The sequence below is a fragment of the Pseudomonas sp. LARHCG127 genome (assembly GCF_052871455.1).
In genome coordinates this window covers 297,414-348,149 of the sequence record NZ_JBIXJT010000007.1, presented here as the reverse complement: position 1 = coordinate 348,149, position 50,736 = coordinate 297,414, and the positions used below count along the sequence as shown (strand labels likewise).

43 protein-coding genes, 1 pseudogene and 1 riboswitch (1 of these 45 cut by a window edge) are annotated in these 50,736 nt (G+C 61.8%); of the genes and pseudogenes, 16 read left to right on the top strand and 28 right to left on the bottom strand.

What is annotated here, in order from left to right; translation table 11 throughout:
- Window positions 1-7: 7 nt before the first annotated feature.
- Window positions 8-4,024: an RHS repeat-associated core domain-containing protein gene (locus tag ACIPQ1_RS14955; RefSeq protein WP_446534367.1), complete on the top strand. Its 4,017-nt coding sequence runs from the start codon at window positions 8-10 to the stop codon at window positions 4,022-4,024.
- 123 nt (window positions 4,025-4,147) lie between these two features.
- On the opposite strand, the gene ACIPQ1_RS14950 is transcribed toward ACIPQ1_RS14955, so the two are convergent.
- From ACIPQ1_RS14950 to cobO, 13 genes and pseudogenes are all read right to left on the bottom strand, one after another.
- Window positions 4,148-5,629 (bottom strand): hypothetical protein, encoded by a 1,482-nt coding sequence (locus ACIPQ1_RS14950; RefSeq protein WP_446534366.1) that lies wholly within the window; start codon window positions 5,627-5,629, stop codon window positions 4,148-4,150.
- A 139-nt stretch (window positions 5,630-5,768) separates the two neighbouring features.
- Entirely contained in the window at window positions 5,769-7,958 is a 2,190-nt protein-coding gene (locus tag ACIPQ1_RS14945; RefSeq protein ID WP_446534365.1) for an autotransporter outer membrane beta-barrel domain-containing protein, read from the bottom strand.
- 269 nt (window positions 7,959-8,227) lie between these two features.
- The gene (locus ACIPQ1_RS14940; protein ID WP_446534364.1) at window positions 8,228-10,192 is read right to left on the bottom strand and encodes a hypothetical protein; all 1,965 of its coding nucleotides are present in this window, start codon (window positions 10,190-10,192) and stop codon (window positions 8,228-8,230) included.
- Window positions 10,193-10,394: 202 nt separating this feature from the next.
- The gene (locus tag ACIPQ1_RS14935) at window positions 10,395-11,126 is read right to left on the bottom strand and encodes an adenosylcobinamide-GDP ribazoletransferase (protein ID WP_446534363.1); all 732 of its coding nucleotides are present in this window, start codon (window positions 11,124-11,126) and stop codon (window positions 10,395-10,397) included.
- Window positions 11,127-11,128: 2 nt separating this feature from the next.
- Window positions 11,129-11,704: an alpha-ribazole phosphatase family protein gene (cobC, locus tag ACIPQ1_RS14930; protein ID WP_446534362.1), complete on the bottom strand. Its 576-nt coding sequence runs from the start codon at window positions 11,702-11,704 to the stop codon at window positions 11,129-11,131.
- Window positions 11,701-12,756, bottom strand: a complete 1,056-nt coding sequence (cobT, locus tag ACIPQ1_RS14925) for a nicotinate-nucleotide--dimethylbenzimidazole phosphoribosyltransferase (RefSeq protein ID WP_446534361.1) — start codon at window positions 12,754-12,756, stop codon at window positions 11,701-11,703. The genes cobC and cobT overlap by 4 nt, the downstream gene beginning before the upstream one ends.
- On the bottom strand, window positions 12,753-13,274 hold the full coding sequence (gene cobU, locus ACIPQ1_RS14920; protein ID WP_446534360.1) for a bifunctional adenosylcobinamide kinase/adenosylcobinamide-phosphate guanylyltransferase: 522 nt from the start codon (window positions 13,272-13,274) through the stop codon (window positions 12,753-12,755). Before cobU ends, cobT begins: the two co-directional genes overlap by 4 nt.
- A gap of 340 nt (window positions 13,275-13,614) precedes the next feature.
- A complete protein-coding gene (locus ACIPQ1_RS14915; protein WP_446534359.1) occupies window positions 13,615-15,066 on the bottom strand; it encodes a cobyric acid synthase in 1,452 nt (483 codons plus the stop codon).
- Entirely contained in the window at window positions 15,063-16,055 is a 993-nt protein-coding gene (cobD, locus tag ACIPQ1_RS14910) for a threonine-phosphate decarboxylase CobD (protein WP_250964179.1), read from the bottom strand. Before cobD ends, ACIPQ1_RS14915 begins: the two co-directional genes overlap by 4 nt.
- On the bottom strand, window positions 16,048-16,956 hold the full coding sequence (gene cbiB, locus ACIPQ1_RS14905) for an adenosylcobinamide-phosphate synthase CbiB (RefSeq protein WP_446534358.1): 909 nt from the start codon (window positions 16,954-16,956) through the stop codon (window positions 16,048-16,050). The genes cobD and cbiB overlap by 8 nt, the downstream gene beginning before the upstream one ends.
- A complete protein-coding gene (bluB, locus tag ACIPQ1_RS14900; protein WP_446534357.1) occupies window positions 16,953-17,603 on the bottom strand; it encodes a 5,6-dimethylbenzimidazole synthase in 651 nt (216 codons plus the stop codon). Before bluB ends, cbiB begins: the two co-directional genes overlap by 4 nt.
- 260 nt (window positions 17,604-17,863) lie before the next feature.
- Window positions 17,864-19,225, bottom strand: a pseudogene (locus tag ACIPQ1_RS14895) (cobyrinate a,c-diamide synthase); the annotation flags it as partial.
- Window positions 19,222-19,848: a cob(I)yrinic acid a,c-diamide adenosyltransferase gene (gene cobO / locus ACIPQ1_RS14890; RefSeq protein ID WP_189656241.1), complete on the bottom strand. Its 627-nt coding sequence runs from the start codon at window positions 19,846-19,848 to the stop codon at window positions 19,222-19,224. The gene cobO and the pseudogene ACIPQ1_RS14895, both read right to left, overlap by 4 nt.
- Before the next feature lie 81 nt (window positions 19,849-19,929).
- A riboswitch (cobalamin riboswitch) is annotated at window positions 19,930-20,139 on the bottom strand.
- A 159-nt stretch (window positions 20,140-20,298) separates the two neighbouring features.
- Here cobO and ACIPQ1_RS14885 point away from each other — a divergent pair.
- Both ACIPQ1_RS14885 and ACIPQ1_RS14880 read left to right on the top strand, forming a co-directional pair.
- Window positions 20,299-20,883 (top strand): hypothetical protein, encoded by a 585-nt coding sequence (locus tag ACIPQ1_RS14885; RefSeq protein WP_186707009.1) that lies wholly within the window; start codon window positions 20,299-20,301, stop codon window positions 20,881-20,883.
- Between the two features lie 244 nt (window positions 20,884-21,127).
- Window positions 21,128-22,444: a PQQ-dependent sugar dehydrogenase gene (locus ACIPQ1_RS14880; protein ID WP_411385388.1), complete on the top strand. Its 1,317-nt coding sequence runs from the start codon at window positions 21,128-21,130 to the stop codon at window positions 22,442-22,444.
- A 136-nt stretch (window positions 22,445-22,580) separates the two neighbouring features.
- Here ACIPQ1_RS14880 and ACIPQ1_RS14875 read toward each other — a convergent pair whose 3' ends face one another.
- The 5 genes from ACIPQ1_RS14875 to ACIPQ1_RS14855 form a co-directional block, all read right to left on the bottom strand.
- Window positions 22,581-23,114 carry a C40 family peptidase gene (locus ACIPQ1_RS14875; RefSeq protein WP_250964185.1) on the bottom strand — a complete coding sequence of 178 codons (534 nt, stop codon included), beginning with the start codon at window positions 23,112-23,114 and terminating at the stop codon, window positions 22,581-22,583.
- Between the two features lie 165 nt (window positions 23,115-23,279).
- Window positions 23,280-23,906, bottom strand: coding sequence for a C40 family peptidase (locus ACIPQ1_RS14870; RefSeq protein WP_411385389.1), 627 nt, complete (start codon window positions 23,904-23,906; stop codon window positions 23,280-23,282).
- A 212-nt stretch (window positions 23,907-24,118) separates the two neighbouring features.
- Window positions 24,119-24,823, bottom strand: coding sequence for a DnaA regulatory inactivator Hda (gene hda, locus ACIPQ1_RS14865; protein WP_003178999.1), 705 nt, complete (start codon window positions 24,821-24,823; stop codon window positions 24,119-24,121).
- Window positions 24,824-24,993: 170 nt separating this feature from the next.
- Window positions 24,994-26,067 (bottom strand): AI-2E family transporter, encoded by a 1,074-nt coding sequence (locus ACIPQ1_RS14860; RefSeq protein WP_186707013.1) that lies wholly within the window; start codon window positions 26,065-26,067, stop codon window positions 24,994-24,996.
- Window positions 26,068-26,099: 32 nt separating this feature from the next.
- Entirely contained in the window at window positions 26,100-27,158 is a 1,059-nt protein-coding gene (locus ACIPQ1_RS14855; protein ID WP_446534356.1) for a DUF2066 domain-containing protein, read from the bottom strand.
- Window positions 27,159-27,523: 365 nt separating this feature from the next.
- Between ACIPQ1_RS14855 and purM the strand changes: the two genes are divergently transcribed.
- From purM to ACIPQ1_RS14835, 4 genes are all read left to right on the top strand, one after another.
- The gene (gene purM / locus ACIPQ1_RS14850; RefSeq protein WP_186728786.1) at window positions 27,524-28,582 is read left to right on the top strand and encodes a phosphoribosylformylglycinamidine cyclo-ligase; all 1,059 of its coding nucleotides are present in this window, start codon (window positions 27,524-27,526) and stop codon (window positions 28,580-28,582) included.
- Window positions 28,582-29,232, top strand: coding sequence for a phosphoribosylglycinamide formyltransferase (gene purN, locus ACIPQ1_RS14845; protein ID WP_446534355.1), 651 nt, complete (start codon window positions 28,582-28,584; stop codon window positions 29,230-29,232). The genes purM and purN overlap by 1 nt, the downstream gene beginning before the upstream one ends.
- A gap of 8 nt (window positions 29,233-29,240) precedes the next feature.
- On the top strand, window positions 29,241-29,954 hold the full coding sequence (locus tag ACIPQ1_RS14840; protein ID WP_186707016.1) for a DUF3108 domain-containing protein: 714 nt from the start codon (window positions 29,241-29,243) through the stop codon (window positions 29,952-29,954).
- 376 nt (window positions 29,955-30,330) lie between these two features.
- Window positions 30,331-30,525, top strand: coding sequence for a hypothetical protein (locus ACIPQ1_RS14835; protein ID WP_186707017.1), 195 nt, complete (start codon window positions 30,331-30,333; stop codon window positions 30,523-30,525).
- A 138-nt stretch (window positions 30,526-30,663) separates the two neighbouring features.
- Here ACIPQ1_RS14835 and ACIPQ1_RS14830 read toward each other — a convergent pair whose 3' ends face one another.
- The 5 genes from ACIPQ1_RS14830 to cysM all read right to left on the bottom strand — a co-directional run bounded on the left by ACIPQ1_RS14830 (window position 30,664) and on the right by cysM (window position 36,819).
- On the bottom strand, window positions 30,664-31,203 hold the full coding sequence (locus tag ACIPQ1_RS14830) for a DUF2058 domain-containing protein (RefSeq protein ID WP_053124301.1): 540 nt from the start codon (window positions 31,201-31,203) through the stop codon (window positions 30,664-30,666).
- Between the two features lie 26 nt (window positions 31,204-31,229).
- On the bottom strand, window positions 31,230-32,063 hold the full coding sequence (gene mazG, locus ACIPQ1_RS14825; protein WP_411385392.1) for a nucleoside triphosphate pyrophosphohydrolase: 834 nt from the start codon (window positions 32,061-32,063) through the stop codon (window positions 31,230-31,232).
- A gap of 135 nt (window positions 32,064-32,198) precedes the next feature.
- Window positions 32,199-34,445, bottom strand: a complete 2,247-nt coding sequence (relA, locus tag ACIPQ1_RS14820; protein ID WP_014339754.1) for a GTP diphosphokinase — start codon at window positions 34,443-34,445, stop codon at window positions 32,199-32,201.
- Between the two features lie 101 nt (window positions 34,446-34,546).
- Window positions 34,547-35,917, bottom strand: a complete 1,371-nt coding sequence (gene rlmD / locus ACIPQ1_RS14815; RefSeq protein ID WP_446534354.1) for a 23S rRNA (uracil(1939)-C(5))-methyltransferase RlmD — start codon at window positions 35,915-35,917, stop codon at window positions 34,547-34,549.
- Window positions 35,917-36,819 carry a cysteine synthase CysM gene (cysM, locus tag ACIPQ1_RS14810; RefSeq protein ID WP_250964192.1) on the bottom strand — a complete coding sequence of 301 codons (903 nt, stop codon included), beginning with the start codon at window positions 36,817-36,819 and terminating at the stop codon, window positions 35,917-35,919. Before cysM ends, rlmD begins: the two co-directional genes overlap by 1 nt.
- Before the next feature lie 814 nt (window positions 36,820-37,633).
- On the opposite strand from cysM, the gene ACIPQ1_RS14805 reads away from it, so the two are divergent.
- The 4 genes from ACIPQ1_RS14805 (at window position 37,634) to ACIPQ1_RS14790 (ending at window position 42,610) form a co-directional block, all read left to right on the top strand.
- On the top strand, window positions 37,634-40,384 hold the full coding sequence (locus ACIPQ1_RS14805) for a response regulator (protein WP_446534353.1): 2,751 nt from the start codon (window positions 37,634-37,636) through the stop codon (window positions 40,382-40,384).
- Window positions 40,385-40,575: 191 nt separating this feature from the next.
- Entirely contained in the window at window positions 40,576-41,565 is a 990-nt protein-coding gene (locus ACIPQ1_RS14800; protein ID WP_411385394.1) for a 2-hydroxyacid dehydrogenase, read from the top strand.
- A 206-nt stretch (window positions 41,566-41,771) separates the two neighbouring features.
- The gene (locus ACIPQ1_RS14795; RefSeq protein ID WP_003204688.1) at window positions 41,772-42,206 is read left to right on the top strand and encodes a hypothetical protein; all 435 of its coding nucleotides are present in this window, start codon (window positions 41,772-41,774) and stop codon (window positions 42,204-42,206) included.
- Window positions 42,206-42,610, top strand: coding sequence for an META domain-containing protein (locus ACIPQ1_RS14790; RefSeq protein ID WP_186707027.1), 405 nt, complete (start codon window positions 42,206-42,208; stop codon window positions 42,608-42,610). Before ACIPQ1_RS14795 ends, ACIPQ1_RS14790 begins: the two co-directional genes overlap by 1 nt.
- 212 nt (window positions 42,611-42,822) lie before the next feature.
- Here ACIPQ1_RS14790 and ACIPQ1_RS14785 read toward each other — a convergent pair whose 3' ends face one another.
- The gene (locus ACIPQ1_RS14785) at window positions 42,823-43,290 is read right to left on the bottom strand and encodes a TlpA family protein disulfide reductase (RefSeq protein ID WP_250964195.1); all 468 of its coding nucleotides are present in this window, start codon (window positions 43,288-43,290) and stop codon (window positions 42,823-42,825) included.
- A gap of 114 nt (window positions 43,291-43,404) precedes the next feature.
- Between ACIPQ1_RS14785 and arsC the strand changes: the two genes are divergently transcribed.
- Genes arsC through ACIPQ1_RS14770 form a run of 3 tightly spaced genes read left to right on the top strand, consistent with a single transcriptional unit; the run spans window position 43,405 to window position 44,778 of the window.
- On the top strand, window positions 43,405-43,758 hold the full coding sequence (gene arsC, locus ACIPQ1_RS14780) for an arsenate reductase (glutaredoxin) (RefSeq protein WP_411385395.1): 354 nt from the start codon (window positions 43,405-43,407) through the stop codon (window positions 43,756-43,758).
- Complete coding sequence (gene wrbA, locus ACIPQ1_RS14775; RefSeq protein ID WP_207965678.1) at window positions 43,755-44,360, top strand: NAD(P)H:quinone oxidoreductase; 606 nt, start codon at window positions 43,755-43,757, stop codon at window positions 44,358-44,360. Before arsC ends, wrbA begins: the two co-directional genes overlap by 4 nt.
- Window positions 44,353-44,778 carry a DUF2069 domain-containing protein gene (locus tag ACIPQ1_RS14770; RefSeq protein WP_250964197.1) on the top strand — a complete coding sequence of 142 codons (426 nt, stop codon included), beginning with the start codon at window positions 44,353-44,355 and terminating at the stop codon, window positions 44,776-44,778. The genes wrbA and ACIPQ1_RS14770 overlap by 8 nt, the downstream gene beginning before the upstream one ends.
- A 99-nt stretch (window positions 44,779-44,877) precedes the next feature.
- On the opposite strand, the gene ACIPQ1_RS14765 is transcribed toward ACIPQ1_RS14770, so the two are convergent.
- Together ACIPQ1_RS14765 and ttcA are read right to left on the bottom strand one after the other, a co-directional pair.
- Window positions 44,878-45,552, bottom strand: a complete 675-nt coding sequence (locus ACIPQ1_RS14765) for a DNA-3-methyladenine glycosylase I (RefSeq protein WP_411385396.1) — start codon at window positions 45,550-45,552, stop codon at window positions 44,878-44,880.
- A gap of 67 nt (window positions 45,553-45,619) precedes the next feature.
- The gene (ttcA, locus tag ACIPQ1_RS14760) at window positions 45,620-46,444 is read right to left on the bottom strand and encodes a tRNA 2-thiocytidine(32) synthetase TtcA (RefSeq protein WP_003178962.1); all 825 of its coding nucleotides are present in this window, start codon (window positions 46,442-46,444) and stop codon (window positions 45,620-45,622) included.
- Between the two features lie 395 nt (window positions 46,445-46,839).
- Between ttcA and ACIPQ1_RS14755 the strand changes: the two genes are divergently transcribed.
- Together ACIPQ1_RS14755 and ACIPQ1_RS14750 are read left to right on the top strand one after the other, a co-directional pair.
- Window positions 46,840-47,442, top strand: coding sequence for a Yip1 family protein (locus ACIPQ1_RS14755; protein WP_039591896.1), 603 nt, complete (start codon window positions 46,840-46,842; stop codon window positions 47,440-47,442).
- A 148-nt stretch (window positions 47,443-47,590) separates the two neighbouring features.
- Window positions 47,591-48,085 (top strand): SprT family zinc-dependent metalloprotease, encoded by a 495-nt coding sequence (locus ACIPQ1_RS14750; RefSeq protein WP_250964199.1) that lies wholly within the window; start codon window positions 47,591-47,593, stop codon window positions 48,083-48,085.
- 120 nt (window positions 48,086-48,205) lie between these two features.
- Here the strand turns inward: ACIPQ1_RS14750 and ACIPQ1_RS14745 are convergent, their stop codons facing one another.
- Both ACIPQ1_RS14745 and ACIPQ1_RS14740 read right to left on the bottom strand, forming a co-directional pair.
- Window positions 48,206-49,387, bottom strand: coding sequence for a CaiB/BaiF CoA transferase family protein (locus ACIPQ1_RS14745; RefSeq protein WP_411385397.1), 1,182 nt, complete (start codon window positions 49,385-49,387; stop codon window positions 48,206-48,208).
- 303 nt (window positions 49,388-49,690) lie between these two features.
- Window positions 49,691-50,736, bottom strand: partial view of a dicarboxylate/amino acid:cation symporter gene (locus tag ACIPQ1_RS14740; protein WP_186728810.1) — the 3' portion only. The gene runs 307 nt beyond the window's last position; only the last 1,046 of its 1,353 coding nucleotides appear in the window; the start codon falls outside the window, past its right edge; it ends in the stop codon at window positions 49,691-49,693.

Sequence of the window (50,736 nt, the reverse complement as noted above, 5' to 3'; positions counted from 1 at the left end):
ATACACCTTGGAAAATTTCATCGGTAACGGCGCGAACATCCAGTGGGAAAGCAACGGCCTGGATCAACTGTACAAGGCCTCGCGCACCTACTCCTACGGTTCCACCGCCAAGCATAAAATGGCCGGCATGGTGGCGCGCACGGTGCAGCGCACCTTCAACAGTTTTCACCTGCTCACCGAGGAAAGTACGACCCAGGGCGATTGCGTCCAGCGGGTGCGCACCAGCTACCACACCGTCGACGGCACCTTCGAGCAGCAGCCGGCCTATTTCCAGCTGCCTAAAACCGTGGAAAAGCGCTGGGAACTCATCAGCGATGTCACCCAGGTCCGCAGCGAAACATTGGCCACCACCTACGACAATTTCGGCAACCTGCTGCAAGAGCGCCAGCCCAACGGTATAACCACGGACTACGAATACTACCCGGTCGACGGCTACGTCGATGACGACGGAGACGTGCATTGCCCCGCCGACCCGCACGGTTTCGTGCGCAATCTGCGTTGCCAAACGGTGCACCCGGCCGAAGGGCACGAGGGTCAGGCGCCGGTCTTGCGCACCCGGTATCGCTATATGGAACTGTCGCCGCTGGACAATAGCCTGGCGGAAGACTTCCTGGTGGTAAGCCACGAAGCGCTAAGCCAAGTCGAGGCCACTGCTGAAACAACGCTGCAAAGTACCCGTCGCTTCTATCTCGATATGACCGACAAGCCTTTGCTGCACGGCCGCCCGGATCGCCAGGAAGAAACGCTCTACGACAATGAAGGCAAGGGCAAAACCGCCACCGTCAGTTGGCGATACAGCCAGGCCGACGGAGAACTTGGCGCCAGGACTCTGCACCAAACGATAGAAACCCTGACCGGATACAATGGCAGCCACCAGGTCACCACCACACGGGCCTCCCGATTCAATGGCGAAATCGTCTGGAGAGAGGATTTCGATGGCGTCAAGTCGTCCTATCGGTACGACGTCCTTGGCCGGTTATTGGAAGAACGCGTGGCATTGGATACTCCCGTCGAGGCTGGCCGACAATTCAGCTACAGCTTGGCGTCAACGGACGGCCAGCAAGCCGAACAGGTGCTCACCAACGTCAAGGGCGTCAAGACTCGGACATTGTTCGATGGCGGCAACCGGGTGGTCGAAGAACAACGTCAACGGCAAGGCCCCAGCGGCAGCCTGGTCTGGCGCCAAACCTATACCGCCGTGCACGACGCTCTCGGACGCCAGATCAGCGAAACAGTCTACGACTGGCTCGACGACACGCCCCTGCCCTTGACCAGCCAACTGGCCTATGACGATTGGGGCGAAGTCTGCAGAACCACCGGCCCCGACGGCGTCGCCCAGGTCAGCGAGCGCCGATTCGACAACAACCGGCTGGTCATTTGCACGTGGCAGGAACATGCCGAACGACCCGACGTGCACGTACAAAGAAGCGAGACCCACTACAACCTGTTCGACAGCCCCGACAAGGTCCGGCGCCTGGACGCCCAAGACAACACGGCGGGCAGCCGCGACTACGTCTACGACGGCTATGGACAGTGCATTCGCGAGATCGAAACGCTGAGAAATCCGCAGCGCGAAGCATTGGAGTCTCTACAACGGACCACCGAATACGTATACGACGCCTGGGGCCGCGTACTGCGCACCGTGCTACCGAACGGCGACAGTGTCGAACGTACCTTCGCCGAGCACAGCATCAGTGAGTTGCCCACGCGCCTGCAGGTCACACCCGCCAATAGCGCGCACCCTTCTCTGGTTGCCGGCACACAACAATTTGACGATCTTGAACGCCTGACCGAGCGCACGGTGGGTCCGCGCACTGAACGCTACCGCTACGAAGGCGGGCACGTACAGATTCATCAACGGATCACGCCCGGCAACCAGACGCTGACCTACGGCTACAATCTGGCCCTGAGCCAACAGCCGTCGGTTATCAGACTGGCCGAGGGCCCCGAGTCCACCTATGAATATGACCCGTTGAGCGCCGCCATCACCCAGGCGATCAACGACCAGGGTCAACGTGACTATGAGTACACGCTCGAAGGCGCCCTGGCCTCGGAGCGCTGGCGCAGCAACGGCGTGGATCAGAAAACCTTTCACGCCACCTCGTTGCAGGGTAGGCAACTGCGTCGTGAAGATGACGGCGCCGCCCCCACCCAGTACCAATACGACACAGCAGGCAGACTGCGGCATGTCAGCCAGGGTGGAGCCGACGGCCTCGAAGCCGAATTCACTTACAATTTCGACGGCCTGCTCGAACGCAGCACCACGATCAACCGGGCCAGCGACCAGCGCCTGGTCACCGAGCTGGCGTACGATGAACACGGCCGCGAAATCCAGCGCACCCTGAAAGTGGACGGCGAGGCAGACCGGGTTTTGTCCCTGGTTTGGCAGGACGATGATCAATTACGCAGCCGTCGCCTGGAAAAAGCCGGCCTGGTGCTGCTGGAAGAAGCGTTTGAATACGACACACGTAACCGCCTGACTCGACACCGCTGCGTCGGCGAAGCGCTGCCGACCGATCAGTACGGCAATGCCATGACCGAGCAGGTGTTTCGCTTTGACGCCCTGGACAACATCGAACGTCGAACCACCTATTTTGCCGACGGTAGCACCGACAGCGCGCGCTTCACCTATGACGAAGATGACAAATGCCAGCTCAGGGAGGTCAGCCACAGCCACCCCGCTTATCCACCGTCACAAGCCTTTGATTATGATGCCGACGGCCACCAACTCAATGATGGCCAAGGTCGGCGGCTGCGCTATGACCCCTTGGGTCGCCTGCTGGAAGTGCGCAGCGCCGACGACGCAGCCTCGTTGATCAATTACCGCTATGACGCCCATGACCAACTGGTTGGGGTACGCCATGACGGCGAACCGGAGACCTTGCGTTTCTACGAGGGGTTTCAACTCAGCTACACCTTGCAAAACGATGTGCTGACCCAGTTTTTATATGAGGGTGATCGCCCCTTGGCTCAGCAAACAGCCCATAGCACCGATCAAACCCTACTGCTGCTGACCGACACCGCCCACAACGTCTTGGGTGAAAATCGTGTTGACGGGTTGCATGAAACCGCTTACAGCGCTTACGGCGAGCGCCGTGAAGATAACGGCCTGAAGGGGTTGCTGGCCTTTGCCGGGGAAGTGCGCGAAGCCTTGATCGGTTGGTATTTGCTAGGCCGCGGCTACCGCGCCTACGATCCAGGGCTGATGCGGTTCCACAGCCCCGATTCATTCAGCCCATTCGGGGCCGGGGGCTTGAACCCTTACGGCTATTGCCTGGGTAACCCGATTGCCTGGCGAGACCCCAGCGGCCATCGCTCCCAGGGTATTACGCCCTATCGAGATCCTTATCCTGGGTATCAAGATCCGATCCCACAACCGAAAAAGCCTGGTACTGGTATCGCTCAATGGATCGGCGTAGGCCTGGCGGCATTGTTCCTGGTTGTCTCTGTCGTGGCGATGCCCTGGAGCGCACCGGCTACCATCGGTGTAACAGCATTCGTAGCCGGATGGGCCGGGATAGGTCTTCAGGCGGCGGGCTTGGGACTGCAGGTTTATGGCACAGTCACGGAAAACGAAACCTTATCTGCTGTTGGCACCGCCGTGGGCACAGTTGGCGGATTGCTGGCAGGGGTTGGGATTGCTATGGCGAGGGCGGCTGTGGCTGCTAAGGCTGCGGCTGAGGCGAGTGCAGGTTTTGAGCCTGTTTTAATAAGCGTGACCAAAAGAGGCAGTACGGCTGGGCTAAATAAAAATAGTATCAGTGCTGCGACTGGCATAACTGGGCGAGGTAGCACCAGTGCCAGTGGTGCGACTGGCACAGCTAGACTAAGTAGGACCAGTACTAGTACCAGTACCAGTACCAGTGGTGCGGCTGGGTCGAGAGGGAACAATATCCGTAGTAATAGTGCTGACGGTAGAAAATCTCTCCCCGAACTGATTAGTTTATGGAACATCCCGCGTATTGATCCCAAAACCCCCACAGGCTCTATAACTCCCCCTCGTTCTCCTACGTTTCCCCAGTGACAATTGAGAGATTCGCATAGCATGACGAGAACAATCAGATAACAATTTCAAATAACCCTAAAACTCCCGCAGCTCACCCTGCGGGAGTTTTTCATTTATAGCCCAGCCCTCGAACCCCGACGCTCAGTCAACCAGTGTCAAATTCAACGGCGGAAAATTGGGAAAGATCGGCTTTTCCCCGCCATCGAAACTGACGTAGACCTTTCCCGTTAACGGCCTATTGCGTGTCAGCCTCTCCAGAAAAGTTTTCGGTACGATCACGCTCCGCACCCCATGGTCGACTTGCGCCTGAGTCACCTTGCTCCCGTTGATCGCAAAATGCTCAATCGGCCCCGACGAGATATTCCCCGCCATGCTGATCCAGATTCTCTGGTCCGTCGTCGCCAATTTCCATGGATCCAGCCTCAATTGCGCTCCATTGGACGGAACATCTCTAAAGCTCAATTGCCCACCGAAAGCCTCTTGGCATTGGACGGTTGGAAAGTGGGTACTGTCTACGTCCAGTACATTCAGCGTCCGCGTTTGAGAGGGTAATACCTCGTCCTCGCTGACAGTGACGCTATAAGACAACGGCAAGCGCTTACCGATATACGCGGCAATCGAGCGCATGGGGACTGCATAACGACGCGAACCTGCCGATATTTCCTGATCTGTCCGACAGGCCCCCACGGAGCCAGGCTCCCCCCACTGTACCCAGACCTTCTCCCCAGGATAAATGACCGCATCAGCGGGTATGACCACCACCGCTCCGGACTCAAATAGCACAGGATCCAAGGTTTGCTGCTCCCCGGTTCCCGTGGCCCTCTCAACGGAAGGCCAAGGCAAAACACGGGAGATCGGCGTGGCGGCAACATCCAGCTCAACCGACGCCGAAGTCCGGCTCGGATTACCCGCCCGATCCTCTACCTGATACCACACATACCGTAAGCCATCACCCCGGTCCTGTATCAAATCAGCCGAGATCGTAACGACGATGGGATTGGCATAGTTCTGGTCATCCAGCTCGATGACACCACCCTGATCCTGATTGCCCGGCGAACGTCCCCAGTACCAGGTGATCCGATCCCAGGGTCGGGGGTCGGTGTATCCCGGGAGATTTGCCTTTAATTCATCATTGTTTTGCTCAAGGTAGTGAGCAGTGAGTTTGTTAGGGGGGAGGACTTCGCGTGGGAATTCCAGTTCGCTGGTGGTGGCCAGTACGGGAGGGGCTTTATCGACAGTGACAGTAAATGGATGTGATCGCGCCGGCGTACCCAGAAAGTTGGTCATGATGAAACTGAGCGCATGCGTCCCGGAAGGCAGCCGCTCGGCACTGATCGGTACGTAGTAATCATCCGGATCCATGGGCAGGCTCCATTCTTGGAACCCAATGATATTGCTCTCGTTGTCACCCAGGAAAACATCGACCCGCTCGGTGTAGGGACCGCCCGGCGGATCCTCATCGTACCAGGGCTCAAGCATGACCTTCAGCGGGTTGGCCGGATCGCTCCAGGCCGAACGGTGCAGTAGATTCGGCTCGCCGCCAGGAACATCCGCCAACGGTTCGGGCTCGGTCCAGGGCGCAGTCATAGTGGGCGGGAGCTTGGTGGACTTGGTCGATGACATTGTTCATGTTCTCCGTCGCTGAACATTAACCCCCCAGCAAGGCTGGGGGGCGGAACGCTAATGAACACGCAAATGCCGCCAGTGGCGTAGCACCCGGCGATCCAATCCCGGCATGCCTGCCCGTCTCAGTCACCACTACCTACCAGAGATAGCGCACGCCCACATTGGCACCCCACGGTTGTTCGATCTTATTACCATTGCTGTAATCGAAATCGGCATGAATCGAGACCTTGTCGGTCAGGGTCATCGCGACACCGGTACCCAACTCACCCCGGGAACCCGAAAGGTCGTTGTTGAATCGATTGTTGTTGACCTGCACGTCATTGTTGTTGGCAAATTCGTGCACGAAAGCAGCACGAATGTAGGGCTGCACAACTTTGTCACCCCAGGTGAAATCGCGTCCTACGGTCGCACCGGCCTTGGCCAACAGAGAGTGGGACTGACTGCCTTCGGCAGAGAGACCATTGTCCAGCTTGTAGTCTTTGCCCTCGATGACCACACCCGACAACTGAGTGAACGGCTCAACGAAATAGTCGTCCGCCAACTTGATGTGCCGGCCGAATTCCAGGGAGCCACCGACGCCATGACTGTCGTAATCCCCCTTGGTTTTCTTGCCATCGCTCAACTGCACATCGGACTCATTCTGGAAGCGGTTGAACTTGAGCACGCCGTCGAAGTAATAGCCGCTCTGCTCATCCAACCATGTGGTATAGGCACCCAAATAGTAACTGTTGATCGTTGCGCTGGTGCCACGGCTCAGGTCAAGGTCCGACTTGCTGAAGCCACCCAACACACCGACCAACCATTGGCCGTCGCCCACTGGCAACGGCGCATCCGCACCAAACGACAAACCTTGCTGCACTTGCTGGTAAGCGACACCGGAATTTGCGCTGACATTGAACTTGTTGCCGTAGGCGCGAATCCAGCCACCGCTCTGGCCAGGGTTCATGCGCACTTCACCCATGCGGCTGCGCAAGGTGCTGAGTTCGCCATACCAGACGGTTGGGGCAGCGTTGAACAGCGCGATTACCGAACGGGTGCCCGGGCTGATCGTGCGCGTGAGGGTATTGAGGTACCAGGCGTCATTGCCTTGTTTGATCAAATCGTATGAATAAGCCCCCAGGTCGACTTCCCCACCGGCCAAAGCAAACGTCGCATCGCCGCCGCCAATCTTCACCACCGCGATGGAGCCGGCACCTACGGGTTCTGAACCACTGGCGTCAATGGCTATGGTGTGGTTGCCGGTGGCCGTGCCGGTTACCGTCAGGGTATCGACCTGTCCGGTCTTGAAATCGGTGTGCATGTAGAACGTACCGCCATCGCCCGACAACGTGCCTACGTTCAATTTGAAAAACTCGCCCGGGTTACCAAACTGGACAGAGCCGCCATTCATGACCAGGTTCTCGACCTCGCCGTCACCGACCATCACCCAACGAGCGTTACTGCTGATACCCAGGTCCCACACATTTCGCAGATTCCCGGTCAGGGTCGCGGCGTTTTCGAGCAACACATTGGCGGTGCTGCTGCCGTCCGCGACGATATCGCCAACCAGTGCGCTGCCGCTGACATTCAAATTGCCCTCGGCACCATTGCGCACGTCCATCAGGATGCCATTGCTGGCCGACAACGTGGAGCCGTTGGCCACGGAGATACTGGCGATGCTTGCTCCCCCGACGACGATTGCCGAGCCGTCGAGGCCTTCGACATGAGTGCCGTCCAGGTTCAGAGTCGAGGGAGTAACCATGCCTGGATCAACACCGATTTCGATCCCATCCTTGGTACCGATAATCGTACTGTCGATGGCGGTGGCGGCACCGCCAAACAAGCGCAGGCCTTTAGCATTGGCGCCGGTGCCCATGACGGTGGTTCGCAGCAACGTCACGTCACTTAAAGCCGTGACCGAAACGCCAGTGGTTGCCCCGATAATGGTGCTGTCGCTCACTGTCGCGGTAGAACCTTGGTTACCCGCAGCGTCACGACTGACTACCAGCCCTATCCGGTCACTCGTAACGTGACTGTTGCCAATGTTCGCCCGACCGGCGTTCAACAGAACGCCATGGTTGCCCGTTGCCTGGACATTGGTACCCGTGAGATTCAAGGTTGAACGGTTGACGGTGATATCCCGGGTCTGGGCACCATCGGCATTTAATGTCGATTCGCCGTTCAACACATACTCATCGGGTGCGGTGGCACCGTCGATGTTTACTACCTCCCCAGGGTTGAGAACCCTTGCGTACGCCACCTCAGCGACTAGCAACAAAGATGGTATGGACAGCAGCGTCAACGCTCGGAACAACGGGTGCAACGAAAAGGATGTAGGCAAGGACATACAGCCACCTGTGATCGGATGTAGAAAGGCGCGCAGACTACAGAACGCCGACACCGGGATATGTAGGATTATTCCGAAACCCACCGACACAAACGATGAACAAGCCATAGGGTACGCTCGCTGGCCTGTCTCACGCCGATCCGTCAAGCAGTTGCAAATGGCAAGGGAGCGTGCTCCCTCACCACAGTTTCTCTATGCATTGCAGCCCACGTGACCCGCATTTGTTGGGCACTTCCATGTCCCGTCTGGCATCCCTGAGTGCCCCCCGCTCAAGAATTCTTAGGCGGCGGCACGTTGCAGCTGGTCTCGCCCTGGGATAGTCCCACCCGGTTATCGCTGGGTGTAGGCCGATAACCTTTTCCGATTATCCTGTAGCTCACTTCGCCTTTGCCTAACGGGAAAGATCTCGACCAGGTGGGCAGGATATGATCCGCGTAGGGTTCGATGAGCCACGTAATTCCGTTGGTGACTTGCTCTTGCGTGACATTCTGGAACGTCACAGTTTTGCCGGCGCTGGGTACCTCCACCGGGTTGCTGTAGTTCGTATAGGCCTTCCACACCACCTCGACATCGTCGCCTACCTGCAAAAAACGGCTCGGCGGGACCCTGTACTGGAAGCCATATTTGTCCCCCTCATAACGCAATGACAGACAGGTCAGGTTGTTGTTGACGGTGTGTAGCGGTTCGGCTGGGGGCAAGGCTTGCACCAGGAAATCGATCTTGACCGCGGTGCGTTCTTTAGGCTCTTGCGGGTTTTCATGGGCCACGTTGGTCAACACGTACCAGACCGGCATGGCATCGCTAGGGCCTTCGTAACGGATGGTGTCCCAATCGAGGTCAATCTCGATGATATCCCCCGCCGTGTCATCAGCGACGTCAATCACATAGGGATCGCCAATGGGGTTGCCATTCCACATGACTTGATACGTGTCGCCATCGGTCAGGGGCGCGACCAGTTCGATCTTGGCTTTGACAGGCTCGTTTTCGTCGCCGGCCTCCAGTTCATTGTCGACACCCGACTTGCCCACAACCGTGACCGCTTCCAGCAGGTCGTTGCCGGGATCCGGGTCTGGGTTGATTGGCCCGGTGCCGGAAAAGTTGCATCGAACGGTGACTTCATTTGAGCCAAAAGGTTCTGCACCCCGCAGCACCGTGTAGGAAACTGGCGTATCCTTCCCGCCCGTCGTGGTGCTGCCATATTCGGTCCAGAGAATCGCCCAAGGCACGGGGATGTTGATCCCGCCCGTTGGGTTGCCGCCTAGAGGCGTTCCCGGCGTGACGTCCTTGGTGCCCCATTTAACGACAACTCTATCGGTTGACTTGCCATTGGGGACACGGGGGACATTAACGAGCACCTGCCCGCCGATAACATCCGAACGCAACAGCTCCCCACCCGTCGCATCCGCCACCGTGGGTGCGTTCAAGGGTTTAGGAGGCAAGGGACCGAGCGCAACCGACATAAGCTCATATTCAGACAGGTAGCTGATATTGCCGGCCTTGTCGAGCAAGACGTAACCGCCGCAGCATAGGCCATCTCCAGCGTTCACGAACTTTTCCTTGGGAATGCGCACGACTCTGTTGCCAGTCAGATCGATGGGCACCGGACCGATCAGATCAATATCCGCTGGATCCTCAGGCAGCACACCCTTTATCCAGCCGTACGCGACTCGCACATCGGTTCTGTCGCCCGTCCACGGCGGAATTGTCGCTTCCAGATAATCATCCGTACCAAACGTTGCATCGGTGATCGGCGGTTCGACATCGAATATCATTTTCCCCGGAATGGAGCCAGAATTGGGCGGAGTCTTGTCGATGTGGATGAGCGTTCGCGGCGATTCGTCTGGGGTACCAACGAAGTTCATATGCAGGTATCGGAGGTCGATAGGTCCTTCATGCTCCGGATCCAACAAGAAATCGGGGGGAATGTTAAAAACCAACGGCGTCCAGGGATCGACACTTGTAAAAGTATGTTCTTGCAACGTCGTCCATTCATCACTCTGCGCCCGGGTCCACTGCAGTCGAATTTGCTCCTCCTCACCTTTCGGATCAGCACCGTCCCAGGTGGTGATTGTGGTGGTCAGACCCGTATCAAGGTTTGGCCTGCTAATAAGCCCCACCGGCAACCCTGGTAGCGGAGGCGGCTGCACAACCGGCGCCTGGACGTCGCGCGGACCCGCTCCGCCGGATCCGCTTGCATTCGAGGTAGACTGCTCTTTGTTATATGAACCTGCCATGTTGTCGCTCTCCGTCTTCTAACGTGAAGCCATGGACGCCCATGATGCTTCAGCTTGAGAAAGCAGACCGATTATTAGCGGGCACTACCCAGACGCTTCCCGTCGTTCTGCACTGGCGAGAAGTAAGCGCTTTTTTTGGATAGGGCGAAACTGTCAGAGTTGACAGGTGGTTATCTGCACAGGGGCGCCCGGTTTTTGTTCCTCACCAGCACCCCACCCCCACCAACACCACCACCTCAAGCACCTCCACCAACGCCCCAGCCGTATCCCCGGTGCAGCCCCCGAGCCTGCGCAGCATCATCCGTCGCAGGCCGACGAATACCGCGAAGGCAACCGCCAATGCACTAGCGGCCGCCCATCCCGTTGCCAGCACGCAGCCCAACGCACACGTCAACAACACCCACCAACCCACGCGCCGAGGTAAATGATCGGCCAGCGCCTGACCCAGGCCGCCAGCCCGCACGTAAGGCGTGGTCAGGAACAGACCCAGCAACGCCGCACGTCCCAGCACCGGCACAATGATCAAGGCCAACGTTTGCCCCTGCTCGATCAACGCCACCAGCGCGGTGAACTTGAGCAACAGCACCAACACCAGGGTGACTACCGCGATGGGCCCGCTGCGCGGATCTTTCATGATCAGCAGCGTGCGCTCGCGATCACCGAAACCGCCGAGCCAGGCGTCGGCGCTATCGGCCAGGCCATCGAGGTGCAGGCCGCCGCTGAGCAGCACCCACGCTGTCAGTAACAGTGCGGCATGGAGCAGCGACGGTGTACCCAGCAGCAGTGCATCGAGTAGCCACAGCAGGACACCAAACAACAGCCCCACCACGGGATAGCACAGCAGCGAACGGCCCAGTTGTTCGGGCTCGGGCATGCCCGGCAGGCGCACCGGCAGGCTGCTGAGAAATTGCAGGGCGATCCAGAACGGCAACATGTTCAAAGCACCTCTTCGAGCACTGAACCGGCCGACACCGTCAGGGAAAACAGCGCGCCATGGGCCACTTCGACGTTGAGCAACTGCTCCCGAGGCAGGCCTCGGGCCTGGGCCAGCAGCAGGCGCATCACGCCGCCGTGGCTGACCAGCAAGACCCGTTGGCCGGCGTAGGTCGCGTGCAGGCGTTCGATCGCCGCCAGGACACGACTGGAAAACGCCAGCACCGGCTCGCCTTCAGGCGGCGTGAAGGCATAAGGGTCGGCCCAAAACCGGCCCAGCGCCTCGGCATCGGTGTCCATCAACGCCGCCGCGCTACGCCCTTCCCAGGCGCCGAAATGCAGCTCTTGCAGGTCTTTGTCCACGTGCACCGGCACGTTGAGCCGGGCGCCGAGTTGTTCGGCGAAACGGGCGCAGCGCTGCAAGGGCGAACTCACCAGGCGATCCCAGGGCCCGCCTAGCTCGACCGCCGCGTGCATCTGTTCCCAGCCCCTGGCCGTCAAGGCGTCGTCGAGGCTGCCACGCAAGCCGCCGCCCAATTCGGTTTCGCCGTGACGCAGCAGGTCCAGGCGCAAGGTCATGCCGGGCGATCCGCCACGGCCGCTTCGGCAAACGTCGCCATCTGCCCGTGGAGGTCACAGGCCAGGCGCAACAGCGGTACCGCCAACGCCGCGCCACTGCCCTCGCCCAGGCGCAAGCCCAAGTCGAGCAGCGGTTCGGCGCCGAGGGTTTCCAGCACGTGGCGATGGCCCGGTTCGGCGCCGCGATGGCCGAACAGCAACCATGGCCGGCACGCCGGATTGAGGCGCACCGCCACCAAGGCCGCGACACTGCAGATGAAGCCGTCCACCAGCACGGCCACCCCTTGCTGGGCGCAGGCCAGGTACGCACCAACCAACGCGGCGATTTCAAAGCCGCCGAGGTTGAACAGGGTCTGCAACGGGTCGTTGCCTTGGGCAGCGTGCAACGCCAGGGCCCGTTCGATCACCTGGGCCTTGCGGCTGACACCCGCCGCGTCCAAGCCCGTGCCTGGCCCCACCAAGTGCGCCACCGGGCAGTCGAGCAACGCGCAGGCCAGGGCGCTGGCGGCGGTGGTGTTGCCGATGCCCATTTCGCCGCCGATGAACAATTGCGCCCCGGCCGCGACGGCACGCAGCACACTGTCGCGGCCGGCGTGCAAGGCTTGCTCGCCCTGGCTCACCGTCATGGCCGGGCCCTGGGCGAAATTCGCCGTGCCCGGCCCGAGGTTCAGGTGCCGCACACCGGGCAGGTCCAGCGCAGGCGTGACGGTGCCCAGGTCGACCACTTCCAGGGACGCGCCCAGTTGCCGCGCCAGGACGCTGATGGCCGCGCCGCCACTGACGAAGTTGAGCAGCATCTGCCCGGTGACTTCCTGGGGATAGGCCGATACGCCCTCGGTTACCACGCCGTGGTCGCCGGCGAAAATCGCGATCCACAGATGATCGAGGCTCGGCTTGACCTGCCTTTGCAGGCCCGCCAGTTGCACCGCCACCGATTCCAGCCGCCCCAGGGATCCGGACGGTTTGGTCAACTGTTGCTGACGGGCCGTGGCCAGTTCCAGCGCTTGGGTATCGACGGGCTTGCACGGGTCCAGCCACCAGCGATGATTCATAACGCAGTACCTTTGAGAGTCAGGGGCAGGCCGGCGACGGTCAGCACGACGCGCTGACAACGTTCGGCCAAGGCTTGATGCAGCCAACCGGCTTCATCGACGTAACGGCGCGTCAGCTCGCCCAGCGGCACGACACCCAGGCCGGTTTCGTTGCTGACAAAAATGATCTCCCCGGGCAACGCGGGCAGGCTGTCCAGCAGCGATTCACGCTCGGCGACCAGCCGGTCGGGATCGTTGAGCATCAGCAGGTTGGTCAGCCACAAGGTCAGGCAATCCACCAGCAAACATCGATCGCTGGTGGCGTTTTCCTGCAGTACCCGCGCCAGCGCCAACGGTTCCTCCACCAGCGCCCATTCGACCGGCCGCCGGGTGCGGTGTTGGGCGATACGCTCGTTCATCTCGCCGTCCAGGGGTTGGCTGGTGGCGATGTAGGTCACGGGCAATTGGGAGTCTGTGGCGAGTTTTTCAGCCAGGCGACTCTTGCCGGAGCGGGCGCCGCCGAGAATCAGTTGCAGCATGGGTTGTTACCTTTTATTTGGCGGTGTGGCGACTGGCGCCATCGCGAGCAAGCTCGCTCCCACAGGGGACTTATGTATACCCGCAGATCCGATGCTGGAACATTGGGTATCTTTTATTGGCGGTGTTGCGGCCGGCCTCTTCGCGAGCAGGCTCGCTCCCACAGTTGATCCAGGGTGTACATGAATGCCGTGGTCATCAGAGATCCAATGTGGGAGCGAGCTTGCTCGCGAAGGGGCCAGTACAGCCACCCTAGGTTCCACAGAGCCCACACGAAATCTGCTGAGTACACAACGCCCCTGTGGGAGCGAGCCTGCTCGCGAAGGGGCCAGCCCAGCCACCCTAGATCCCACAGAGTTCACGCAACATCCCGGTATCCAGATGCCGCTCCACCAGATCCGCCAGCCGCTCGATGTCTCGCTCGCGCAGCCCGTGATAATCCACCGCCTGCACATCCTGCAACCCCGCCCAACGCAACAACGCGCAACTGGCCGCCGGCGACTCGAACACCCCATGCAGGTAGGTGCCGAACACCTGTCCGTCGAGGCTCTGGGCACCGTCACAACGGCCGTCCTCCAGATGCACCGCCGGATTTTCCAAGGCCGGGCCGCTGGTCACGCCCGCGTGGATTTCGTAGCCGCTGACCTCAGCCGCTTCCAACGCCAGCCGCCCGCGCACATTGCGCAACTGCTTCTCGTGTTCCAGGGTCGTTTCAAAATCCAACAGGCCCAACCCGGCACTGGACCCGGCCGCGCCTTCCAGCCCCAGCGGGTCGTGGACCTGCTGGCCGAGCATCTGCAAACCGCCGCAGATGCCCAGCAGCTTGCCGCCGTAGCGCAGGTGACGATGGATCGCCGTCGCCCAACCGTTGGTACGCAGGTAGGCCAGGTCGCTGCGCACGCTTTTCGAACCAGGCAGGATGATCAGGTCAGCCGGCGGGATCGGCTGGCCGGGGCCGATGAATTGCAAGTCAACCTGCGGGTGCAGGCGCAGCGGATCGAAATCGGTGTGGTTACTGATGCGCGGCAAGACCGGCACCACCACTTTCAGCACCTGCTCGGCCTTGTCGATCTGGCGCCGGTCGAGGCCGTCCTCGGCTTCCAGGTGCAGATCCATCACGTAGGGCAACACGCCGATCACCGGCTTGCCAGTGCGCGCTTCCAACCAGTCCAGGCCCGGTTGCAGCAAGGCGATGTCGCCGCGAAAACGGTTGATGATGAAACCCTTGACCCGTGCCTGCTCGCTGGGGGAAAGCAGCTCCAGCGTGCCCACCAGATGAGCGAACACCCCGCCACGATTGATATCGGCGATCAGCAGCACCGGGCAATCCACCGCCTCGGCAAAGCCCATGTTGGCAATGTCACCAGCGCGCAGGTTGATCTCCGCCGGCGAGCCGGCGCCTTCCACCATCACCACCGGATAGGCCGTGCTCAAGCGCGCATGAGAGGCCAGCACCGCTTGCATTGCGATGGCTTTGTAGTCGTGATAAGCCACGGCGTTCATGGTCGTGACGGCGCGGCCATGAATGATGACCTGGGCGCCAGTATCGCTGTTGGGCTTGAGCAGCACCGGGTTCATGTCGGTGTGCGGTTCGAGACCGGCAGCTTGGGCCTGCACCGCCTGGGCCCGGCCGATTTCGCCGCCGTCGGCGGTCACGGCACTGTTGAGGGCCATGTTCTGTGGCTTGAACGGCACCACACCGACACCCTGGCGCCTGACCCAGCGGCACAAAGCCGTGACCAAGGTACTTTTGCCGGCATCGGACGTGGTGCCCTGCACCATCACTGTGGTCATCGGTTGTCCTTGGCGTAGGCCTCGAAAGCCTGTTCGAGGCGCAGGAATTCGCTGTCATCGGCCGGCAGCCCAAAGCGCAGGCTACTGGTATTCACAAACAGACGCAGGAGAATGCCGCGCTGGGCCATGAAATCGTGGAGCCCTTGGGCCTGTTCGATGACCAGCCATTGGAACAATCCGCAACCGCCCTGAGGCTTGAAGCCGTGACGTTCGAGCAACAGCGCCAGGCGTTGGCTGGTGGCTTCGCAGCGTTGGCGCTGGCGCGCATGGGCGTCGGTGTCCAGCAAGCACGCCTGGCCCAGCACCCGGGTCGGCCCGCTGACGACCCACGGCCCGACTTGTTCGGCGAGCAACTTGAGCAAGCGCCGCTCAGCCAAGACAAACCCCAGGCGCACCCCGGCCAGGCCAAAGAACTTGCCGAACGAACGCAGCACGATCAACCCGACCAACTGGGTATGCGCCGCCAGGCTCAGCGCCGGGGTGACGTCCATGAACGCTTCATCTACTACCAGCCAGCCACCGCGCTGGGCCAGGCGGGCATGCCAGTCCAGCAAGCGCTCCGGGGCCAGGCTCAGGCCCGTGGGGTTGTTCGGATTGACCACCACCAGCACGTCGAGGCTGTCGAGGAAGAAATCCACTTCCGCCTCCAGCACCTCGCGCACGATATAGCCGCTACGGCGCCAGGCTTCGGCGTGCTCGGCGTAACAGGGCGACAGGACGCCGACCTTGCCGCTGCGGCGCAGGCGCGGCAACAGCTGGATGGCCATCTGCGAACCGGCCACCGGCAGCACGTCCAACGCACCGTAGTAATCGCAGGCGGCCTGTTCCAAGCCGTCATCGGTTTCCGGCAGGCGCGCCCAGGCCCGCAAAGGAATCGCCGGAACGTCGAACGGCCAAGGCGCGAGGCCGCTGGACAAGTCGAGCCAATCGGCCTCGGCAATGCCGTATTGCCGGGCTGCGTTGCGCAAGCGCCCGCCGTGCTCAAGCATAGAACTCAGCTCCCAGGCAGAGAATCAGCAACCACAACCATACCCCGCGCTGGACCAATTGCCAGCCGCGATCAATGGAATCGGCACTCGCCGGCACGCCTTCGCCCAAAGGCGGACGTTGGTGCAGTTCACCGTGGTAAACCGCCGCCCCGCCCAACTCGACCCCCAGCGCTCCAGCCCCGGCGGCCATCACCGGCCCGGCGTTGGGGCTGTCCCAGGTCGGGCCCTGGGTGCGCCAGCATCTGAGCGCCAGGCGAGTTTTACCAAGCAGCGCGTAGGTCAATGCCACCAGGCGCGCCGGAATGTAGTTGAGTACGTCATCAATCTTGGCCGCCGCCCAGCCGAAGCGCTCGAAGCGTTCGTTGCGATAGCCCCACATGGCGTCGAGGGTATTGCTCAGGCGGTACAAAACCACACCCGGCGCGCCGGCCACGGCGAACCAGAACAACGCGGCGAACACCGCGTCGCTGCCGTTTTCCAGCACCGACTCGGTGGCGGCGCGGGCCACGGCGGTTTCATCCAGTTCAGCCGTCTCGCGACTGACCAGGTAACCGACACGCTTGCGTGCCTCGTCCAGATCACCGCTGCGCAGCGCCCGCGCCACCGGCTCGACATGCTCACCGAGGCTGCGCAGGCCAAGGGCACAGTACAACGCCAGGATCTCCACCAACCAGCCCACCATCGGCGCCCACGACAAGGCCGTGGCGAGCAGGGTCAACGGCACCACCGCGATGACCCACGCCGTCACGCCGTGGCTGCGCCAGCCGCGTCCGCCGGCGTTGAAGCGTTGTTCGATGCGATCGGCAAAACCGCCGAACGCCACCAGCGGGTGCCAGCGCCGGGGCTCGCCCAGCAGCGCATCCAGCGCCACCGCGGCGGCACTGAGCAAGGCCACACTCATGGGCTCGTTCCCCAACGGTTTTCATACAGCAGTTCATTGAGCGGACGCGGTTGCGCCCACCCTTCCAGGGCGAGCATCGGCGCCGGGTAGAAACCCTCGACCGGGCCCAGGCAAAGAATCGCCAGCGGCTTGGCCCCGGCGGGAAACCCCAGCAGGTCGGCCAGGGCCTGGGGCTCGAACAACGACACCCAGCCCATCCCCAACCCTTCGGCACGGGAGGCCAGCCACAGGTTCTGGATCGCGCAGGACAGCGAGGCCAGGTCCATTTCCGGCAAGGTCCGGCGACCGAAGATGTGCCGCTCGCGATCCTCCATCAAGGCCGCCACCAGCACTTCGGCGCAGTCGTCGATGCCTTCGACCTTGAGCTTCATGAACTCGTCGCTGCGCTCGCCGAGGGCCTCGGCGGTACGGATGCGTTCTTCTTCCACCCGTTGGCGGATCTGCCCACGCAAGGCGCGATCGCTGATGCGGATGAATCGCCATGGCTGCATCAGGCCGACGCTGGGGGCCTGGTGCGCGGCTTCCAGCAGACGGCGCAGCAAGGCCGGCTCCACCGTGCCACCGCTGAAATGGCGCATGTCGCGGCGCTCGGCGATGGCGCGGTAGACGGCGTCGCGTTCGGCCTGGGTAAAGGCGTTGTCAGTCATGGCCTCTTCGCGAGCAAGCTCGCTCCCACATTGGCTAGCGTTGCACTTGAGATCACTGGGTCCCCTTGGGCTAGCGTTGCACTTGAGATCACTGGGTCCCCTTGGGCTAGCGGTGCACTTGAGATCACTGGGTCCCCTTGGGCTAGCGATGCACTTGAGATCACTGGGTCCCCTTGGGCTAGCGATGCACTTGAGATCACTGGGTCCCCTTGGGCTAGCGGTGCACTTGAGATCACTTGGTCCCCTTGGGCTAGCGATGCACTTGAGCTCACTGGGTCCCCTGTGGGAGCGAGCTTGCTCGCGATAGCGGCCTCAAGGTCAGGCGCAAACAACGCCGCAATCGCCCGCGGATTGGACGGAAAATAAAAATGCACATAGGAAGCCGTCATCCGCCCCTGTCGGAACACCGCCTCCGCCCCTCGCCCGCCATTCGGGCTGTGGCCACGGGCAATCGGCTCGAGCTCGGTGCTGGTCAGGGAGTGATGGTAGGTATGCCCACGCAGGTTGCCTTCCGGCAAATCCACCGATTGCAACGCCAGGGCCGCCAAGCGCTTTTGCATCTGCGCATCGCCGGCCAGCAACCCCAGGAGTTCGGCGCGTACGCCGTCGACGTCGGTCAGTGAATCGAGCAGATACAACATGCCGCCGCATTCGGCGAGCAACGGCTTATTGGCGGCATGGTGCGCACGGATCGCGGCCAGCATCGGCGCATTCCGGGCCAGCGCAACGTGGTGCAGCTCCGGATAACCGCCGGGCAAATAAAGGCTGTCCGCCTCGGGCAGTTCGCCGTCATGGATCGGCGAAAAGAAGCGCAACTGCGCGCCCATGGCCCGCAGCAGATCAAGGCTGGCGCCATAGGTGAAGGCGAACGCTTCGTCACGGGCCACGGCGATGCGCACCCCATCGAGCCACGGCTCAACGGCCACCACCTCAGGCGCGGCGAACGCCACGGCGGGCGGCAGTGCCACTTCGCAACTGCCGGCCAGGGCCTCGGCGGCCGCGTCGAGGCGCGCGTCCAAGTCGTTCAACTCGCTGGCCTGGACCAAGCCGAGATGACGGCTGGGCAATTCGATGCCGGTTTCCCGGGACAGCGCGCCGTACCAACGCAGGCCTTCGGTCAGGCTGCCTTCGAGCAATTGCGCGTGGCGCAAGGTGCCGACCCGGTTGGCCAAGACCCCGGCGAATGGCAGGTCAGGTTGATAACGGGCCAGGCCCAAGGCCAGGGCACCGAAGGTCTGGGCCATGGCCGTGCCGTCGATCACCGCCAGCACCGGCACGCCAAAATGCCGCGCCAGGTCGGCGCTGGACGGGGTGCCGTCGAACAGTCCCATCACCCCTTCGATGAGGATCAGGTCCGCTTCAGCAGCGGCTTCCCACAACAACCGGCGACTTTCCTGCTCGCCCACCATCCACATGTCCAATTGATAGACCGGCGCGCCGCTGGCCCGCTCCAGGATCATCGGGTCGAGAAAGTCCGGGCCACATTTGAACACGCGCACCTTGCGTCCCTGGTTGCGATGCAACCGGGCGAGCGCTGCGGTGACGGTGGTCTTGCCTTGGCCCGAGGCTGGCGCTGCGATCAGCACCGCCGGACAGTGGCGGATCACGGCCGCATCGCTCACAGCTCGACGCCTTTCTGCGCCTTGATGCCCGCCTGGAACGCGTGCTTGATCATGCCCATTTCCGTCACGGTGTCGGCCAGCTCGATCATCTCGGGCTTGGCGCCGCGACCGGTCACGACCACATGCTGCATCGGCGGACGGGCTTGCAGATCGCTCAGCACCTGGTCGAGGTCAAGGTAGCCGTGCTTGAGGGCAATGTTCAACTCGTCGAGCACTACCAGGCCAATGGACGGATCACTGAGTAATTGACGGGATACGGCCCAGGCGGCTTCAGCGGCGGCGATGTCGCGCTGGCGGTCCTGGGTTTCCCAGGTGAAACCTTCACCCATGACATGAAAGCGCACCTGCTCCGGGAAGCGACGGAAGAACAGCTCTTCACCGGTGCTGTTGCGGCCCTTGATGAACTGCACCACGCCGCACTGCATGCCGTGGCCCATGGCCCGGGCCAGCATGCCAAACGCAGAACTGCTCTTGCCCTTGCCGTTACCGGTCAGCACCAGCAGCAAGCCGCATTCGTTCGGCGAGTTGGCGATGCGCTCGTCGATCACGGCTTTCTTGCGCAGCATGCGCGCCAGGTGGCGTTCGTCGCGATCAGACGTATCGGTGATGAGGGAGTCGGTCATGGGGGAGCCTCCGCAGGGGGATTGGATAACGGCGGGCGGGCACAAAAAAGACGGCAACAAGCCTGGCATCGCCCACCGTGATGCCGTTGGATGGATCAGGCCGGTCTCCGGGCTCATGAGCGGCGTGGTGCCTGGCTGCGCGCCTTCCCATGTCATCCGACACAGTGGCCTGTACGCAGCGTTGACTCATTTACCGTTGCGGGGGCAGCGCCGGGTTCGTGTGCACTCACCGGCTTCCCTGTTTCACTCTGTCGAACGCGGTCACAGAGCACCTGAAACAAGCGGCGAAGGTTAGAGGGTTGGGGGTGGAGCGTCAATTAAAGCCGCCATGGCTCGTGCACGGAACATTGGCCACGATCAATAAAGTGACGTCAATCTTGTGCCACGCTACGGCAAGTGATATCAAATAGGCATCACGACCCGATATCACAAGAACAAGAGGGCAAAAACATGCAAGGCATGCTCATCAGCAATCCAAAGCTGGAATTCCTGCGCCCGCTGCTGGAACGCTGGTTTGATTGTATCGACCGCTACAACGCCGTGCGCGGCGATAACGACACGCCCTACTGGTTCGATGAACGGGCCAACCTTGGCTTGCTGTCGGCCGCTGCCTGGATGGCCGAAATGGTCACGCTGCAGAACGCCCCGACCCGCAAGCAGAACGAAGAAGGCGAACGTAACGTCAGCGCCGACCTGTTCATCGCCAGCACGGAGGAACGCGCCTTCATCCAGGCCACCCAACGCTGGCCCAAGGTCAACAACCTGAACCTGACCCAACCGCTGCTCGAAGCCACCAGCGATGCCAAGCGCATCAGCTACGCCAGCGACCTGAAGCTGGGCTGCCTGTTCGTCTCGCCGCAAAAAGCCCAGCAAAGCGCCACGCCCGAAGAGCTGCAGGACATGATCGACGACCTGCAGAAAGAAAATACCTGCGCCGTGGCCTGGTACTTCCCTTACGCCTATCGCAAATTGCGCAACGAAGCCGGGCAGTACCATCCTGGTATCGCGGTGCTGTTCAAGCAGGCCCATGGTTGATTCGTTCAGCAAGAAACCGCGAGGTGACCTCATGTGGGAGCGAGCTTGCTCGCGATAGCGGTGTGCCAGTCAACATCAACACAGGCTGATGCACCGCCATCGCGAGCAAGCTCGCTCCCACAGTGGATTTTCAGCAATCACAAAATCACAGGGACCTGGCTGGCGGGATGGCCTACCCACAGTTGAACCATCGCGCGTCTACGCTCCTCTATGAATAACCACATGCATTCATAGGGACGCCAGCATGCTCAAGCCACCTCACCTTCTGATCGTCGCCCTTGCCGCCGGGCTTGTCGCTTGTGGCGAATCGTCCACCTTGCAAGTCTCCGACGGCACTGGCCCTGCACCGAAACTGCCCGAACCGAACAAGACCCTGATCCCCACCGTCAACATCGCCGAAGCCATCGGCTGGCCGCAAGGCGCCAAGCCAACCCCGGCCCAAGGCCTGCAAGTGGGCGCCTTCGCGGAAGGGCTGGATCATCCGCGCTGGCTCTATGTGTTGCCCAATGGCGATGTGCTGGTGGCCGAAACCAATGCCCCGCCCAAGCCGGACGATTCCAAGGGCATCCGTGGGTGGGTGATGAAAAAAGTCATGGGCCGCGCCGGTGCCGGGGTGCCCAGCCCCAATCGCATCACGCTGTTACGCGACGCCAACCACGACGGCATCGCCGAAACCCGTACGGTGTTCCTGGAAAACCTCAACTCACCGTTCGGCATGACCCTGGTGGGCAATGACCTGTACGTGGCCGATACCGACCGGTTGATTCGCTTCCCCTACAAAGAGGGTGACACGCAAATCAATGCACAGCCAACCAAGGTCGTCGATCTACCCGGCGGCACCCTCAACCACCACTGGACTAAAAATGTGATTGCCAGCCGCGACGGCAGCAAGCTGTACGTCACCACCGGCTCGAACAGCAACGTCGGGGAAAATGGCATGGAGGCCGAGGAAGGTCGCGCCGCCATTTGGGAAGTGGACCGTGCCAGCGGCAAGCACCGGATTTTCGCCTCAGGCCTGCGCAACCCCAACGGCCTGGCTTGGGAACCGCGCAGTGGTGCGCTCTGGACGGCGGTGAACGAGCGGGACGAGATCGGCAGCGATCTGGTGCCGGACTACATCACCTCGGTCAAGGACGGCGCCTTTTATGGCTGGCCTTATAGCTATTACGGGCAAAACGTCGATGCCCGGGTCGAACCGCAGAACCCTGCCCTGGTGGCGAAGGCCATCGCCCCGGACTACGCCGTCGGACCGCACACGGCCTCATTGGGCCTGACCTTCGCCGAGGGCAGCACCCTGCCCGCCCCGTTTACCGAAGGGGCTTTCATCGGCCAGCACGGTTCCTGGAACCGTAAGCCCCACAGTGGCTATAAAGTGATTTTCGTACCGTTCAACGACGGCAAACCGGTGGGACAACCGGTGGATGTGCTGACTGGTTTCTTGGACGCCGACGAAAAAGCCCAAGGCCGGCCAGTGGGCGTGGTGATCGACAAGCAGGGTGGGTTGTTGGTGGCTGATGATGTGGGGAACAAGATTTGGCGGGTGTCGAAAAAACAGGGCTGAAACCGATCCCCGTGGCGAGGGCTCGTGCTCCCGCTCGGTTGCGTAGCAACCGCTAAAAGCTTGGGGCTGCTGCGCAACCCAGCGGGAGCAAGCTCCCTCGCCACAAGAGCGCTCCTGCGGCGCAAAAACTCAATCGTCAGGGATTGCGCGCCAGGTGCTCCGGTTGCAGCACACGCTTGGCGCCCAGATAGGCCCTCTGCCAATAAGCCTTGGACAGGCTGTCGAGCTTGACCGTGCCGCCCGTGGCCGGCGCATGGACAAAGCGCCCTTCGCCGACATAGATCCCGGCGTGGCTGACCTGGGAACCACCATTGGTGGCGAAGAACACCAGGTCACCGCTCTGCAACGCGTCCTTACCCACTTCTGGCGCCCGCATGCTGATCATTTCCCGCGTGGACCGTGGCAAGGCAATGCCGGCGGCGTCGCGGTATACATAACCGATCAAGCCACTGCAATCGAAGCCCGAATCCGGCGTGTTGCCGCCCCAACGATAAGGCGTGCCCACCAGGCCCAGGGCCCGGAACAATACATCTTCAGCCGCTGGGGAAAAGGTTTGCGCGGGAGCAAAGACCACCGGTGCCCGCACGGGTGCTGGCGGCGGGGTACGGCTGGCACATGCACTGAGCAGTGCGGCGAGGAAAATGAGCGCGAGGCGGGCCGACGTCGACATATGCAGAACAATCCTGATCTGGATGCGGCTTTTCTGCCGTGGGCATGAAAACAAATCCGCCTGCGGAGTACGCAGGCGGATTGCCATCAATCAATGATCAAGGATTCTAGCGGCTATATGGCAAACTTCAAGTAAGACTTTAAGTTTGCCTTACAAACTGTGTGCTTACTTGCGAGCAGTGACCACAGTCGGTGCCATGGCGAGGGCGCGCTTGGCTTCGATGAAGGTCTTGTTCCAGTAGCTGTCGCCCAGGCTGTCGATCCGCACGCCACCGCTGCGGCGGCTGCTGGAATGGATGAACTGGTTGTCACCCAGGTAGATACCGGCATGGCTGACGCGACCACGACGACCGTTGGTGCTGAAGAACAGCAGGTCACCGGGCTCCAGCTGGTTGCGTGCTACCAGGGGGGCGTTCACGTTGATCATTTCGCGAGTGGAACGCGGCAGGTTCATGCCGGCCTCCTCCCGGAACAGGTAACCGATGAAACCGCTGCAATCGAAGCCGGCTTCAGAGGTACCGCCAAAACGGTAGCGGGTACCGATCAACGACATGCCGCGTTCCAGGATACTGTCAGCCAGTACTGGAAGCTGGTAAGGCTTGCTGCCGGCGAAGGCTGCGAGTTCTTTGTCGGACGCCATTTCTTCCTGGAACGCAACGGAGGAAGACTGGGCAGTAACAGAGTTCTGGACCTGTGGCTGGGGCGCTTGCTGGGACACCGGAGTGTGGGCAGCGCAACCGAACAACAGGGTAACGAGTGCGAGAGGCACGAGGGGTGCGAAGCGATTTAGCATGGGCACGACCGTGGCTGAAGTAGTAAAGATGGCGAGACTATGCCTTCTATCAACCTCATTTGCAAATTCAATCGATGCAAATGTGACTTCTCGGTTTTACGTTTACATCTAAGCGCTTAAGCCCATTTTGAACGTCATGTGGCCTGCCGCCCAGCAGGACCGCGGGTTTCGCCATGCCCAAAGCAGGCCAAGAGCCACCATTCGGACCGATTCTACCAGCCCAGGGTTTCTTTCAAAAAAGGAATAGTCAGCTTGCGCTGGGCCTGGAGCGAGGCCTGGTCGAGGCGTTCGAGCAGCTCGAACAATGCGCTCATGCTACGGGTGCCGCGGGTGAGGATGAAATGCCCGACTTCGTCGGTCAGGTGCAGGCCGCGACGGGAAGCGCGCAGCTGCAGGGCACGGAGTTTGTCTTCGTCGGACAGCGGGCGCATCTGGAAAATCAGCGCCAGGGTCAGACGTGACTTGAGGTCCGCCAGCTTCACCGGCAGCTCCCGAGGCGAGGTCGAGGCGGCGATCAGCAAGCGTCGACCGCTGTCGCGCAGTCGATTGAACAGATGGAACAGCGCCTCTTCCCAGTCAGCCTTGCCGGCCACGGCCTGGAGATCGTCCAGGCACACCAGTTCGTACTGTTCAAGGTTGTCGAGGATTTCGACGCCGCGATCAAGCAACTCGGCCAATGGCAGGTACACCGCCGGTTCGCCCAGTTGCTCGAACCGCAGGCACGCGGCCTGCAACAGGTGCGTGCGCCCTACCCCGTCCTTGCCCCATAGATAGATCAGGCTTTCGGTCCAGCCGGCGTCGGCTTCGCAAAGCCGCTCGACATAGCCGAGTGCAGCGGCATTGGCGCCTGGGTAGTAATTGATAAAGGTGGCGTCATCACGCAGACGCACACCTAGGGGCAGCTGAATCGGTTTCATGCTGACTGAACAGTTCCTCGGGAACCGTTAGTGGCCTCTGTGTAAAGTGCGCAAAGTTTATACCCGTGACGCGGACCGCACAATGCGCCGGACCACGAGCAAAATCAAAGGTTTGCAGCGACAAGGGCGCGGAGCGTCAGTTTCCCTGACGCTCCGCCCCGTGATTTGCCCTATAGGTCGGGGTCTTCGACGCCACTGTAGATATCTGAATCCTTGTACAGATCATGCATATGCCGCACCAGCACCATGATCACCGCCGCCACCGGTAGCGCCAGCAGGACCCCGGTGAAGCCGAACAACTCGCCCCCCGCCAGGATCGCAAAGATCACCGCCACCGGATGCAGGCCAATGCGGTCGCCCACCAACAGCGGCGTCAGTACCATGCCCTCCAAGGCCTGCCCGACCATGAACACCGCCACGATGCCAACCATCGGGTACAAGTCGCCGCCGAACTGGAACAACCCGGCGACCAATGCCGCGCCAATACCGATCACAAAGCCCATGTACGGGACGATGGCCGCCAGTCCGGCGATCAAGCCAATCAACAGTCCCAGTTCCAGTCCGACCAGCATCAGCCCTGCCGCATAGATGAAACCCAGGGCCACCATCACCAGCAGTTGCCCGCGCACGAACGCCCCCAGCACTTCATGGCATTCGCCGGTCAGGGTCATGATGCGTTCTTCGCGATGACGCGGCAGCAGGCTGCGAATCTTCGCCATCATCAAGTCCCAGTCCCGCAGCAGATAGAAGGCCACTACGGGAATCAGCACCAGGTTCGCCAGCCAGCCGATCAGCGCCAGGCTCGAAGCCGTGGCCTGGCTCAACACCACGCCGACAATGTCGGTGGTCTGGCCCATGTGCTCGCTGATAGCGGCCTTGACCTTGTCGAACTTCCAGAAGCCGTCGGCCAACCCCAGTTTCGATTGCACCCACGGCACCGCGCTGTGCTGCAACCAGTCGAGCATCTGCGGCGCCAATTCGTACAAGCGCAGCAGTTGCTTGGCGAGCATCGGGATCAGCACCAGCAGCAACGCGACCACGATCAAGGTGAACAATGCAAAGACCGTCACCACGCCCCATGTCCGCGACAGGCCGAGTTTTTCCAGGCGATCCACCACCGGGTCGAACAGGTAGGCCAGCAGCAACGCAACCAGGAACGGCGTGAGGATCGGGTGCAGCAGATAGATAAACGCGAACAGCAGGGCGACCCCACCCAACCAGAACCAACGCCGCGTATCGCCCATGAACCACTCCTAGCTATATAAAGAAAGACAACCTACCAGCGGAACCGCAAGTTGGCGGCCGGTGCAGGCGCAGGTGTTGCAACCGGGACCGAGTCATCGGCAGCGGTCGGTGCTTCAGGCACCGGCGCCACAGCCTCGCCTGCTGGAATTTCCTGCAATTTAGCCAGGGCCAATTGCGCCTTCAGTTGCTCGGCGCTGCCGTTGACCTTATAGACGATCCGGTCTCCTTCGACCCGCTGCAACTGCCCACCGAACGGTTCGAGCAAACGCCCCAGCGCCGCGTATCGCTCCAGGTTCATGCCCTGCACTTCCAGCAGTTGCTCGGTGGCCACGCCCGGCTTGGCGACGAAACGCGGCGCCAGGCGCTGGCTCACCGCGAGCATGACCGCATCGGCCAGGGCCGCAGGATTTGCGCCCTGGGCGGTACCCTGTTCGCGCTGGTCCCCCAGCCACAGGCGCCAGGTGCCTTGCCACTGTCCGCCCTCTTCCTTGGCATGGACCGCCAGCAAGGCGTCCGTCGCGTAGCGCTCCGAAGCATCACGCAAAGGTGCCGGGTCGCTGCCTTCCAGGTTCGGCGCGGTGGCGACGATCTGCTCGCTCAAATCCGCCAGCGGCAGGTGCAGTGCCAGGCCCCGATGCTGTGCAGCACGCCGCAGCGGGGTGGCGCTGGCCTGGCCATCGCCCACCAGGCTGGAGCCTTCGGCCGAATCGCTCAGCCACCAACCGAGGATCGATGGCCGGTTCGCGCTCCACAGCGACAAGCCTGCCGAGCGCAGCGCCCGGTCGGTGCTCGCCGGGTCGAAGTCCACCTTGAGGCTTTCCGGCGGGCCGGCGTCGTAGCCATATTGAAGAATGATCTGTTGCGGGTCCTGGCGGATGGCCGCCAAACCGGGATTCTGGGCCGCCTTGGCGTCGCCGGTCAGGCGCAGCACCAACGTATCCAGGGCGCGCAGCGTCGCCTGGTTGCGCTCCTCCGGCGTCTGGCTGGTGACCGGTTCGAGCACTTGATAGAGGCCATTGACGGTTTCGGCATGGCTCGCCAGGCTGATCAGCGACAAGCAGCCCACGGACAAGAATTTGAACAAACGCATGGAAGATTCCCGGACATAACGGCTGGAACAGGCCGTGTGAAGAAGATTGAGCATGGCTGTGACCACAGCACCCGGCAAAACATTCACACGCCCGGTGGAAGTTTCGCACGATCATCACCATAACCGGTTACCGCTACACCTTATACAGAGGCGTTGCGCAGTACCAATATAAGAAATATCGGTTTTTTTCCGTGGATTATGTCCCTGCCCGTCGGCGCGAGGATGGCCGCTGCCCCTCAAGCCTGATAAAATCGCGCGCCTTCGCAGACCGGCAATGGCTGGGCTCCCGGAATAATTCGTACAACGGTTATTCAATGGCCCCGGCGTCGGTCGTTACCCAGAAATCCCCCCTAAAGGCCTGGATCATGAGCAAGCAACCCTCCCTGAGCTACAAGGACGCCGGTGTAGACATCGACGCCGGTGAAGCATTGGTCGAACGCATCAAGAGCGTCGCCAAGCGCACTGCGCGTCCGGAAGTCATGGGCGGCCTGGGCGGTTTCGGCGCCCTCTGCGAGATCCCGGCCGGCTACAAGCAACCGGTCCTGGTCTCCGGCACCGATGGCGTCGGCACCAAGCTGCGCCTGGCTCTGAACCTGAACAAGCACGACAGCATCGGCATCGACCTGGTGGCCATGTGCGTGAACGACCTGGTGGTCTGCGGCGCCGAGCCGCTGTTCTTCCTTGACTACTACGCCACCGGCAAACTGAACGTCGACACCGCCGCCCAGGTCGTGACCGGCATCGGCGCCGGCTGCGAACTGTCCGGCTGCTCCCTGGTCGGCGGCGAAACCGCTGAAATGCCCGGCATGTACGAAGGCGAAGACTACGACCTGGCCGGCTTCTGCGTCGGCGTCGTGGAGAAAGCCGAGATCATCGACGGCTCGAAAGTCGCCGCCGGCGATGCCTTGCTCGCCCTGCCGTCCTCCGGCCCGCACTCCAACGGCTACTCGCTGATCCGCAAGATCATCGAAGTCTCGGGTGCCGACATTGAAAACACCCAGCTCGACGGCAAGCCGCTGGCCGACCTGCTGATGGCCCCGACCCGTATCTACGTCAAGCCGCTGCTCAAGCTGATCAAAGACACCGGCGCCGTCAAGGCCATGGCCCACATCACCGGCGGTGGCCTGCTGGACAACATCCCGCGCGTGCTGCCAAAAGGCGCCCAGGCCGTGGTCGACGTGGCGAGCTGGACCCGCCCGGCCGTGTTCGACTGGCTGCAAGAGAAAGGCAACGTCGATGAAACCGAAATGCACCGCGTGCTGAACTGCGGCGTGGGCATGGTCATCTGCGTGGCCCAGGAGCACGTCGAGACCGCCCTGAACGTCCTGCGTGAAGCCGGCGAGCAGCCTTGGGTCATCGGCCAGATCGCCACCGCGGCGGAAGGCGCTGCACAAGTCGAGCTGCAAAACCTTAAGGCGCACTGATGTCCGCAACCTGTGACGTGGTGGTGCTGCTGTCCGGCACCGGCAGTAACTTGCAGGCCTTGATCGACAGCACACGGACCGGCGACAGCCCGGTCCGTATCCGCGCGGTGATTTCCAACCGCGTCGATGCCTACGGCCTGCAACGTGCCAAGGACGCAGGCATCGACACCCGCGTCCTGGATCACAAGGCGTTCGAGGGCCGCGAAGCCTTCGACGCCGCGCTGATCGAACAGATCGACACCTTCAATCCGCAACTGGTCGTACTCGCTGGTTTCATGCGCATCCTCAGCGCTGGCTTCGTGCGTCACTACCAGGGCCGCCTGTTCAATATCCACCCGTCGCTGCTGCCCAAATACAAAGGGTTACACACTCACCAGCGCGCGCTGGAGGCCGGAGACACTGAGCACGGCTGCTCTGTGCACTTCGTCACCGAGGAACTCGATGGCGGACCACTGGTCGTACAGGCAGTAATACCGGTAGAGTTGCACGACACGCCGCAAAGCCTGGCGCAACGGGTTCACGCCCGCGAGCACCAGATCTACCCGATGGCCGTGCGTTGGTTTGCCGAAGGAAGGCTGACCCTCGACGATCGCGGTGCCTCACTGGACGGCCAGTTGCTCGCCGCCAGCGGCCATTTGATTCGATACTAGGAGATTTTATGCGTCGCGCCCTGCTCTTCGCTTGCGCTCTGCTTGCCTTGCCCCTGGCACAGGCCGCAGACCTTCAACCGTTCTCCGCCAGCTACACCGCCGACTGGAAGCAGCTGCCCATGAGCGGCACTGCCGAGCGCAGCCTGACCAAGGAAGCCAACGGCACCTGGAAGCTGAGCTTCAAGGCTTCGATGATGATCGCCAGCCTGACCGAAGAAAGTACCCTGACCCTGGACAAGGACACCCTGCTGCCACAGTCCTACCACTTCGAACGCGGTGGCCTGGGCAAGGCCAAGAAGGCCGACCTGGACTTCGACTGGAACACCAAGATGGTCACCGGCACCGATCGCGGTGACGCAGTCAAGCTGCCGCTCAACCGTGGCATGGTCGACAAATCCACTTACCAGTTGGCCCTGCAGCATGACGTGGCCGCCGGCAAGAAAAGCATGAGCTACCAGGTCGTGGACGATGGCGAGATCGATACCTATGACTTCCGCGTCCTGGGCTCGGAGAAGGTCGACACCAAGGCCGGCCAGATCGATGCGATCAAGGTCGAGCGCGTGCGCGACCCGACACAAAGCAAGCGCATCACCGTGCTCTGGTTCGCCAAGGACTGGGACTACCTGCTGGTGCGCCTGCAACAGGTCGAGACCGACGGCAAGGAGTACAACATCATGCTCCAGGACGGTACGGTCAACGGCAAGGCTGTGAAGGGCAGCTGATCGACGACAATAACAACAAGCCCCGCCGATGCGGGGCTTTTTATTTGCCAAGACTTCATCCCCACCGCAGAACCCTGGGGGAGCGAGCTTGCTCGCGATAGCGCCGGATCAGCCAACTCCACTATCAACTGACACACTGCTATCGCGAGCAAGCTCGCTCCCACAGGTTTTATTTGCGCTCACGCCTGGCAACATGAAACCTTCTTCATGAACGCCACCTGCGACCGAATGCCGCGCACCGCCAGGCCTGCAGGATTGTTGCACTTCCCATGAAATCTTCTTAACGAACCGGGGCATTTACTTAGCACGCTATCCAAACCTATAACAAAGTCCTGCACACGCCTTGCTGCAGATAACAGAGATTGGAGCTTGCAAGATGACTGTGAAAGTAACTGAACGCGACGACGCCCACATGTCCCACGAAGGCATTGCCGCCGGTATCCGGATCTGGGACGTGCATCAACAGGATTTGCTGGTAGGGATGTTCCATTCCGAGACGGACGCCCATAGCTACAGGGCTGAGCTGGAGCGCGAGGAGCGGCAGCGTTCGCGGGAGACCGCGCAATCCTAAAAGCAACACATCCCCTACTGTGGGTGCGAGCCTGCTCGCGAAAGCGGTACATCAGTCAAACAATATTGGCTGATACACCGCCTTCGCGAGCAGGCTCGCTCCCACAGGTTTTCCACAGGTCTTGCGATCAGTTCAGCCTTACCACATCAAATCATCAGGAATCTGATACGCCGCGTACGGATCATCGGCATCCACTTCTTCGGTCTGGGTGTTGAGCTGGACAATGCGCTTGGGGTCGCGCTCCTGGATTTTCAGGGCGGCCTCGCGCGGGATCACTTCGTAGCCACCGGCGTGGTGGACGATCGCCAGGGAGCCACTGCTCAACTTGTTGCGCATCAACGTATTGACCGAGATGCGCTTGACCTTCTTGTCGTCGACGAAGTTGTAGTAGTCCTCGGTAGTCAGCTTCGGCAGGCGCGAGACCTCGATCAATTGCTTGATCTGCGCGGCCCGGGCCTTCTGCTCGACCTTTTCCTGCTGCTGCCGGTTGAGTTCCTGGTCGCGCTTGACCTTTTCGGCCATGGCTTCCTGCGCTGCGCGCTGCTGGGAATCATCCAGTTCGATCTGGCCTTTATGGGCCAGGCGTTGCTGCTTCTGTTTCTCTTTGCCGACCTGCTTGGCCTGCTTTTGGTTGACCAGCCCTGCTTTGAGCAACTGGTCGCGAAGGGAAAGGCTCATGGTGCTTACTCACTTAGGCAACGGCCTCAGCCACAGCTGGGCAAATTCTTTTCCTGACGTTTGGCTTCGCCCCACAAGGCGTCCAACTCTTCGAGGGTGCAATCTTCCATTGGGCGATGGGTGTCGCGCAATGCCTGTTCGATAAATCGGAAGCGTCGCTCGAATTTCCCGTTGGCGTCGCGCAGCGCGGTTTCCGGGTCGACCTTGAGGTGGCGCGCCAGGTTCACCACGCTGAACAGCAGATCGCCGATCTCGTCGCTGATGGCCACCGGATCGTTGTCAGCCATGGCTTCGAGCACTTCATCCAGTTCCTCCCGGACTTTGTCGAGCACCGGCAAGGGCCCCGGCCAATCGAAACCGACCTGGCCGGCACGCTTTTGCAGCTTCGCCGAACGGGACAGCGCCGGCAACGCCGACGGTACATCGTCGAGCAGCGACAATTGCTCGGGCGCCGTGGCCTTCTCAGCCCGTTCCTCTGCCTTGATTTCCTCCCAGCGCTGCTTGACCTGGTCTTCGTTCAGGCGCGGGATGTCCACGGGCGCATACAGGTCACCGGTAGGAAACACATGGGGATGACGGCGAATCAACTTGCGGGTGATGCTGTCGACCACGCCGGCGAATTCGAAGCGGTTTTCTTCCCGGGCCAACTGGCTGTAGTACACCACCTGGAACAACAGGTCGCCCAACTCCCCCTGCAAGTGATCGAAATCGCCGCGCTCGATCGCGTCGGCCACTTCGTAGGCTTCTTCCAGGGTATGGGGGACGATGGTGGCGTAGGTTTGCTTGATGTCCCACGGGCAGCCGTACTGCGGGTCCCGCAGGCGATTCATCAGATGGAGCAGGTCTTCGAGGCTGTACATCAATTCATCCCATGACAAAAAACCCTGTGGGAGCGAGCTTGCTCGCGATTGCAGTGTGTCAGATCACCTTGATGCGCCTGATAAACCGCAATCGCGAGCAAGCTTGCTCCCACATTGTTGGACTGTGCCTGACCTTTAGCCCGGCGTCCGGTTACGCCGGGTCTCGATGATGTTCGGCAACTGGGAGATCCGCCCCAGCAACCGTCCCAGCGCATCCAGCCCCGGAATCTCGATGGTCAGGGACATCAGCGCGGTGTTGTCTTCCTTGTTCGAACGCGTGTTCACCGCCAGCACGTTGATCCGCTCGTTCAGCAACACCTGGGACACGTCACGCAGCAGACCGGATCGGTCGTAGGCGCGGATGACGATGTCCACCGGGTAGGTGAGCACCGGCACCGGGCCCCAGCTGACCTGGATGATTCGCTCCGGCTCGCGACCGGCCAGTTGCAGCACCGAAGCGCAGTCCTGGCGGTGAATGCTCACGCCGCGCCCCTGGGTGATGTAGCCGACAATCGCATCCCCCGGCAATGGCTGGCAGCAACCGGCCATCTGGGTCATCAGGTTGCCCACGCCCTGGATCTGGATATCGCCGCGCTTGCCCGGCTTGTAGCCGGTGGCCTTGCGCGGGATCAGCTCCAATTGCTCGTTGCCCCGCTCCGGCTCCACCAGTTGCTGGGCCAGGTTGACCAACTGCGCCAGGCGCAGATCGCCAGCACCCAGCGCGGCAAACATGTCCTCGGCGGTCTTCATGTTGGCTTTTTCGGCCAGCTTGTCGAAATCCACCTGCGGCAGGCCCAGGCGACCGAGTTCACGCTCGAGCAGGGTCTTGCCGGCGGCGACGTTCTGGTCGCGGGCCTGCAATTTGAACCAGTGGACGATTTTCGCCCGCGCCCGGGATGTAGTGATGTACCCCAGGTTCGGGTTCAGCCAGTCGCGGCTCGGCGTACCGTGCTTGCTGGTGATGATCTCGACCTGTTCACCGGTCTGCAGACTGTAGTTGAGCGGCACGATCCGCCCGTTGATCTTGGCGCCACGGCAGTTGTGGCCGATCTCGGTGTGGACGCGATAGGCGAAGTCCAGCGGTGTCGCGCCCTTGGGCAGGTCGATGGCGTGGCCGTCGGGGGTGAAGATGTAGACCCGGTCCGGCTCGATGTCGACGCGCAGCTGTTCGGCCAGGCCACCGATGTCGCCCAGTTCCTCATGCCATTCGAGCACCTGGCGCAGCCAGGAGATTTTCTCTTCGTAGTGGTTGGACCCGGACTTGACGTCGGTGCCCTTGTATTTCCAGTGGGCGCAGACGCCCAGCTCGGCTTCCTCGTGCATGGCGTGGGTGCGGATCTGCACTTCCAGGACCTTGCCCTCGGGGCCGATCACCGCGGTGTGCAGCGAGCGATAGCCGTTTTCCTTGGGGTTGGCGATGTAGTCGTCGAACTCCTTCGGAATGTGCCGCCACAAGGTGTGGACGATCCCCAGCGCCGTGTAGCAGTCGCGCATTTCCGGGACCAGTACGCGAACGGCGCGAACGTCATAGATCTGGCTGAATTCCAGGCCCTTGCGCTGCATTTTTCGCCAGATCGAGTAAATGTGCTTGGCCCGGCCACTGATGTCGGCTTCGACGCCGGTGGCCTGCAATTCTTCGCGCAACTGGGTCATCACGTCGGTGATGAAGCGCTCGCGATCCAGCCGCCGCTCATGCAACAGCTTGGCGATCTGTTTGTATTGATCGGGTTCCAGGTAGCGGAAGGACAGGTCCTCCAGCTCCCACTTGATGTGACCGATGCCGAGACGGTGGGCCAGGGGCGCATAGATGTCGAACACCTCCCGGGCGACGCGATTGCGCTTTTCATCATCGGCGGACTTCACGGCGCGGATCGCACAGGTGCGTTCGGCCAGCTTGATCAGCGCGACGCGCACGTCGTCGACCATCGCCACCAGCATCTTGCGCAGGTTTTCCACCTGGCCCTGGGTGCCCAGCACCATGGACTGGCGCGGGCTGAGGCTGGCGCTGATGGCCGCCATGCGCAGCACGCCGTCGATCAACTTGGCCACCACGGTGCCGAAGCGCTGGCTGACCACCGGTAGCTGGATCTGCCCTTCGCGTACGCCGCGGTACAGCACCGCCGCCACCAGGGAGTCCTGGTCGAGCTTGAGGTCAGCGAGAATTTCGGCGATCTCCAGGCCCGTCTGGAAACTCGAGGTGCCTTCGGACCAGAGGTTCTTCGCCGCGTTGTGTTGCTGTTCCGCCTCGCGCGCAAACTCGCAGGCGGCCTTCAAGGCTTCGCGATCCAGTGCCATGTCGACGCTGACCGCATGATCGAGCCAAGCCTCGAGATTGATACTGCCGTCGGTGTTGATCGGCTGGTGTGCTCTCACCTGTACCATCTTTACTTACCTTCCCTACGACGCAGATTCAATGCGTCAACTTCGCTGACCTTCGCTGTCCGTGTTTCCGCCCAGGGCTGTGGCGGGTTGGCACGAACGGGTCAGTCGGACAAGCCATCCTGGCTCGCTTCAAATAACGCCATGGCCTCGACATGCGCCGTTTGAGGAAACATATCGAGAATCCCGGCACGTTTTAACCGGTAGCCCTGCTTGATCAGTTCGACCGTATCCCGGGCCAAAGTTGCCGGGTTGCACGAGACATAAACCAACCGTTTGGCCCCCAGGGACGACAGCTTGCGCACCACCTCGAAAGCACCGTCACGGGGTGGGTCCAAGAGTACCGCAGAAAAGCCTTCGCCGATCCATTCGGCATCCGCCAGAGGCTGGGATAAATCGGCCTGAAAAAAGGCAGTGTTATTCAAATTGTTGCTGAAGGCATTGGCCGCCGCGCGGTCCACCATGGTTTGCACGCCTTCGACAGCCACCACCTGGCGCACGTTCTTGGCCAGCGGCAAGGCAAAGTTGCCCAAGCCGCAGAACAGATCCAGCACCCGCTCTTCGGGGCGGGGCGCCAACCATTGCAACGCTTGGGCGATCATCGCCTCGTTGACGCCGGCGTTCACCTGGATGAAATCCCCGGGCCGGTACGCCAGCTCAAGGTCCCAGGCATCCAGGCGAAACCCCAGCGCCTGTCCGGGTTCGACCGGTTGCGGCTCACCTTCACCGTGCAGCCACAACTGGGCCTCATGAAACGCGCAGAAATCCTTGAGGATCGTCAGGTCGGCCTCCGACAGCGGCGCCATATGGCGCAGCAATACCGCGAGGGACGAACCGGCGAACAATTCCACATGCCCCAGCGCCTGGGGTTTGCTCAAGCGTCGCAGCATCTCCGGCAGGCGGCTCATGATCGGCTGCAAGGGCTGTACCAGCACCGGGCAATCACCGATGGCGACAATGTCCTGGCTTGCGACGGCGCGGAAACCCACTTCGAGCTTTTTCGCTTTCTGGTCCCAACGCACCGCCACCCGGGCGCGACGTCGGTAACCGAATTCAGGCCCGCTCAACGGCGCGGCCCATTCTTGCGGCTCAACCCCAGCCACGCGCGACAACTGCTCGGCGAGCATGCGCTGTTTCAGGGCGAGTTGTTCGTCATGGGGCAAATGCTGGACGCTGCATCCGCCGCAACGACCGGCATGGACACACGGCGCTGGTCGGCGCAGTTCACTGGGCAGGAACACACGCTCGGTGCGCGCCTCGACCACTTTGCCATGGGCACCGAGCACCCGCGCCTCGACCTCTTCACCGGCCAGGGCACCGATGACGAACCAGGTCCGCCCGTCGACAAACGCAATGCCCCGGCCATCGTTGGCCAGGCGTTCAATGGTCAAGCGCTGCTTTTTACCGGTGGGCACTTGCGGGGCCCGGCTTCCGCCGCTGGGCTGGAAGCGCAGGCCTCTCTCTTGCTTGGCCATCAGTTAGGCGCGTCGAAAATGCCGGTCGACAGGTAACGGTCGCCACGGTCACAGATAATCGCGACGATCACCGCATGCTCCACTTCCTTGGACAGGCGCAGCATCCCCGCCACGGCACCGCCCGAAGACACGCCGCAGAAGATGCCTTCTTCACGCGCCAGGCGACGGGTCACGTCCTCGGCTTCGCTCTGGGCCATGTCGATGATGCGGTCCACGCGGTCGGCCTGGTAGATCTTCGGCAGATACTCTTCGGGCCAGCGACGAATACCGGGGATGGCCGAGCCTTCCATCGGCTGCAGGCCGATGATCTGCACGTTCGGATTCTGTTCTTTCAGGTAGCGCGAGGTGCCCATGATGGTGCCGGTGGTGCCCATCGAGCTGACGAAATGGGTGATCGTGCCGTCGGTCTGGCGCCAGATCTCAGGGCCAGTGGTGGTGTAGTGGGCCTCGGGATTGTCGCCGTTGGCGAACTGATCCAACACCTTGCCACGCCCCTCGGCCTGCATGCGCTCGGCCAGGTCCCGGGCGCCTTCCATGCCCTCCTCCTGAGTCACCAGGATCAACTCGGCGCCATAGGCCGTCATCGCCGCCTTGCGCTCGGCGCTGGAGTTATCGGGCATGATCAGGATCATCTTGTAACCCTTGATCGCCGCCGCCATCGCCAAGGCAATCCCGGTATTGCCGGAAGTCGCCTCGATCAGCGTATCGCCAGGCCGGATCTGCCCGCGCAATTCACCACGGGTGATCATCGACAACGCCGGCCGGTCCTTGACCGAGCCCGCCGGGTTGTTCCCTTCGAGCTTGAGCAAAAGCGTATTGGTGGTCTCGCCGGGCAAGCGCTGCAAGCGGACCAGCGGAGTGTTGCCGACGCAATCGGCGATGGTGGGGTACTGCAAAGTCATGGCGTATTCGCAATCCGGGCTGCGGGGGCGCCTATCATACCGGCAAACCCGGCAAGGCCATATCACGCAAAGTAAGGGGGTTATGGCTTATGGGAATAAGCGAGGCGTGTGCTGCTTTGCGGGGGAGCTTGATCACTCGCCACCGGATCCTCGCGCGCGCGGAATGCTCAGGCTCGTGGAGTCGATTCGGTACACCACGCAGTCCTTTTCCTACAGACCCTAGCGCTCAAATCGCCGATGCATTCTGTTGTAAGCATCGTCTGTAAGCACTCCTCCTGCCTGTTTGTGGGCTCTTTCCTTTTGTATTGATGACCAAGCAGTCAGGAGTATCTGGCTTTGCTCCGTGTTCTCTAAGTTGTACCGCTAAACGTATTAGTAGATGTGAGCAATAACGATGGTCGACGCGAAACAAAAGGATCCACAACCCAGCACCCGGCGCGCTTGCGGGCAACGCTTGCGCAACCTATTGGAAGAGTACGGCATCTCTCCCTCAGGGTTTGCCAAGGTGCTCGGTATCAGCCCGCAATGCCTGACGAACTGGAGCACGCGGGGTATACCTCGACAGCGGGTGGAGCCATTGGCACGGTTGCTGAGTGTCAGTGAAGTGTGGCTGGTGACTGGGGAGGGTGAGCGGGCAGGAGACAGGCGTCGGGAGGTAGAACAGAATCAAACGGGTTTCCAGGGTTGAGCCTGGCGATGCACAGCGGACACGAATTTTCCAAAGATCACCCGCCCGCAAATCGCTACACTGCGCAGGTGGTGCGCGCCGGATGCGCGCACAGTTCAATCAGACCGCTGGATGCAGGAGACAAGTGTGCTCAAGAAACTGGGAATCAAAGGCCGTGTGCTGTTGCTGACCCTGTTGCCGACCAGCCTGATGGCGCTGGTCCTGGGCGGCTATTTCACTTGGATGCAGCAAGCGGACCTGCATGCCCAGTTGCTGCAACGGGGCGAGATGATCGCCGAACAGTTGGCCCCGCTGGTCGCTCCGGCCATGAGCCGCCAGGACATCGATCTGCTGGAGCGCGTCGCCACCCAGTCCCTCGAGCAGGCGGACGTGCGCGCCGTGACCTTCCTCGCCCCTGACCGCGCGCCGCTGGCCCATGCCGGCCCGACCATGCTCAACCGGGCGCCGGAGGGCAACGGTGCGCAGTTGCTGCAACGCACCGGCAATGACGCCACGCGCTACCTGCTGCCGGTATTCGGCAAGCACCGCAACCTGGCGGGCGAGCTGATCCCCGAAGAGGCCGACCGCCTGCTGGGCTGGGTCGAGCTGGAGTTGTCCCACAGCGGCATGTTGCTGCGCGGTTATCGCAGCCTGTTCGCCAGCCTGTTGCTGATCGGCGCCGGCCTGTGCCTGACCGCGCTGCTGGCCTTGCGCATGGGCCGCACGATCAACCGTCCGCTGAGCCAGATCAAGCAAGCCGTGGCGCAACTCAAGGACGGCCACCTGGAAACGCGCCTGCCACCACTGGGCAGCCAGGAGCTGGATGAGTTGGCCTCGGGCATCAACCGCATGGCCAGCACCTTGCAGAACGCCCAGGAAGAATTGCAGCACAGCATCGACCAGGCCACCGAAGACGTGCGCCAGAACCTGGAAACCATCGAGATCCAAAACATCGAGCTGGACCTGGCCCGTAAGGAAGCGCTGGAAGCGAGCCGGATCAAATCCGAGTTCCTGGCGAACATGAGCCATGAAATCCGCACACCGCTCAACGGCATCCTTGGTTTTACCCACCTGTTGCAGAAAAGCGAACTGACCCCGCGCCAGCTCGACTACCTGGGCACCATCGAGAAATCCGCCGACAGCCTGCTGGGGATCATCAACGAGATCCTCGACTTCTCGAAGATTGAGGCCGGCAAGCTGGTGCTCGACAACATTCCGTTCAACCTGCGGGACCTGCTGCAGGACACCCTGACCATCCTCGCCCCCGCAGCTCACGCCAAGCAGTTGGAACTGGTGAGCCTGGTCTACCGGGACACGCCACTGTCGTTGGTGGGCGATCCGCTGCGCCTCAAGCAGATCCTCACCAACCTGGTGAGCAACGCCATCAAGTTCACCCGCGAGGGCACCATCGTCGCCCGGGCCATGCTCGAGGACGAGCACGAAGACAGCGTGCAGTTGCGCATCAGCATCCAGGACACCGGCATCGGCCTGTCCAGCCAGGACGTGCGGGCACTGTTCCAAGCGTTCAGCCAGGCAGACAACTCACTGTCGCGGCAACCGGGTGGCACCGGGCTGGGGCTGGTGATTTCCAAGCGCCTGGTGGAACAAATGGGTGGCGAGATCGGCGTTGACAGCACACCGGGCGAAGGTTCGGAGTTCTGGATCAGCCTGCGCCTGCCCAAGACCCGTGACGATGCCGAGGACCTGCCGGGCCCGCCATTGCTGGGCCGGCGCGTGGCGGTGTTGGAGAATCATGAACTGGCCCGCCAGGCCCTGCAGCACCAGCTCGAAGACTGCGGCCTGCAAGTGACGCCGTTCAACACCCTGGAGAGCCTGACCAACGGCATCACCGTCGCCCACCAGACCGACCAGGCGGTCGATCTGGCCGTGCTGGGCATCACCAGCAACGACATGCCGCCGGAGCGCCTCAACCAGCACATCTGGGACCTTGAGCACCTGGGCTGCAAAGTGCTCGTGCTGTGCCCCACCACCGAACAGACCCTGTACCACCTCTCGGTGCCCAACCCTCACAGTCAGTTGCAGGCCAAGCCGGCCTGCACCCGCAAGTTGCGTCGTTCGCTGTCCGACCTGGTCAACCCGCGCCCGACCCGCAGCGAACCCAGCGAGCCGGTTTCCAGCCGCGCCCCGAAAGTGCTGTGCGTGGACGACAACCCGGCCAACCTGTTGCTGGTGCAGACCCTGCTCGAAGACATGGGCGCCAAGGTGCTGGCGGTGGAAAGCGGCTACGCGGCGGTCAAGGCCGTGCAGAAGGAAACTTTCGACCTAGTGTTGATGGACGTGCAGATGCCTGGCATGGACGGTCGCCAGAGCACCGAGGCGATCCGCCAGTGGGAAAGCGAGCGGCACTGCACGCCGCTGCCGATCGTCGCCCTCACCGCCCATGCCATGGCCAACGAAAAGCGCGCCCTGCTGCAAAGCGGTATGGACGACTACCTGACCAAACCCATCAGCGAACGGCAACTGGCCCAGGTGGTGCTCAAGTGGACCGGCCTGGCCCTGCGCAACCAGTCGCCGGAGCGCAGCAACGATGCCCAGGGTGCCAGCGAGCTGCTGGTGCTCGATCATGAAGAAGGCTTGCGCCTGGCCGCCGGCAAGGCCGACCTGGCGGCGGACATGCTGGCGATGCTGCTGGCGTCCCTGGAAGCCGACCGCGAAGCCATCCGCCAGGCCAGCGAGGCCAACGATCACAACGCCTTGATCGAACGGGTCCACCGCCTGCACGGCGCCACCCGCTACTGCGGCGTGCCGCAATTGCGTGCGGCCTGCCAGCGCAGCGAAACCCTGCTCAAGCAACAGGACCCCAAGGCCGCCGTCGCCTTGGAAGAGTTGGAGCGGGCCATCAATCGCCTGGCCAGCGAGGCGCGTATCAGTGCCTGATCCAGGGCAATATCCTTGGAACCGGAATCGCTGAAAATCCATGCTCCTACCCCGGACTGTAGGAGCTGCCGAGCGAAGCGAGGCTGCGATCTTTTGATCTTTCACTTGCAATTCAATGGTCAGCGCAAAGATCGCAGCCTCGTTGCACTCGACAGCTCCTACGGGCTTGTTTTTTCTGCCAGGAGGCCGCCATGCGCGTGATTTTTTTCAGCAGCCAGACCTACGACCGCGACAGTTTCACCCAGGCCCCGACACCCGCCGGCCTTCAGTTGCAGTTCCAGCCCGCCCGCCTGAACCTGGACACCGTGGCCCTGGCCGAACGGCATGACGTGGTGTGCGCCTTCATCAACGATGACCTCAGCGCCCCGGTGCTGGAGCGGCTGGCCGCAGGCGGCACGCGACTGATCGCCCTGCGCTCGGCCGGCTACAACCACGTCGACCTGCTCGCCGCCAAGCGCCTGGGCTTGAGCATCGTCCGGGTCCCGGCCTATTCGCCTCACGCCGTGGCCGAACATGCCGTGGCGTTGATCATGGCCCTCAATCGTTGCCTGCACCGCGCCTACAACCGCACCCGGGACGGCAATTTCAGTCTCCATGGGCTGACCGGCTTCGACCTGGTGGGCAAGACCGTCGGGGTGATCGGCACTGGGCAGATTGGCGCTACGTTCGCACGGATCATGGCCGGTTTCGGCTGCCAGTTGCTGGCCTACGACCCCTACCCCAACCCGCAGGTCGAAGCCTTGGGCGCCCGCTATTTGCCCTTGGACGAATTGCTGGCGCAAGCACAGATCATCAGCCTGCACTGCCCACTGAACGAACAGAGCCGACACCTGATCAACGCCCGAACGCTGGCCGCGATGCAACGCGGCGCCATGCTGATCAACACCGGGCGCGGCGGCCTGGTGGACACACCGGCCCTGATCGCGGCCTTGAAAAGCGGCCAGTTGGGCTACCTGGGCCTGGATGTGTACGAGGAGGAGGCCCAGTTGTTTTTCAAGGACCGCTCAGACCTGCCTTTGCAGGATGACGTGCTGGCACGGCTGCTGACTTTTCCCAACGTGATCGTCACCGCACACCAGGCGTTCCTGACCCACGAGGCGTTGGCCGCCATTGCCATGACCACCCTGGACAACATCGCCGCCTGGGCGGCTGGCACGCCACAAAACCTGGTAGACAGCTAACCCGAGCCAACACACCCCCTGTGGGAGCGAGCTTGCTCGCGATGGCGGCGGATCAGTCAGTATTCATGTTGACTGGCCCACCGCTATCGCGAGCGAGCTCGCTCCCACAGGGGATGGAGTTTCGTCGGCCCGATCTCCCGATGCCGCCATCGAGACCATCCCAACCCATGCCCCGTGCTAGCATGTCGCGCCTATTTGGAGGACCCATGGCCGAACACGATTTCCGCTACACCCTGATGAACCCGCAGCATACCTTGACCGAAGTCCGCGCCCTGGCGCCGGGTCGCTACCAGGTCACCGGCAATGGCGGTTCGATCCAGGCCAACGATGTGTTGCTCGTCACGCTCAAGGGCAGCAAGGACTTGTCCATGCGACTGACCGTGGACACCGTGCGGCACCTGCTCAAGCCCATGGGCCAATGGACCGCCATGACCACCGGCCCGGTGTTCGGCGAACTGGCGATCCATACCTGGCAGGTCAACTGCGATAGTTGCGCCAAAGAACTGAGCTTCGAATTCGCCGTCGATGCCAAGCTTGGCGTCAAGGCCGAGAAGCCGGCCGCCACCGCGCGAATCGCCGAGCTGGGCTGGACCACCGTGGGTGAAAAACACCTGTGCCCGAAATGCCAGGAAGCCGCCTGATGAAACGTTTGGCCCTGTCCGCGTCGATCGGCATGAGCCTGATGGGGTGTGCCGCTGAACCTGTGCAGTTGCAACCTAACCGCAGCTACATCCTGGAGTGGATCGGCGAACGGCCATTGATGGACTACAGCCACCTGACCATCACCCTTGGGGATGACGGCCGCGCCTACGGCAACGGCGGCTGCAACCACTGGTTCGCGCCTTACACACTGGAAGGCCACCGCTTGAGCTTCGGCAAGATCGGCAGCACCCGTAAACTCTGCGCCCCGGCGGTGATGGAGCAGGAGACGCGCTTCTTGCAGGCCTTGGAAAAGGTCGAACGCTGGGACGTCTCGCCCATCGAGCAAATGCGCTTCTGGCCGGCCCAAGGCAAGCCGTTGCGGTGGTGGCTGGAGGAAGGCTGAGGCCTGAGCCTGCGCAGGGACATGGTTGACCCTGTGGCGAGGGAGCTTGCTCCCGCTGGGCTGCGCAGCGGCCCCCTCCATTCTGTCTGACACATCAAAGTGACAGGTACATCTGGGGCCGCTTCGCGGCCCAGCGGGAGCAAGCTCCCTCGCCACAAAAGCTCCCTGTCACAAAGAACCTATATAACCAAACGCCCTATGTCAGTTGGGGATCACTTGAGTGCCTGCAACGCCTCAAGCTTGGCCATCACCCCCGCCGCCGTCTGCTCTCCCAGCAACTGTTCGCGCACCTTGCCCTGGTTGTCGATGATGTAGGTCACCGGCAACCCTTCGCTGCGAGGCAGGTCGAAGATCTCGGCCGGGTCTCGCGCCAGCACCGTGAAGCGAATCCCCATCTTGTCGCTGGCACTCTTGAGTTCTTCGCCCTGCACCTGGTCGAAGTTGACCCCGAATACGCCGATGTTGCGCCCCTTGAGCTGTTCGGCCAGGGCATTGAACTCCGGGATCTCGGTGCGGCACGGCGCGCACCACTCCGCCCAGTAGTTGAGCACCAGCCATTGTTTGTCCAGCCGCTGGGAGGCGATAGCCTGGCCGTTCTGGTCCACCCCGTAGTCGTTTCCGCAACCGGCGAGCAACAGGATGCCCATGAATGTCAGTGCCGCCGTCAATCGCCTTGTCATCTGCCAATCCTTGTTTGAATGTGAACGCTGCTGCGACCCTTCGCCTCTCTAAGGTGCTAGGGACTTCGCGGCACAGTAGAATAGCCGCCACCTTACGCAAGATGCGACCCGCTCATGACCGATCTGACGCTTTATCACAACCCGCGCTGCTCGAAATCCCGCGGTGCGCTGGAACTGTTGCAGGCCCGCGGCCTGAACCCGACCGTGGTCCGCTACCTGGAAACTCCGCTCGACGCCGCGCAACTGGAACGCCTGCTGGCCAAGCTCGGCATCAGCGCCCGGCAGTTGCTGCGCACCGGCGAGGACGAATACAAGGACTTGAACCTGGCCGACGAAAGCCTGAGCCAGGACCAGTTGATCGCCGCCATCGCCGCCCACCCGAAACTCATGGAACGGCCGATCCTGGAAGCCGGTGATAAGGCCGTGATCGGCCGTCCGCCGGAAAAGATCCTGGAGATCCTGCCGTGACCACGCCGTATATCCTGGTGTTGTATTACAGCCGCAGCGGCTCCACCAACGAAATGGCCCGGCAGATCGCCCGTGGTGTCGAGCAGGCCGGGCTGGAGGCCAGGCTGCGTACGGTGCCGGCGATTTCCACCGAGTGCGAAGCGGTGTCCCCGGACATTCCGGAGCAAGGCCCGCTCTACGCCAGCCTCGATGACCTGAAGAACTGCGCCGGCCTGGCCCTGGGCAGCCCGACCCGGTTCGGCAACATGGCCGCGCCGCTCAAGTACTTTCTCGACGGCACCAGCAACCTGTGGCTGACCGGCGCGCTGGTGGGCAAGCCGGCCGGGGTTTTCACCTCCACGGCAAGCCTGCATGGCGGCCAGGAAACCACCCTGCTGTCGATGATGTTGCCACTGCTGCACCACGGCATGCTGATCACCGGCCTGCCCTACAGCGAGTCGGCCCTGATCGACACCCAGGGCGGTGGTACGCCCTACGGCCCGAGCCATCACGCCGGGGCCGACGGGAAAAGTGGCTTGAACGAGCATGAAGTCGCCCTCTGCCGCGCCTTGGGTTCGCGCCTGGCGAAAACCGCCCTGTTGCTGGAGAACGGCCGTGGCTAAGAAGCCGAAGATATTGCCTGCGATCCAATGGCTGGAACCGCGCGTACGCCTGGCCCGCGTCCTCAGCCTGCTGTGCTTCTTCGGCCTGGTGGGGTTGCTCAGCGCGTATTACCTGCTGATCGCCGACCTGCACGGCGCCCGGCCCTGGGTGATTCTGCTGATCGAACTGGTGCCGCTGCTGATACTTGCACCCGGCATGCTCAGCGGCAGTGCCCGTGGACATTCGTGGATGTGCTTCGTGGTGAACCTGTATTTCATCAAGGGCGCATTGGCGGCCTATGACCCGAACCGGCAGCTGTTCGGCGTGCTGGAAATGGCGGCGAGCGTGGCCGTGTTCTGCTCGGCCTTGCTGTATGTGCGCTGGCGGTTTCAGTTGAATCGGCGGTTGGCTGGCGAAGGCGAACCCTCCGTTGCCTGATAGGCCGCCATCGCAAGCAAGCTCGCTCCCACACTGGATTTTTGAACGCTGAAAATCCCCTGTGGGAGCGAGCTTGCTCGCGATTGGCGCGACGCGGTCTCAATGATTCACTGTGTAAGCCAGCATCATCGATATCTGCGACATCGGCCGCCCACCGCTTTCTTCATGCCACTGGTTGAAGGCATTCTGCACCGTCGCCAGGTCCCGCAGGCTGGTGGGGACTTTTTCGATGATGTCCTGGGCGTTGAGCGCCGCCACCACGTCATAACTGGGCACGAAGGTGTCCTTGCCCATCATCCGCAAGAAGCGCGGCGCCGACAGGCCGCCCAATTGATGGCCGTGCTTCTTCAGGTAGGTCCACAGGCCAACGATATCGGTCACCGGCCAGTCGGCGACCAGCGCGCCGAAGCTGCCCTTTTCATGGGCCACGTCCAAGATCAACTGCGCGTTGCGCGGTACGCTCTTGAGCTTGCCCAGGTGGCGGATGATCCGCGCGTCCTGCATCAGCCGCTCCAGGTGTTCGGCGCTCATCAGCACGACTTTTTCCGGGTCGAACTTGAAGAACACTTCTTCGAAGGCCGGCCACTTGGCGTCCACCAGGCTGTGCTTGAGCCCGGCGCGGAACACTCGCAGCGCCATGGTCGAGAGGTAGCGGTCGTCGCTGATCTTGCGCAGTTGCGCCGGGGTCTTGGGAACAGGCAGGTGGGCTTCCAGTTCAGCCGCCGAACCGAAGCGGTTCAGACAGTACTCGTGCAGCCACTTGTAATCGCGCATGCCCTCTCCTGGGTTAAAAAATGAAAACGGCGCTCGCAAGCGCCGTGAATAGACGTCGCTGCGACCGTCAGAGGTTCACCACATTGACGAACCGCGGCGTGGCGTTTTCGTCGATGCGCAGGTTGGTGAAATCGAACAGGTTGCGGTCCGCCAGTTGCGACGGAATGACGTTCTGCAAGCCGCGGAAAATGCTCTCGGTGCGGCCCGGGGTCTTGCGTTCCCATTCCTGGAGCATTTCCTTGACCACCTGGCGTTGCAGGTTTTCCTGGGAGCCGCACAGGTTGCAGGGGATGATCGGGAACTGCTTGAAATCCGAATAGGCCTGGATGTCTTTCTCGTTGCAATAGGCCAGCGGGCGAATGACCACGTTGCGCCCGTCATCGGCACGCAGCTTGGGCGGCATGGCCTTGAGCGAACCGTTGTAGAACATGTTCAGGAAGAAAGTCTCGACAATGTCGTCGCGGTGGTGCCCCAGCGCCATCTTGGTCGCACCAATCTCGTCGGCGAAGGTGTAGAGCGTGCCGCGGCGCAGGCGTGAGCACAGCGAACAGGTGGTCTTGCCTTCGGGGATCAGTTCCTTGACCACCGAATAGGTGTCTTTCTCGACGATGTGGTATTCCACGCCCAGCGACTCAAGGTAGGCCGGCAACACGTGCTCGGGGAACCCGGGCTGCTTCTGATCCATGTTCACCGCGACGATGTCGAACTTGATCGGCGCCACCTTCTGCAAATGCATCAGCACGTCGAGCAAGGTGTAGCTGTCCTTGCCGCCGGACAGGCAGACCATGACCTTGTCGCCGTCCTCGATCATGTTGAAATCGGCGACCGCCTCACCGGCCAGGCGGCGCAGGCGCTTTTGCAGTTTGTTCTGGTTGACCGTAAGAGTGCCCATGACGCGAAATCCGTGAGGTGTGACGAAAGGCCGGCATTTTACGCAAAAAATCCCCGCTGTGGCACGGCCCTTGTGGCGTGGGAGCTTGCTCCCGCTCGGCTGCGAAGCAGACGTCAACAGGACGGCCCCAGAGGGTCGCTTCGCAACCCAGCGGGAGCAAGCTCCCTCGCCACAGGGGAATCTGTTCGCCAGCGAAATTGTGCATACAGATCAAGCCGCGATTAACCGGTCCCGCTACAGCGCGATTTGCTCTAAGCCCCCCATCCCCCTCGGGGTAACTCCTTTCTATACTGCGGCATAAGGTCGCACACACTTACAGACCTTCACTTACCCGGCCACTTGGCCCGTAGGCGCTCCGTTGGGGGGCGATGGCAATAACAAAGGAGTGACTGACTATGATCCATCATGTCGTGGGGCTCTTTACCCACCCTGATCAAGAATGGAAAGAAATCCGTGGCGATCAGGAGGAAAGCATCAGCCACATGTACCTCACCCACACGCTGATCCTGGCGGCCATTCCCGCGGTTTCGGCGTTCATCGGCACCACGCAGGTGGGATGGGTCATCGGCAATCGTCCACCGGTCATGCTCACGCAGGAAAGCGCGCTGTGGATGACCATCATGTCGTACTTGGCCATGTTGGGCGGCGTGGCGGTCATGGGGGCCTTCATCCACTGGATGGCGCGCACCTATGACGCCAATCCGAGCCTGGCCCGTTGCGTTGCGTTCGCCACCTACACCGCGACCCCTTTGTTCATCGGCGGCCTCGCGGCGCTCTACCCGCACATGTGGCTGGGGATGATCGTTGGCACGGCAGCAATCTGCTACACGGTCTACCTGTTGTACGTCGGCTTGCCGACGTTCATGAACATTCCCCAGGACGAAGGTTTTCTGTTTTCCAGCTCGGTGCTCGCCGTCGGCCTGGTGGTGCTGGTGGCCATCATGGCGTTCACAGTGATCGTCTGGGGGCTGGGCGTCGGCCCGGTCTATACCAACTGACGTAGCGCCCTCCCATAAAAAAGCAGGATCTGCCGACACAGGCCGCCGCAAGGCGGCCTTCCTGTGTGCGAAACGACCATTGGGCACCTGGACGATTCGCAACGGCCGGCGCTTGCGGCATACTCGGGCTTCTGGAGACCCGTAAAGCATGCTCGAGCAACTCAATACCCGCGTCGAAGAGTGTTACCAACAAGCCGAAGCCTTTTTCAAACGTCCTTTCAAACGCCCGGTGGTCAGCTTCAAATTGCGCGGCCAGAAGGCCGGTGTCGCGCACCTGCATGAAAATCTGCTGCGCTTCAATCCTCAGTTGTACCGGGAAAATGCCGAGGACTTCCTCAAGCAGACCGTCGCCCACGAAGTCGCGCACCTGATCGCCCACCAACTGTTTGGCGACCGTATCCAAGCCCATGGCGAGGAATGGCAGCTGATCATGCGCGGGGTGTACGAACTGCCGCCCAACCGTTGCCACACCTACGAAATCAAACGCCGCAGCGTGACCCGCTATATCTATAAATGCCCTTGCGACGGCAGCGACTTTCCGTTCACGGCCCAGCGCCACAGCCTGGTGCGCCAGGGGCGGCGGTATTTGTGCCGCAGCTGTCGCGGTACCTTGGTGTTCAGTGGGGAGACTCGAGTCGAATAGCGATTTTTTGTAGTGCTTGGACTGGCCCCTTCGCGAGCAAGCTCGCTCCCACAGGGGTTTTGTGAACGCCGAAGATCCAATGTGGGAGCGAGCTTGCTCGCGATGGCGGCCTGATAGACGCTACAAAACCACCCCTCGCTTACGCAACGCTTCGATCCGCTCAACACTGAACCCCAACGCCCCCAACACCTGATCCGTATGCGCCCCCAGCCTCGCCCCTATATGCCGAGGCTCGGGCAGCCCTTGGGAAAACTTCAATGGACAGGCCATCTGCGCCTGACTTGAACCCTCCCCACGGGGCACCTGTGTCACCAGTTCCCGAGCCTGTAGCTGCGGATGCCGCACGGCTTCTTCCAGGCTCAACACCGGCTCGACACACGCATCGATCCCGGCAAACAAACTGCACAGCTCGGCGAAATCGCGTTTCTCGAACTCGGCCTGCAACGCCTGCTTGAGGATGTGTTGCTGTTCAGGCTTGGGCGACAACCCCGTGGCCGCCAATTCCGGCCGCCCCAAAGCCTCGCACAACGCCTGCATAAAGGCCGGCTCCAGGCTGCCCACCGACATCCAGCGACCATCACGGGTGCGGTAATAATCATAGAAGCTGCCGCCGTTGAGCATCTGGTTCTCCCAACCCGGTTCCACGCCACAGGCCAGGTAACCGGCGCCGGCCATGGCGTTGAGGCTGAACACGCAGTCGGTCATGCTCACGTCCAGGTGCTGGCCCTGCCCGGTCTGCTGACGGGCGATGACTGCCGCTAGCAGCCCGATCACGCCGTGCAATGAACCACCGGCGATGTCCGCCGCCTGGATCCCCAGCGGCAACGGCCCGCTGCCGGCACGGCCGGTGTGGCTGGCCAGCCCCGCCAGGGCCAGGTAGTTGATGTCGTGACCGGCACGGTCCTTATAGGGGCCGGTCTGGCCGTAGCCGGTGATCGACACGTAGATCAGCCGCGGATTAATGGCCTTCAAGGTCTCGTAGCCCAGGCCCAGCCGCTCCATCACGCCGGGGCGAAACTGTTCCAGCAGGATGTCGTAGTCCCCCAGCAACTGCGTGACCACCTCCAACGCTTCCGGCTGCTTGAGGTCCAGGGCCAGGCTGCGCTTGTTGCGGTTGAGGTAGGCATGGCTGGCCGATACGCCTTGGTCATGGGGCGGCAGCACCCGCAGCAGGTCTTGGCGGGTCGGCGACTCGACGCGCAACACCTCGGCCCCCAAGTCCGCCAACAACAGCGAGGCGAACGGGCCGGGCAACAGCGTCGAGAAGTCCAGAACCTTGAGCGATGCCAGTGGACCTTGCATGGGCGATCTCCGAGAGGGTGATGGTGAAAGACTAGGCAGGGATGGAGGGTGGGGCAATCACCGGGGGCATCGTTCGGGCTGACCAATCCGCTCAGTCCGGGACCATTGTGGCGAGGGAGCTTGCTCCCGCTGGGTTGCGAAGCAACCCCAATATGTATCTGCCACCGCGTAGCTTCAGGTAATTCGCAGGGGGCCGCTGCGCAGCCCAGCGGGAGCAATCTCTGGCCACAGAAGCGCGCCAGCTTCAAAATCGAGAACCAATAAAAAACCCGCCGAAGCGGGTTTTTCATTGCAGCCTGAAGATTACTTCATAGCGCCTGGAGCAGAGGTTTCAGCCGCTGCAATCTGCGCCGCCGCGATCTGCTCGTCATCTTCACGGACGTCGGAGATACCACGACCGCCGGAAGCCAGCTCGGTCTGCAACTGGTCTTCGTCCAGTTCCTTGACCCACTTGGCAACCACGATCGTGGCAACAGCGTTGCCCACCAGGTTGGTCAGGGCGCGGGCTTCGGACATGAAGCGGTCGATACCCAGGATCAGTGCCAGGCCAGCCACCGGCAAGGTGCCTACGGCCGACAGGGTCGCCGCCAGTACGATGAAGCCGCTACCGGTCACGCCAGCCGCACCTTTGGACGACAGCAACAGCACCAGCAGCAGGGTGATCTGGTGAGTCAGGTCCATCGGGGTGTCGGTGGCCTGGGCGATGAACACCGCAGCCATGGTCAGGTAGATCGACGTACCGTCGAGGTTGAACGAGTAGCCCGTCGGGATGACCAGGCCTACGACCGACTTCTTGGCACCCAGGCGTTCCATCTTGATCAGCATGCGCGGCAGGGCCGATTCCGAGGAGGAAGTACCCAGCACGATCAGCAGTTCTTCACGGATGTAGCGGATCAGCTTGACGACGCTGAAGCCGTGGGCGCGGCAGATGGCGCCCAGTACTACCAGCACGAACACCACGCAGGTGATGTAGAAGCAGATCATCAGCTGGCCCAGTTGCACCAGCGAACCGACACCGTAGGCGCCGATGGTGAAGGCCATGGCACCGAACGCACCGATAGGCGCCAGCTTCATGATCATGTTGATGATGATGAACATGACGTGGGCGAAGCGATCGATGAAGTCCAGGACCGGCTTGCCGTAGGCACCCAGGCGATGCAGGGCAAAACCGAAGAGCACCGAGAACATCAGCACTTGCAGGATGTCGCCGTTGGCGAACGCGCCCACGATGGTGTTCGGGATCACGTTGAGGATGAAGGCGATGATGCTCTGGTCTTTACTGGCATTGATGAAACCAGCGATCTTGCTGGTGTCCAGGGTCGACACGTCGATGTGCATGCCGGCGCCTG

Coding starts and splice junctions, on each gene's coding strand:
- rlmD (WP_446534354.1), bottom strand. CDS start 35,917: ATGGCCAAGCAAGAGAGAGGCCTGCGCTTCCAGCCCAGCGGCGGAAGC.
- purM (WP_186728786.1), top strand. CDS start 27,524: ATGAGCAAGCAACCCTCCCTGAGCTACAAGGACGCCGGTGTAGACATC.
- ACIPQ1_RS14945 (WP_446534365.1), bottom strand. CDS start 7,958: ATGTCCTTGCCTACATCCTTTTCGTTGCACCCGTTGTTCCGAGCGTTG.
- ACIPQ1_RS14755 (WP_039591896.1), top strand. CDS start 46,840: ATGATCCATCATGTCGTGGGGCTCTTTACCCACCCTGATCAAGAATGG.
- ACIPQ1_RS14750 (WP_250964199.1), top strand. CDS start 47,591: ATGCTCGAGCAACTCAATACCCGCGTCGAAGAGTGTTACCAACAAGCC.
- mazG (WP_411385392.1), bottom strand. CDS start 32,063: ATGTACAGCCTCGAAGACCTGCTCCATCTGATGAATCGCCTGCGGGAC.
- ACIPQ1_RS14800 (WP_411385394.1), top strand. CDS start 40,576: ATGCGCGTGATTTTTTTCAGCAGCCAGACCTACGACCGCGACAGTTTC.
- ACIPQ1_RS14790 (WP_186707027.1), top strand. CDS start 42,206: ATGAAACGTTTGGCCCTGTCCGCGTCGATCGGCATGAGCCTGATGGGG.
- cobC (WP_446534362.1), bottom strand. CDS start 11,704: ATGACCTTGCGCCTGGACCTGCTGCGTCACGGCGAAACCGAATTGGGC.
- ACIPQ1_RS14840 (WP_186707016.1), top strand. CDS start 29,241: ATGCGTCGCGCCCTGCTCTTCGCTTGCGCTCTGCTTGCCTTGCCCCTG.
- ACIPQ1_RS14860 (WP_186707013.1), bottom strand. CDS start 26,067: ATGGGCGATACGCGGCGTTGGTTCTGGTTGGGTGGGGTCGCCCTGCTG.
- cobD (WP_250964179.1), bottom strand. CDS start 16,055: ATGCTTGAGCACGGCGGGCGCTTGCGCAACGCAGCCCGGCAATACGGC.
- ACIPQ1_RS14835 (WP_186707017.1), top strand. CDS start 30,331: ATGACTGTGAAAGTAACTGAACGCGACGACGCCCACATGTCCCACGAA.
- hda (WP_003178999.1), bottom strand. CDS start 24,823: ATGAAACCGATTCAGCTGCCCCTAGGTGTGCGTCTGCGTGATGACGCC.
- ACIPQ1_RS14940 (WP_446534364.1), bottom strand. CDS start 10,192: ATGGCAGGTTCATATAACAAAGAGCAGTCTACCTCGAATGCAAGCGGA.
- arsC (WP_411385395.1), top strand. CDS start 43,405: ATGACCGATCTGACGCTTTATCACAACCCGCGCTGCTCGAAATCCCGC.
- cobT (WP_446534361.1), bottom strand. CDS start 12,756: ATGAATCATCGCTGGTGGCTGGACCCGTGCAAGCCCGTCGATACCCAA.
- ACIPQ1_RS14785 (WP_250964195.1), bottom strand. CDS start 43,290: ATGACAAGGCGATTGACGGCGGCACTGACATTCATGGGCATCCTGTTG.
- ACIPQ1_RS14885 (WP_186707009.1), top strand. CDS start 20,299: ATGCAAGGCATGCTCATCAGCAATCCAAAGCTGGAATTCCTGCGCCCG.
- ACIPQ1_RS14830 (WP_053124301.1), bottom strand. CDS start 31,203: ATGAGCCTTTCCCTTCGCGACCAGTTGCTCAAAGCAGGGCTGGTCAAC.
- ttcA (WP_003178962.1), bottom strand. CDS start 46,444: ATGGGCACTCTTACGGTCAACCAGAACAAACTGCAAAAGCGCCTGCGC.
- ACIPQ1_RS14745 (WP_411385397.1), bottom strand. CDS start 49,387: ATGCAAGGTCCACTGGCATCGCTCAAGGTTCTGGACTTCTCGACGCTG.
- bluB (WP_446534357.1), bottom strand. CDS start 17,603: ATGACTGACAACGCCTTTACCCAGGCCGAACGCGACGCCGTCTACCGC.
- ACIPQ1_RS14870 (WP_411385389.1), bottom strand. CDS start 23,906: ATGCTAAATCGCTTCGCACCCCTCGTGCCTCTCGCACTCGTTACCCTG.
- cobO (WP_189656241.1), bottom strand. CDS start 19,848: ATGACCGACTCCCTCATCACCGATACGTCTGATCGCGACGAACGCCAC.
- ACIPQ1_RS14950 (WP_446534366.1), bottom strand. CDS start 5,629: ATGTCATCGACCAAGTCCACCAAGCTCCCGCCCACTATGACTGCGCCC.
- ACIPQ1_RS14855 (WP_446534356.1), bottom strand. CDS start 27,158: ATGCGTTTGTTCAAATTCTTGTCCGTGGGCTGCTTGTCGCTGATCAGC.
- ACIPQ1_RS14795 (WP_003204688.1), top strand. CDS start 41,772: ATGGCCGAACACGATTTCCGCTACACCCTGATGAACCCGCAGCATACC.
- cysM (WP_250964192.1), bottom strand. CDS start 36,819: ATGACTTTGCAGTACCCCACCATCGCCGATTGCGTCGGCAACACTCCG.
- ACIPQ1_RS14765 (WP_411385396.1), bottom strand. CDS start 45,552: ATGCGCGATTACAAGTGGCTGCACGAGTACTGTCTGAACCGCTTCGGT.
- ACIPQ1_RS14935 (WP_446534363.1), bottom strand. CDS start 11,126: ATGTTGCCGTTCTGGATCGCCCTGCAATTTCTCAGCAGCCTGCCGGTG.
- cobU (WP_446534360.1), bottom strand. CDS start 13,274: ATGCTGCAACTGATTCTCGGCGGCGCCCGCTCCGGCAAGAGTCGCCTG.
- ACIPQ1_RS14880 (WP_411385388.1), top strand. CDS start 21,128: ATGCTCAAGCCACCTCACCTTCTGATCGTCGCCCTTGCCGCCGGGCTT.
- cbiB (WP_446534358.1), bottom strand. CDS start 16,956: ATGAGTGTGGCCTTGCTCAGTGCCGCCGCGGTGGCGCTGGATGCGCTG.
- relA (WP_014339754.1), bottom strand. CDS start 34,445: ATGGTACAGGTGAGAGCACACCAGCCGATCAACACCGACGGCAGTATC.
- ACIPQ1_RS14915 (WP_446534359.1), bottom strand. CDS start 15,066: ATGACCACAGTGATGGTGCAGGGCACCACGTCCGATGCCGGCAAAAGT.
- ACIPQ1_RS14875 (WP_250964185.1), bottom strand. CDS start 23,114: ATGTCGACGTCGGCCCGCCTCGCGCTCATTTTCCTCGCCGCACTGCTC.
- purN (WP_446534355.1), top strand. CDS start 28,582: ATGTCCGCAACCTGTGACGTGGTGGTGCTGCTGTCCGGCACCGGCAGT.